Annotated in this window: 33 protein-coding genes, 1 tRNA gene, 3 pseudogenes and 1 riboswitch; of the genes and pseudogenes, 13 read left to right on the forward strand and 24 right to left on the reverse strand. The window is 31.3% G+C overall.

What is annotated here, in order from left to right; all coding sequences use genetic code 11:
• The first annotated feature begins 21 nt into the window (after positions 1-21).
• From KPL38_RS07995 to KPL38_RS08005, 3 genes are all read left to right on the forward strand, one after another.
• The gene (locus KPL38_RS07995) at positions 22-573 is read left to right on the forward strand and encodes a flavodoxin family protein (protein WP_216288625.1); all 552 of its coding nucleotides are present in this window, start codon (positions 22-24) and stop codon (positions 571-573) included.
• Positions 574-957: 384 nt separating this feature from the next.
• On the forward strand, positions 958-1,428 hold the full coding sequence (locus tag KPL38_RS08000; protein ID WP_216288626.1) for a GreA/GreB family elongation factor: 471 nt from the start codon (positions 958-960) through the stop codon (positions 1,426-1,428).
• 121 nt (positions 1,429-1,549) lie between these two features.
• Positions 1,550-2,005, forward strand: a complete 456-nt coding sequence (locus KPL38_RS08005) for a DUF441 domain-containing protein (protein ID WP_216288627.1) — start codon at positions 1,550-1,552, stop codon at positions 2,003-2,005.
• Between the two features lie 242 nt (positions 2,006-2,247).
• Here KPL38_RS08005 and KPL38_RS08010 read toward each other — a convergent pair whose 3' ends face one another.
• The 3 genes from KPL38_RS08010 to KPL38_RS08020 form a co-directional block, all read right to left on the reverse strand.
• Positions 2,248-3,048 carry a cyanophycinase gene (locus KPL38_RS08010; protein ID WP_216288628.1) on the reverse strand — a complete coding sequence of 267 codons (801 nt, stop codon included), beginning with the start codon at positions 3,046-3,048 and terminating at the stop codon, positions 2,248-2,250.
• Positions 3,049-3,087: 39 nt separating this feature from the next.
• Positions 3,088-5,709 (reverse strand): cyanophycin synthetase, encoded by a 2,622-nt coding sequence (cphA, locus tag KPL38_RS08015; RefSeq protein WP_216288629.1) that lies wholly within the window; start codon positions 5,707-5,709, stop codon positions 3,088-3,090.
• Positions 5,710-6,032: 323 nt separating this feature from the next.
• A complete protein-coding gene (locus KPL38_RS08020; protein ID WP_216288630.1) occupies positions 6,033-8,486 on the reverse strand; it encodes a Mur ligase family protein in 2,454 nt (817 codons plus the stop codon).
• A gap of 273 nt (positions 8,487-8,759) precedes the next feature.
• On the opposite strand from KPL38_RS08020, the gene KPL38_RS08025 reads away from it, so the two are divergent.
• From KPL38_RS08025 to KPL38_RS08035, 3 genes are read left to right on the forward strand one after another with little or no spacing between them, the layout of a single operon-like run.
• Positions 8,760-9,698, forward strand: coding sequence for an acyl-CoA dehydratase activase-related protein (locus tag KPL38_RS08025; RefSeq protein ID WP_216288631.1), 939 nt, complete (start codon positions 8,760-8,762; stop codon positions 9,696-9,698).
• Positions 9,652-10,749 (forward strand): acyl-CoA dehydratase activase-related protein, encoded by a 1,098-nt coding sequence (locus KPL38_RS08030; protein ID WP_216288632.1) that lies wholly within the window; start codon positions 9,652-9,654, stop codon positions 10,747-10,749. Before KPL38_RS08025 ends, KPL38_RS08030 begins: the two co-directional genes overlap by 47 nt.
• Positions 10,730-11,686, forward strand: coding sequence for an acyl-CoA dehydratase activase (locus tag KPL38_RS08035; protein ID WP_216288633.1), 957 nt, complete (start codon positions 10,730-10,732; stop codon positions 11,684-11,686). The genes KPL38_RS08030 and KPL38_RS08035 overlap by 20 nt, the downstream gene beginning before the upstream one ends.
• A gap of 80 nt (positions 11,687-11,766) precedes the next feature.
• Here KPL38_RS08035 and amrS read toward each other — a convergent pair whose 3' ends face one another.
• The 5 genes and pseudogenes from amrS to KPL38_RS08060 form a co-directional block, all read right to left on the reverse strand.
• Positions 11,767-12,681, reverse strand: coding sequence for an AmmeMemoRadiSam system radical SAM enzyme (gene amrS, locus KPL38_RS08040; protein ID WP_246577874.1), 915 nt, complete (start codon positions 12,679-12,681; stop codon positions 11,767-11,769).
• An 82-nt stretch (positions 12,682-12,763) separates the two neighbouring features.
• Positions 12,764-14,163 (reverse strand): annotated as a pseudogene (gene amrA, locus KPL38_RS08045) (AmmeMemoRadiSam system protein A).
• A gap of 298 nt (positions 14,164-14,461) precedes the next feature.
• Positions 14,462-15,532, reverse strand: coding sequence for a butyrate kinase (gene buk / locus KPL38_RS08050; protein ID WP_216288634.1), 1,071 nt, complete (start codon positions 15,530-15,532; stop codon positions 14,462-14,464).
• Positions 15,533-16,087: 555 nt separating this feature from the next.
• Positions 16,088-17,032, reverse strand: coding sequence for a PucR family transcriptional regulator (locus KPL38_RS08055; RefSeq protein ID WP_216288635.1), 945 nt, complete (start codon positions 17,030-17,032; stop codon positions 16,088-16,090).
• Positions 17,033-17,044: 12 nt separating this feature from the next.
• The gene (locus tag KPL38_RS08060) at positions 17,045-18,154 is read right to left on the reverse strand and encodes an ABC transporter ATP-binding protein (protein WP_216288636.1); all 1,110 of its coding nucleotides are present in this window, start codon (positions 18,152-18,154) and stop codon (positions 17,045-17,047) included.
• 195 nt (positions 18,155-18,349) lie between these two features.
• Here KPL38_RS08060 and KPL38_RS08065 point away from each other — a divergent pair, with 195 nt between their 5' ends.
• The 4 genes from KPL38_RS08065 to KPL38_RS08080 all read left to right on the forward strand — a co-directional run bounded on the left by KPL38_RS08065 (position 18,350) and on the right by KPL38_RS08080 (position 22,456).
• On the forward strand, positions 18,350-18,658 hold the full coding sequence (locus KPL38_RS08065; RefSeq protein WP_216288637.1) for a hypothetical protein: 309 nt from the start codon (positions 18,350-18,352) through the stop codon (positions 18,656-18,658).
• 153 nt (positions 18,659-18,811) lie between these two features.
• Positions 18,812-19,363 (forward strand): sugar O-acetyltransferase, encoded by a 552-nt coding sequence (locus KPL38_RS08070; RefSeq protein WP_216288638.1) that lies wholly within the window; start codon positions 18,812-18,814, stop codon positions 19,361-19,363.
• A gap of 581 nt (positions 19,364-19,944) precedes the next feature.
• A riboswitch (molybdenum cofactor riboswitch) is annotated at positions 19,945-20,055 on the forward strand.
• A gap of 271 nt (positions 20,056-20,326) precedes the next feature.
• Positions 20,327-22,144, forward strand: a complete 1,818-nt coding sequence (locus KPL38_RS08075) for an aldehyde ferredoxin oxidoreductase family protein (protein ID WP_216288639.1) — start codon at positions 20,327-20,329, stop codon at positions 22,142-22,144.
• A gap of 87 nt (positions 22,145-22,231) precedes the next feature.
• Positions 22,232-22,456 carry a MoaD/ThiS family protein gene (locus KPL38_RS08080; RefSeq protein ID WP_216288640.1) on the forward strand — a complete coding sequence of 75 codons (225 nt, stop codon included), beginning with the start codon at positions 22,232-22,234 and terminating at the stop codon, positions 22,454-22,456.
• A 129-nt stretch (positions 22,457-22,585) separates the two neighbouring features.
• Here KPL38_RS08080 and KPL38_RS08085 read toward each other — a convergent pair whose 3' ends face one another.
• The 10 genes from KPL38_RS08085 to KPL38_RS08130 form a co-directional block, all read right to left on the reverse strand.
• Entirely contained in the window at positions 22,586-23,656 is a 1,071-nt protein-coding gene (locus KPL38_RS08085) for an ABC transporter substrate-binding protein (protein WP_216288641.1), read from the reverse strand.
• A gap of 34 nt (positions 23,657-23,690) precedes the next feature.
• Positions 23,691-24,470, reverse strand: coding sequence for an ABC transporter ATP-binding protein (locus KPL38_RS08090; RefSeq protein WP_216288642.1), 780 nt, complete (start codon positions 24,468-24,470; stop codon positions 23,691-23,693).
• An 80-nt stretch (positions 24,471-24,550) separates the two neighbouring features.
• On the reverse strand, positions 24,551-25,624 hold the full coding sequence (locus KPL38_RS08095; protein ID WP_216288643.1) for a FecCD family ABC transporter permease: 1,074 nt from the start codon (positions 25,622-25,624) through the stop codon (positions 24,551-24,553).
• 1,020 nt (positions 25,625-26,644) lie between these two features.
• Positions 26,645-26,736: transfer RNA gene (locus KPL38_RS08100), tRNA-Ser, on the reverse strand.
• A 371-nt stretch (positions 26,737-27,107) separates the two neighbouring features.
• Positions 27,108-27,542: an MOSC domain-containing protein gene (locus tag KPL38_RS08105; RefSeq protein ID WP_216288644.1), complete on the reverse strand. Its 435-nt coding sequence runs from the start codon at positions 27,540-27,542 to the stop codon at positions 27,108-27,110.
• A complete protein-coding gene (moaC, locus tag KPL38_RS08110) occupies positions 27,542-28,021 on the reverse strand; it encodes a cyclic pyranopterin monophosphate synthase MoaC (RefSeq protein ID WP_216288645.1) in 480 nt (159 codons plus the stop codon). The genes KPL38_RS08105 and moaC overlap by 1 nt, the downstream gene beginning before the upstream one ends.
• 4 nt (positions 28,022-28,025) lie before the next feature.
• Complete coding sequence (gene moaA, locus KPL38_RS08115; RefSeq protein ID WP_216288646.1) at positions 28,026-28,985, reverse strand: GTP 3',8-cyclase MoaA; 960 nt, start codon at positions 28,983-28,985, stop codon at positions 28,026-28,028.
• Between the two features lie 11 nt (positions 28,986-28,996).
• The gene (locus tag KPL38_RS08120; protein ID WP_216288647.1) at positions 28,997-30,904 is read right to left on the reverse strand and encodes a molybdopterin biosynthesis protein; all 1,908 of its coding nucleotides are present in this window, start codon (positions 30,902-30,904) and stop codon (positions 28,997-28,999) included.
• A 93-nt stretch (positions 30,905-30,997) separates the two neighbouring features.
• Complete coding sequence (locus KPL38_RS08125; protein WP_216288648.1) at positions 30,998-32,221, reverse strand: molybdopterin molybdotransferase MoeA; 1,224 nt, start codon at positions 32,219-32,221, stop codon at positions 30,998-31,000.
• Positions 32,222-32,267: 46 nt separating this feature from the next.
• Complete coding sequence (locus tag KPL38_RS08130; protein WP_216288649.1) at positions 32,268-32,759, reverse strand: MogA/MoaB family molybdenum cofactor biosynthesis protein; 492 nt, start codon at positions 32,757-32,759, stop codon at positions 32,268-32,270.
• Between the two features lie 310 nt (positions 32,760-33,069).
• On the opposite strand from KPL38_RS08130, the gene KPL38_RS08135 reads away from it, so the two are divergent.
• The 3 genes from KPL38_RS08135 (at position 33,070) to KPL38_RS08145 (ending at position 36,292) form a co-directional block, all read left to right on the forward strand.
• Positions 33,070-34,152, forward strand: a complete 1,083-nt coding sequence (locus tag KPL38_RS08135) for an XdhC family protein (RefSeq protein ID WP_216288650.1) — start codon at positions 33,070-33,072, stop codon at positions 34,150-34,152.
• 245 nt (positions 34,153-34,397) lie between these two features.
• Positions 34,398-34,766, forward strand: a complete 369-nt coding sequence (locus KPL38_RS08140) for an iron-sulfur cluster assembly scaffold protein (RefSeq protein WP_216288651.1) — start codon at positions 34,398-34,400, stop codon at positions 34,764-34,766.
• Positions 34,767-34,804: 38 nt separating this feature from the next.
• Positions 34,805-36,292: a HesA/MoeB/ThiF family protein gene (locus tag KPL38_RS08145; RefSeq protein ID WP_216288652.1), complete on the forward strand. Its 1,488-nt coding sequence runs from the start codon at positions 34,805-34,807 to the stop codon at positions 36,290-36,292.
• A gap of 132 nt (positions 36,293-36,424) precedes the next feature.
• Here the strand turns inward: KPL38_RS08145 and KPL38_RS08150 are convergent, their stop codons facing one another.
• The 6 genes and pseudogenes from KPL38_RS08150 to KPL38_RS20005 form a co-directional block, all read right to left on the reverse strand.
• Positions 36,425-36,859: an MOSC domain-containing protein gene (locus KPL38_RS08150; protein ID WP_216288653.1), complete on the reverse strand. Its 435-nt coding sequence runs from the start codon at positions 36,857-36,859 to the stop codon at positions 36,425-36,427.
• A gap of 20 nt (positions 36,860-36,879) precedes the next feature.
• Positions 36,880-37,079: pseudogene (locus KPL38_RS08155) on the reverse strand (GTP 3',8-cyclase MoaA); the annotation flags it as partial.
• 11 nt (positions 37,080-37,090) lie between these two features.
• Positions 37,091-37,468 (reverse strand): substrate-binding domain-containing protein, encoded by a 378-nt coding sequence (locus tag KPL38_RS08160; RefSeq protein ID WP_216288657.1) that lies wholly within the window; start codon positions 37,466-37,468, stop codon positions 37,091-37,093.
• A 219-nt stretch (positions 37,469-37,687) separates the two neighbouring features.
• Positions 37,688-38,968, reverse strand: a complete 1,281-nt coding sequence (gene larA / locus KPL38_RS08165) for a nickel-dependent lactate racemase (RefSeq protein WP_216288654.1) — start codon at positions 38,966-38,968, stop codon at positions 37,688-37,690.
• Between the two features lie 12 nt (positions 38,969-38,980).
• Entirely contained in the window at positions 38,981-40,504 is a 1,524-nt protein-coding gene (locus KPL38_RS08170; RefSeq protein WP_216288655.1) for an L-lactate permease, read from the reverse strand.
• A gap of 109 nt (positions 40,505-40,613) precedes the next feature.
• Positions 40,614-40,718: pseudogene (locus KPL38_RS20005) on the reverse strand (hypothetical protein); the annotation flags it as partial.
• Between the last annotated feature and the right edge of the window lie 208 nt (positions 40,719-40,926).

The following is a 40,926-nucleotide window of genomic DNA, read 5'->3' on the forward strand; positions in this document are numbered from 1 at the left end:
GTTTAATATGGAGGCGTTTATATGAAAATAATGATAATTACTTCTAGTCCTAATACTAATGGTTTAACCGCTAAATGTAGCGATGCAGCAAAGAGTGGGGTGGAAATGGTTTCTGATAATGCATCAATAATAAACCTTAACACATTAAATATTCCTTCTTGCCACGCTTGTGGAAATGGATGGGGTACATGTAAGGATAAACATAGTTGTCAAGTTAAAGATGATTTTCAAAATTTACATGCTAAAGTTGCAGATGCAGATGGTTACATAATTATTACACCAGTTTACTGGGGTGATATGAGCGAATCACTTAGAGCATTCACTGATAGGTTACGCCGATGCGAAGCCTCCAATGGAGAAAAGAGCAATTTATTTAATAAACCTTTTATATGTGTTGCTGCTCCTGGTGGAACTGGTAATGGTAGTATTTCTTGCCTTGCTTCACTTGAAAGGTTCGTAGATCAAGTTAAGGGTATAAAATATGATTTAATAGGAATAACCAGAAGAAACAGAGAATATAAATTAAATACCATAAAAGAAGCTGCCAAAAGTATGGCAGAAAGCTTAAAGTAATATATGAATTTTTAGGGCTTACATTTATAATGTGTAAGCCTTCTTATTTATAATTACAAACTCCATCTTCTTTGCCAATAGCACAATATATTCTCCTAAAATCCTATGTGCATACTTCATCTACACCTCTGCTAAATAATTTTGCATTACTAAAACCATATTCATACCTATTGCTATAATAAACACCCTACTATTAAAAAAGATATATTTCATTATTTACATTTATAATACAATTATCACTACTATAAATATACGCATTATAATCCCTTGGTGTTATAATAGTTATCTTAGAGAATAGAATATTCGCAAGCTAATGACCTATTAACTTGAAAATGACAAGGACCCTAATTCCTTGTACACTAGATATTAAAAGAAGGTATCAAAATGAATAATAAACTTACTAAAAAAGATATTGAGGAACTACAAAAAGAATTCGATTATCGTAAAGGCCCTTTAACAATGGAAATAGCGCACGAAAAAATGGTAGCTGCAGCTCATGGTGATCGAAGTGAAAATGCCGAATACAAGGCTGCTAAATCAAATATGTACGATAACTTTAGAAGAATGGGTTACTTAATAAAAATGATAAGAACTGCTGAAGTTATAGATGATGCTATAGGTATTACTAATGGTGCAAATATAGGTAAAAAACTATCTATAAGATTTGTTGGAAATGATGAAGTAGAAGAAATAGAACTTGTAACAACATTACAGGTAGATATAATGAATGGGAAATTTAGTATTGAATCTCCAATAGGGAAAGTATTGTTTGGTAAAAAAATTGGTGATATAGTAGAAGTTACCTCTCCTGATGGAAATTATAAAATAGAATTAATAAATATATCTAAAAAATGATTACCACTATAGATACGTAATTATATAAATATAATAGAGTCAAGAGATCATCTTTAGAATAGTATATTAAGTAAGTAATTTTATCTTACTATCATACAAATATTTCGGGAGATGATTTCTTTTGAGTTCTACAATTATTTTATTGCTAATTCTTGCTGCTTCAATATTTGGCAAAGCTAATTCTGTTGCTATTGCTACTTGTGCGTTACTTATGTTAAAACTCTTAGGTATCGACAAATACGTGTTTCCATCTATAGAAAAAAGTGGAATGACATGTGGACTCATTCTTCTTATAGCTGCAATTATGATACCTATTGCAAATGGACACATTTCAGTACAAAATATAAAAAGTGTATTCACTTCTTGGATAGGTATAACAGCACTAGTCCTTTCATTTTTAACAACATATTTAAGCGGTCAAGGTTTGAACTATCTTACCGTTCAAGGACACGGTGATATTATGCCTGCTATGATATTAGGTGCCGTTGCTGCTGCTTCATTTTTAGGTGGAGTTCCTGTTGGTCCTCTTATTACATCAGGAATATTAGCCGTATTGGCAAAGATGATTCATCAATAAACCAAATAACTTAAAATACATTTTATTCAAAGTTATTTGGGCTTCCTTTTACATTGTCACCTTCAGTAGACGTTGTCTTATTTAAAGTAAGACTTTTAGTAATACTAGCCACTACGATGGTTGAAGCTGCGCTTTCCATCTCCAGTACAAGCTTTGGATTAGCATCAGTTATCTTACATATTTAATAGGCAAAATTTTAAAAGCAGTTGGCTAATATTTTAGCTAACTGCTTTTATATATGCTTAAATAAAAGGCGTTCTAGTTTTTAAATTATATTTGTCTCCAGTTTTTAATACATGCATTGTAACATTAAAAATAGACAAAATATTATCTTGATATTGCTCTGAAACATTTGTATCACTTATATTACTCCCATCTATAATATAAACTGCGCCAGAACCTAATACTCTTAAGATATTTTCTCTATTAACAATTATTGAAGTATCCTCATCAATACCAATCCCTAAGACCTCTGGATTTTCTGCTACACCAATCAATAATCTCCCTACTCTTCCTCTTTGAGCAAAATGCTGATCTATTATAACACCTTTAATTAGTCCAAGCCCTGGAGCCATTTTAAGAGTACATTTTTTTGGAGATTCATCATCAATCCCTTTTACTATCATAGTATCGCTCATAACTGATGCTCCAGCTGAAGTACCGACAAATACACACCCATCTGAATATTTATGTTTCATAGTACTATAAAGCGGAGTGCCTCCAAGAATACTAGTTATTCTAAGTTGATCTCCTCCAGTAAAAAATACTAATGACGCTTTTTCAATCAATTCTACATTTTCACTTTTTAAAGCATCTTGCCTATTTGCTACATCAAGAACTCTTAAATTTTTAATTCCCAATTTATAGAAAATATTGCTATACTCATTACCAACCTCTATTGGAAGTTGCGTTGCTACTGTTACAATAACCAATAACTGACTTTCCTTTTCAATATGTGCACACACTTCTTGAAGTATCTTCTTTTCTCCCTTTTTATCTTCAGCACCACCTATTATAATTAAACCTTCTAATGTATTACTCACTAATTAATTCACCACCCTTTGTAAATTTTACAGTTATTATTAGATTTTTGCCAATAACTTATGAGCAGATTTCGTTTCGCTAATTTTGTTATTCATTATCTCTACGAAAACCTCAGGATGTTCAATGAAAGCAACAATAATATCTCCTTGCTCCGCAAATTCTATAGCCCTCTTAAAAGCTTGCGTCTCCACTAAAACTTTTTCTAGATTTATGATATTAAATTTAGAGGTCAAAATTCCTTTTTCTAAAATGTCTGCCACTTCACCTTTATTCCTACCTCTTCGATCATCATGTTCCTTTATAAAAATATAATCAAAATTCTCTCCAGCACATTTACCAACTTCCAAAATATCTCTCTCTAGCCTATCTCCTGGTCCCCCAATAACACCTATAAGTTTATTATGTTTTACATTCTTAACTCCATCAAGTACGCACTTATAGCTTTGTATATTGTGTCCATAATCTAATACAATCCTTATATCATTTACATTGTACATGTTAAATCGGCCGGGATTTTGATCTTGATTACAGTAAAATGACATTAAAGCTTTTTTAATAGTCTCATATTTTACACCTAGTCCTATTGAAGCTCCGCATGCCGCCATAGCATTTTCCACATTAAACTTAAGAATACCTTTCATTGTTATTCCTATATCATTTACCTCTATTAACTTTTCACAATGAGTTTCCTTTTGTACTATTATACTGTTATTATCAACGTATACTCCATATCCGCCTTTTTCTATGTTACTCCTCATAACTTGATTATCCTTGTCTTTGGAAAAAATTATAATATTACTCTTTAGCCTATGCAATATACTTATGCTCATTTTATCGTCCCCGTTAATAACAACATAACCATTTTCTTTAACTGATTCACCAACAAGTGCTTTAACTTTTGCTAGGTCCTGCATAGTTTCTATTTCATCCATTCCAAGATGATCTTCGGTTATGTTTGTTATAACACCGACATCCGCAAGATCATACGCTAGTCCTCCTCTTATCATTCCTCCCCTAGCAGTTTCAAGAACTGCTGCATCTACATCCTTATTTGTAAGAACAGCTAAAGCACTTCGAGGACCTGTAGTATCACCTTTAAAAATGCATTTTTCACCTATATATATTCCGCCAGTTGTGGTCATTCCAACAGTATATCCTGCCTTTGTTAGTATATGCCCAATAAGCCTTGTGGTAGTTGTTTTTCCATTTGTACCCGTTATTGCAACTAGTGGAATGCTTTTAGGTACATTTTCAAATAATTTGTCAACTATATGTCCTGCAACATTTTGTTTTGCTCCGATATACGGATTGTGATGCATACGAATGCCAGGTGCAGCATTTATTTCTATTATTGCCCCAGCATTTAGAGGTTTACTTATATCTTCACATATTAAATCTATTCCACAAATATCGAGGCCTATAGCACTTGCCGCCCTTTTGCATATTTCTATATTTTCATCACTTATTAATTCAGTAGAATCTATTGCAAATCCGCCTGTAGATAAATTTGCATTTTCTTTTAAATTCAACTTTTCTTTTTTATTGAGTATTGAATTTAATGAATATTTTTTATGTTTTAAGTATCCTAAAAGTGTGTCATCTATTTTAATTTTAGTTAATACTTTTTCGTGGCCCTCACCTCGTCTTGCATCCTCATTAATATTCTTTATAAGTCTCTCAATAGAACTTATACCATCCCCCAATATATATGGAGGCATTCTCTCTGAGACTGCAACAATATCACCATAAACACTACACACTCTATAGTCCCGTCCACTTATACACTTTTCAACTATTATATCTTCAAACTCCTTAATTAATGTTTCATATGCATTTGATAGCTCTTTCTCGTCTTTTATATTGGCAATAACCCCTTTGCCTTGATTTCCAAACTGAGGTTTTAGTACCACTGGGTACCCGATATCCTTTGCGCCCATTATTGCATCATCACTACTAATTACTTTTCTTCCATTTGCCACAGGCAAAAAATGCATGCTTAATAGTTCTTTGGTCATCAATTTATCTTGCGCAATATTTACAGCTATTGCACTTGTATCACTACCAATAGTCGCTTGTATAGTTCTGGAATACTTTCCATAACCTAATTGTAGCATACTGTTTTTGCCCATTTTCAGTATTGGGATTCCTCTCTTTTGGGCTTCATTATAAATATTAAGTGTACTTACTCCAAGTTGTTCACTCTTTAATATCTCTTTTAATTTTTTCAATTTTAAATTCAAATCAAATGATTTATTAGTTATTAACGAATTAACAAGTTCAACTGCTACCTTTCCAGTCTCTATACCTGTATTGCTGTATTCATACTGATAAATCACATAATAATTATCACCTGATATCTCCCTAGCTTTTCCATAACTTACTTCCACACCAATCATATTTTGGAGTACTAGTATTATATGTTCAGTTATATGAGCCAAATAGGTTCCCTCTTTAAGTCTTTTAATAAATCCTCCATCCTCATCTATACCACATCTGTGTCTAGCAAGCTCTGGTAACATATCGACCAAATTTTCATTGAATTTATAAATTTCTTTACTGGGGGTTTCACTATATCCATCGAGATTTAAGTCAAGTCTTATACACTTCTTATGAGAATATATATTTCTCCCCTCAAAGGCCTTAAAATTAACAATTTTCATTTAATTCCCCTTTCTAATAATATTTTCAGCAATATCAATTGCTATTTTTATAACACTTTTATTTGTTCATTCTTATTTTCACTTTTAAAATTCGGTAAAATAGCACTACCGGATTTATATTTTTACCTTTTATTTATTATTTATTCATAAATATACTTTACACGCCTATTGTAACCATATAAGTTAAATTTGCATAAAATTAGCCTACATTTTATAATCACATATATAAAATGTAGGTTTTAACCTTAGCATTACGTATTAACAACATTTCACAAGGAAAGTCTCCCACTTCTATAAGTTGAAATCTAAATCTCATTCCTAAGTCATTGCAGCGACCCAGGATATGATTTAACCAATAATTTATTTTCAAACTTTACTTCATAATTTCTAATTTTCATTATTTCTATAAGTGGTTCAGCTTTTTCGAAAAAGATAATAATGAGATCCCCAGGTTCTGCAAGATTTAGTGCATTTTTAAATGCTTCAGCCTCGTCTAAAACTTTTTTGATTTTCATACCGTGAAAATTAGATTTTAAAATTCCTTTTTCTAAAATATCTGCTACTTTACCTTTATCCCTACCTCTCCTATCTTTATCTTCTTTTATAAAAATACAATCAAGATTCTCACCTGCGCATTTACCAACTTCCAATATATCACTATCTAATCTATCTCCTGGCACTCCAATAACTCCTATAAGTTTGTTATGCTTTATATGTTTAATACCATCAAGTACACACTTATAGCCTTCTATATTATGTCCATAATCTAACACTACGGTTACATTATTCACCAAATACATATTAAACCTTCCAGGATTTTGTTCTTGATTACAATGAAATGACATCAACCCTTGCTTAAGAGTATCATAATCTATACCTAGTCCTATTGCCGCGCCACAAGCTGCCATGGCATTTTCTATATTATATTTTAAAATACCATTAATTGTTATACCTATATTCTTTATGTCTATTAACTTCTTAATAGTAGTCCCTTGCTGTATTATTATATAGTCATTATCTACATACACTCCATACCCACCATTTTTAATATTTTTTTGCATGATTTCATTATTCTTTTCACTTGAAAAAACAATAAGATTACTTTTTAACCTATGGATAATGCTTACACTCATATCATCATCTCCATTGATAACAACATAACCGTCAGTTTTAACTGCTTCACCAACTAAAGACTTAACTTTTGCCAATTCTTGTATGGTATCCACCCCATCTATTCCAAGATGATCTTCAGTTATATTTGTAATAACCCCAATGTCTGCAAGATTATAAGCCAATCCTTTTCTTATAATTCCACCCCTAGCAGTCTCAAGAACCGCTGCATCTACATCTTTATTTGCAAGTACCGCTAAAGCACTACTCGGACCGGTTGTATCTCCCGTAAATATACATTTTCCACCAATATAAATTCCACTAGTTGTAGTCATTCCAACAGTATATCCTGCAATTGAAAGAATATGTGATATTAGTCTTGTAGTAGTAGTTTTTCCATTTGTACCCGTTATCGCTACTATTGGAATATCATTTGGTTTATTTTCAAATAATTTATCAACTATATAGCCTGCTACATTACGTTTTACTCCACTACTTGGATTGTAGTGCATCTCAATATCAGGCGAGGCACTTATCCCTGTTATTACACCACCGTTTAGAGATTTACTTATATTTTCACATATTAAATCCATGCTACAAATATCAAGACCTATTGAACTTGCTGTCCTTTTACATATTTCTATGTTTTCTTCACATATTAAATTAGTACAGTCTATATCGAATTCTCTTGTTGCCAACTTTGCATCATCATTTAGTAATGACATTTTCTCTGAAACAGCAACAATATCTCCATATACACTGAATACTCTATATCTTCTACCACTTATATACTTTTCTAGTATTATATCTTCATAATCTTTAATTAAAAATTCATAAGCTTTTTTTAGTTCTTTGTCATCTCTTATAATTGAACTAACTCCGTTGACTCCATGTCCAAACTGAGGTTTAAGTACCACCGGATAACCAATATCATTTGCATCCATTATTAAATCTATACTACCTGTTACCTTCATGCCACTTGCCGTAGGTAGAAAATTCATGTTTAATAATTCTTTAGTTAATAATTTATCCTGAGCAGTATTTACTGCTATTTCACTTGTGTCACTACCTAAAGTTTCTTGTATCATTTTTGAATATCTTCCATAACCTAATTGAAATATACAATTTCCAACTATTGGTAGTATAGGTATTCCCCTCTTTTGGGCTTCATTGCATATATCAAGTGTGCTTACTCCCAGTTGTTCTTTCATTAATATATTCTTTAACTTTATTAATCTTAAAGAAAAATCAAATATATTCTTATTAATTAATGAATTAATGAAGTCAACGGCCATATTTGCAGCCTCTATTCCTGTATTTCTATATTCATACTGATAAATCACATAATAATTGTCCCCTAATGTCATCCTAGCTCTTTCATGATTTATTTTTATGCCAATCTTGTTGTGAAAAGCTAAAATTATGTATTCAGTTAAGTTTGCTATATATATTCCTTTTGCATTTCTTTTAATAAAGCCTCTATTTTCATCTATATAGTCTCTAGTCTTATTTATGTCCGGAAACATATGGATCAAATTTTCATTGAAATCATAAAGTTCTTCACTTGAAATTTCATCATACCCCTCAAGATCTAAGTTAAGTTTTATACATTTGTTTTTTAAATATACATTTCTTCCCTTAAATACCTTTATATTAACAATTTTCATGTAATTATCCTCCCTGTTGGCATTTGACTCATACCAATTATGTTTCCTATGACATGTATGCTTTTCACTTTTCTATTATTAAGTTTAAACAACCCTATCAAATTTATATTTTTGCCTTTAATTAGTTATTTATTCATAAATATCTTTTACTTACATTCTAATAATTAAATTACTGAGCCATACCAATTCCACATTTTTTACATTTAGGAATATTTTATATCATAATAGTTCAGAATAAAAAAGTGATAGTTTATTAAATGCAAGGAGGAAGATATGAAAGTTGGTATTCCTAAAGGCCTATTATATTATAAATACTACCCATTTATAGAAAAATTTTTGATTGAACTAGGTGCAGAAATAATTACATCTACAGATACGAATAAGAATATTTTAAACGAAGGAATTAAATACTGTGTAGACGAGGCATGTCTCCCCATAAAGATATTTCATGGACATATATTAGATATAAAGGACAAATGTGATTTATTAATAATACCGAGATTTATGAGGGTGCACGAGCAAGAATTTATATGTCCTAAGTTTTGTGGGCTTCCAGAAATGATATTATGTAGCATACCCAATCTGCCAAAGGTAATGACAGAACCTATATATGCAACTAATGAAAAGGATCTATATACATGGTGTAAAAAACTAGCTGGGATGATTACAAAAGACAAAAATAGTATAAAAGTTGCATTTAGAAAAGCTCTAGCTGAACAAAGAAACACTAAATTCGGTATTAAAAACACAGGCTATAAGATAAATGTTGCTTTAGTCGGACATCCATACAATCTCTACGACACTTTTATTAATATGGATATAGTAAAAAAATTAAATAGGTTGGGAGTTGGAGTAATAACAGAAGAATATGTAAAGAGGGAACAAATTAATTTAGAAGTAAAAAAACTTTTTAAACGCCCCTTTTGGACTTTCGCTACAAATTCTTATGGATTTACAACAAGTATAGCAAAAAACGAAGAAATAGATGGTGCTATATATATATCATCCTTTGCTTGCGGAATAGATTCTGTTGTTATTGAGCTTATCAAAGAAAAAATAGAAGATTTCCCATTTTTAGTTCTAAAAGTTGATGAACATACCGGTGAAGGCGGTGTAGATACAAGAATTGAGGCCTTTATTGATATGATTGAAAGGAAAAATAATAATGAAAATAACATTTCCACACTTCGGCAACACACATCTTGCAGCTAAAGCACTATTTGATGGACTAGGAATAGAATGTATAATTCCGCCATTCAATAACAATGAGGCAATGGAGTTAGGCTCTAAATTTTCCCCTGAAGAAATGTGCTTACCATATAAAATTATGATGGGCAATTATTTGCAAAGTATAAAACTTGGAGCAGATACCATAATTCTTCCTGGAAGCTGTGGTCCTTGTAGATTTGGTGAATACTGTGAACTACAAATGAATTCACTAAAGAAACTAGGATATAATTTAACTTTCATTGTAATTGATAACCCTTTTGCCATAGGTAAAAAAGAATTTTTAAGTCGCCTCGCCAAAATCACAGGCAATAGTACCTTAGATAAAGTTCAAAAAATCAAAGCGTTAAAAACAGCTTATACTGTAAATGAACTAATAGATAAAATTGAGAGCAAGGTACATTATTTAACAGGATTTGAAATAAACAAAGGAGAATTTAAGAAAATTTATAAAGAATGCCTTATTAAGGCTATGAAAGCAGTTTCTCCTTCAGAAATGGTAACCATTCTAAAGGAATATAAGAATAAAATAAATACTATTCCTATTAATAAACATAAATCTCCAGTGAAAATTGCTATTATAGGTGAAATATATACTGTAATTGAACCATTTTCTAACCTTTATATAGAGGATAAACTTATGGACTACAATGTATCTACTAAAAGAATGCTTACCCCTAGTTGGTGGATTAAAGATGCAATACTTAGTCCATTAAAACTTAATTCTATTAATATAAGAAAGGCATCTAGAGAATATCTTCCATATTATATTGGTGGGCATGCCAGAGAATGTGTGGGAGAAGTACTACTTGCAGAAAAAGAACATCTTGATGGGGCAATTCAAATTTTCCCTATGGGCTGTATGCCAGAAATTGTCTCAAAAGCAATTTTAACTAAAATTGCTTTTGATAAAGGATTTCCGATAATGACTTTAATTGTAGACGAAATGACTGGGGAAGCAGGATATATTACTAGGATAGAAGCATTTGTAGATATGTTAGAGAGGAGGAAAAACAATGTACTATATGGGAGTTGATGTAGGATCTGTAAGTACTAACATTGTACTATTAGATAATACATCAAATGTTATAGAAAAACTATATTTAAGAACCAAAGGTAAACCTATAAAAGCAATTCAAGATGGTTTAAAAATATTAAACGAAAAATATGATACTAAGCAAATAAAATCAGTAGGAACAACAGGTAGTGGACGACAAATGGCATCCTTTTTGATAGGCGCTGATATAGTTAAAAATGAAATTACCGCTCATGCCGTTGCATCCCTAGAAATTGACAATGAAGTAAATACCATATTAGAAATAGGCGGTCAAGATTCAAAGATAATTTTATTGAAAAATGGTATCGTAACTGATTTTGCAATGAATACTGTATGCGCAGCAGGTACCGGTTCATTTCTTGATAGACAGGCAGAACGACTAGAGATACCTATTGAAAGTTTTGGAGAATATGCATTAAAATCAAAAGCACCTGTAAGAATAGCTGGAAGATGTGCTGTCTTTGCTGAATCTGACATGATTCATAAACAACAACTCGGATATAATGAAGAAGACATAATAGGTGGTCTTTGTGAAGCAATGGTAAGAAATTATCTAAGTAATGTAGGAAAAGGAAAACGAATCCAATCTAAAATATTTTTTCAAGGTGGAGTTGCAGCAAATATTGGCATTAAAATGGCTTTTGAGAAAGCCCTAGATACAGAAATCTACGTTCCTGAACACTATAATGTAATGGGGGCTATAGGTGTTGCAATACTTGCAAAGGAAAAAGTCATGAAAATAGGAAAAACAAATTTCAAAGGCTTTGAAATAGCATTTAATGATTTTGTACCTAAAAACATTGAGTGTAATGGTTGTGGTAATAATTGTGAAGTAATTGCAATAAAAGATGGAGATAAAACTGTAGGTTGCTTTGGAGACAGATGTGGCAAATGGAGCAATAAGATGGTTGTATAATTTGAATAAAATAAACTTAGCCTATTTATTACTAGACTAAGCTTATTTTTATATTCTATAAGAATTTTGCTCAATAACACTTAAAGTATAAGATTTGTTTTATACCCACACTTTGCACATGTGCCAAAATTAGTATTAAGGTGAATATTGTAATCTTTTCTTTTAATAAGATTATTACCGCACTTCGGACAATATGTTGAATTATCCACGCCAGAAACGTTACCAATATATACATAGTTAAGATATTTTTTTGCTATCTCTCTATCTTTAATCATTACCTCAACTTCTGTAGCTGGACTATGCATCTTGTAGTTTGGAAAATATCTTGATAAATGAAGCGGAATATTTTTATCTAATGAAGCTATGAATCCTGCAATCTTTTCAATTTCTCCAGTAGAATCATTTTCTCCATTTACAAGCAATGTAGTTAACTCAACATGACACTGTTTTGATGACATCTTAATAGTATCGAGCACCGGTGCAATACTCCCACCACACACCTCTTTATAAAATTCATTATTGAAAGCTTTTAAGTCAATATTCATTGCATCCACATAAGGAAGAATCATCTTTAATGGTTCTTCCTTTATATACCCATTAGTTACTAACACTATTTTTATATCTTTCAGTGTTTCTTTTAATAACTTTGATGAATTATATACATATTCATACCAAATAGATGGTTCATTATATGTAAATGCCACACCAATATTATCTTTAAGACTTCTGCATATTTCAACTAATTTTTCTGGAGATATATATTCACTCCTTGCCCTTCCTTGAGATATTGAATGATTTTGGCAAAATTCACATTTAAAATTGCATCCAAAACTTCCTATTGAGAGTATATTACTGCCTGGTTTAAAATGATATAAAGGTTTTTTTTCTATGGGATCTTGAGAAATAGATGTTATTTCTCCATAATTTATCGCATAAAGCCTTCCTTCTTTATTTACCCGTACATTACATTTACCCTTTGCATCAACTGGAATCATACAGTTATGAGGACAAAGTTTGCAATTTACTTTACCCCTTTTGTTTCATAAAACAAAGCTTCTTTTTCCATATTTCCAACTCCTAAATATGCCTAATAACTTGAAATTTTTCTATAGAATAATCTTCATTTGGAGGTATTTCTGCTTTCTTAAGCACAATACTTATTTGTTGATTTATTGTATCAACACCCTCGATATCTGGTAATAACAACCCACTCTTTATTCCACTTTTTACAACCACTCCAAATTTTTTAGGATTTAGTTCTTCTTTTAAAGCTACCTCTGGCTCAGTTAAAACATCTACCGAAAACACAATATCCTCTAGTTCTTCCACTGATACATTACTAAACCTTGGGTCGCCCTCTCCTGCTGCAACAGCATTGCTCACTATTTCTTTTGCAACACTCTCTGTTGTAGGGTAAATCGTCCCAATGCACCCTCTTAATACGCCAAATTTTTTAAGAGACACAAAAACTCCTCTTTTTATATTTAGCATTTCTTCCTTTACATACTTCGGTACCTCCATATAAGTACCCTTTATTAGATAATGAGTAAGACTTTCCCTAGCAAGGCGTACATAAACATCTTCATTATTTAATGACGTATTATATTTATCTCTTTTTGTTTTTATAATTTCTGATAGTACATCTCTATCTCCTTCTTTAAGCTCAAATTTCATTACAGCATACCCAACTCCAAAGGTACCCTCATAAGAAAGCAGTTCACCCTTTATTTCATTACCATCCATTGCACCAAGCATTATATAATAAGACCTTAAAGCACATTCCCCAGCATTTTCAACCATTTTAGAATTTATATTAAATACGCCGACTACATCCCCACTTTTTAGTAAACTTATTATTGATCTATCAAATTTTTCACCATATGGATTATAATTGTAGGGACCTTCATCTTTAAGGTGATGTGAAAGATCACCACTACCTATAAACACAACATTTTTATAACTTTCATCTACTGCTTCTTTAATGAGCATACCAAATTTATATAATTGTATAGGTGTAAGCCCTCCATATGTTATATGTACAAGTTTAAAAGAGTTATATTTATTTTCAACAAAATTCAATGGAACAATGCTGCCATGATCCAATTCATATTCTCTACCATATTGTTTAAGAATACTACCTGTAACCCCAACCGTTTGTATGTTATTTTTGCTAGCTCTCACCATTATTTCTTGTGTAAGATCCATATCTATATCAAAACTCATAGAAACTTCTGGAGCACCAAATTGCTCCAAACTACCTAAAATTGAAGGTTCAAAAGAAAGTGCTATAGCATCTGAAAACATAGTTCCATGTGGCGTAGCTATTATTATTACCTCAGGTTTTATTTCCGCTATTTCTCGTCCAATGCGCTCACATGCATCATATGTATTTTTAATTTTTTTTTCTCTCCATGTCCCACCTCTGGAATTACTATAGGTGGATGTGGCATTGTATAAAAGCCTATTATTTTACCCATTACAATCACCCCTTATATTTATTACTTAATATAGTTTACCCATATTTTATAAAATATAATACCTTCCATATTTGAAAACTCATTTCAATAAGTGTTAATAATATCACTAAAATCAAAGCTGACATCTTAGAAAAGGATGTCAGCTTTGATTAAATTAAAATATGCAATTTGTAACCATTCATAAAATAATCTTAGATATGATAAAAGTTGTTCAATTTTATCGTATTCATTTTTCCTATTTCCCCGGAAATATCACAATTATAGCCATTTTAAATCAGCAAATAAATACATTTTATTTTCAAATGTACACTTTATTTACTTCTTCTCCTTTAAGAACACTAAGCCCACCTTGAACTAGTGCTAAAAGTTCATCCTCACCTGGATATACTATTATTTCTGCAATAAATGCCACTTTCTCTTTTATATATTCAACTGCAGAACTTGAATAAGCTATTCCACCTGTTAATATTATTGCGTCTACCTTGCCATTAAGTACTGCTGCACATTTCCCAATTTCTAGTGATACTTGGTAAAGCATAGCATCTCTCACAGCTTTAGCTTTTTTATCACCATCAATAGCAGCTTGCTCTACAACTCTATCATCATTTGTTCCAAAATGAGCCATATATCCCCCTTTACTATTTATCTTATTCATAACTTCTTCCAACGTATATTTACCACTATAACAAAGTCTAATTAAATCACCAATAGGAACATTTCCTGATCTTTCAGGTGAAAGTGGCCCATCTCCATCTAAAGCGTTGTTGACTTGTACAATTTTCCCTTTAAGATGCGCCCCAACAGAAATTCCTCCACCCATGTGAGCTACAATTACATTAAGTTCTTCATATTTTTTACCACTTTCATTAGCATATTTTTTCCCAACGGCTTTCTGATTTAATGCATGAAAAATACTTTTTCTTTCTATTTCCGGTATTCCAGATATTCTCGCTACATCATGAAGCTCATCTACAACTACAGGATCAACAATATACGCTGTCAAATTAAGCTCCTTTGCAATTTCATGTGCAATTATTCCGCCAAGATTTGAAGCATGTTGGCCCTGAACACCACTCTTTAAATCTTCAAGCATTCTTTCATTAACTATATAAGTTCCACCAGAAATTGGTTTTAAAAGTCCACCTCTTCCAATAACTCCATGCAATGTACTTATGTCGACTTTGCATTTTTTTAAAGAATCTAAAATAACATTTTTTCTAAATTGGAATTGATCATATATATTTTTATATTTACATATTTCTTCTGATGTATGTCTTAAAGTTTCAACTAAAATTGGAGTTTCATCATCATATACCCCTAGTTTTGTTGAAGTTGATCCAGGATTTATTACCAATAGTTTAAATGACATTTTATTACCACCTTCGTATAAATTAATTTAGCGTTACTACGAAAACATTTATTTGTTTTCTAATCTAATCGTTTTCATTAATATGTATACAACTCCCACCCATAATTCTTGTATCTACCTTATTATAAAAACTCTTACTCACCTCAAAACTTTTAAATTCAATTTTCTAAGATTTTCATCATGTAGTTTTAAAGTCATTAGTAGAATTAAAACAATTCCAGCAATTAGGTTAAGAACCAAAAATATGATGCAAAAATGCATCATATTTTTTTGATAGTGTTTGAAATTATCATGCTAAACGTTTCTATCTTAGCATATTTTCAGTCACGTTTCAATTTTGGAACATGATTGCAATTTATTAAGGTAATTTGCTCATGTAAAGTTTTTACCACCCAATATGTCTTACCTTTTTTCTGAAAACATTTATATATAACTAATAACTATTAAATCAAAATGTTATCGATTACTTCTATTATTATACCATATTTTTTTAAAATATTAGTATATTTATTTTGGTAACTTTTTACTAATACTAATAGCTAAAAATTTGTGAGATCATTTTATTTCTCGCCAAATATAAAAGATAATTTTAAAAGTCATTGCTTCATTAAAATCTTTTATGTTAAACCCTGTTTCTCTTTTTATCTTGTCCAATCTATATATTAATGTATTTCTATGAACATACAAACTTTTTGCAGAATCACTTATATTAAGATCATTTTTAAAAAAGATCTCAATAGTATTTACCATTTCATTATCAAGGGCATCTAATTTTTTTTTGAATTCAAACAACATATTATGTTTAAATTTAGGATTCAAACTATAAGTTAACCTTTCAAGAAACAACTTTCTGTAATCAAATATGTTAGTTTGTACTTTGAATTTTTTACCTAGTAACATACTAATTTCGCATTCGTTAAAAATATCTATAAATTCACTTTTATTATATACTATGCGACTAAAGCTTATATAACACTTGCAAAACAAATTAGAAATTATTGTTTCTCTTATACCTATTGCATGTTCTTCTATGTTTTCAAAATCACCCATAACTAAAATATTTCCTTTATAAAATATGGCAAGCACATTTTCATTGCAATATGCTTGCTTAATTATACTAATAGCCTCATGCATACTTCCATCAAGACTTATATAAATAAGACCATATCCTTTTGATAAAAATTTCATATCTTCAAAATTTGCATCATTTGAAATATCTTTACCATCCAATATAGAAACTATAAGTTGTTCTTTTGTGGAACATAAATCAACATATTTATTTTCAATAGTAAATTTTAATAATTTTGATATAGATTTTAATTTTTTTTCTATCTTAAGTAGAAAACTGATTTCACCTAAAAATAAAGGTATATGAATAATATCAGAATTTTCCACAAAATATTTACTAGCAAATATTTTTTTACCGTTTTCATCATCAACGCAAAAATCTATATCAGAACTAATGCTTAACTTTTGTAGAAAATTGTTGATATCATCCATGATTTTTTCCTCCTAAATTATAGGTTTTTGAGAATCTTTATCAAAAATATGAAGTTTATTAATATTTAAAGCAACCTTAATAGAATCTCCAGATTTTGTTCTTGATGTTCCATCTACTCTAACGGTTAAAAGACTTTTGCCTTTACTCAAATGAAGATAAGATTCAGCTCCTAAAAGTTCTGTTACCTCAACCTTAGCATCAACAATAGCTTCTTTATGCTTCTCTAAAAACTCTGGATTATCATCTATATTTTCTGGTCTAATACCAATAATAACCTCTTTCCCAACGTAACCCTGCTTTCTCATTATAGCACTATTCTCAGAATTTAAAGGAATGACACTGTCTTCAAGATTCATAACTAATTTACCATCTTTTTCAACTATTTTACTATCTATAAAATTCATCTGTGGACTTCCGATAAATCCAGCGACGAATATGTTCTTAGGATGCTCATATAAGTTTTGAGGTGTATCTACCTGTTGAATAACACCCTCTTTTAGAACTACTATTTTTGTACCAAGAGTCATAGCTTCTGTTTGATCATGTGTAACATAAACAAATGTTGTTTGTAATCTATTATAAAGTTTAGATATTTCAGCTCTCATTTGAACTCTAAGTTTAGCATCAAGATTTGATAAAGGTTCATCCATTAAGAATACTTTTGGATCTCTAACAATAGCTCTTCCCATAGCAACTCTTTGTCTTTGTCCACCAGATAAAGCTTTAGGCTTTCTGTCTAATAAATGCTCAATATCAAGAATTTGTGCAGCCTCTTTAACTTTTATGGCTATATCTTTTTTGGGGATTTTTCTTAGCTTTAGTCCAAATGCCATATTGTCATATACTGTCATATGAGGATATAATGCATAGTTTTGAAAAACCATTGCAATATCTCTGTCTTTAGGAGATACATCATTTTTAAGTTCATCATCTATGTATAATTCTCCTTTAGTTATTTCTTCAAGTCCTGCTATCATTCTTAATACAGTAGATTTACCACAACCAGAAGGTCCAACAAAAACTACAAATTCTTTGTCCTCTATTTCAAGATTAAAATCATTTACTGCAGTAACATCTCCATCATAAGTTTTGTATATGTGTCTTAATGATAAATTTGACATTTTAAATTCCCCCTAAATACTTTTATGACTTAAGTTTAATATACTATAGCAATTTTAGCTATTTGGAAAACTCACAAAAATAACTTACTAAATTTGTATTAAAATACAAATCTAATAAATTACCATGATTTTTAACGTATATTAAGTCTCATTAATATATAATACACCTATAACTAATAATAAGGGGGTTCTATTATGAAGGTCAAATGTATCGATAATGATTTATGTTCTGATTTAACTTTTGGTGGTGTATATAGTGTTGTAGAAGAAGGAGATAAGTATTACGTTCTTTTAGTCAAGGAACAAAAGGAAATTATTACAAGAAAAACTCGATTTGTAATTGTCCAAGATGGAGAAATAACTAAAAAAGCTAAAGCCACAATTAATGAACTTGATTATCAACTTCAAAATGAATTTAAAGATATTAAAGATTTTAAAATGAGGAAAAATAGTAAGGGTGAAATAAAAGAAATTATAATTAAATTTAAATTTGAAGAAATTTAAGTGAATTAAAATTAGTCTAGCATCTTTTATAGTTACTACTTATGTATTCCAAATAACGAATGCCTAAGTAGTAATAAAATATCTAAACAGAAAGGAAGTGAATCTTTAGTGAATTTATATACTTAGTGTATACTATTTCACTAAACATAAATAATGAAAAGTGAAAAGGAAAAAATGTTAGCGGGAGAATTCTATAATGCAAGTGATAAAGAATTAGTAAAAGAAAGAAACTATGCAAAAAATCTAACCTTCGAGTTTAACCATACAAAACCAAGTGAACTAGGGAAAGCAAAAGAACTCTTAGGAAATTTAATTGTTGCAAATGGTTCCTTTCATATTGAGGCGTCTTTTAATTGTGATTATGGATACAATATTGAAGTTGGTAAAAATTTTTATGCTAATTACGGATGTACTATACTTGACATTAATAAGGTTAAAATTGGAGACAATGTATTATTAGCACCAAATGTACAAATATATACAGCTTGTCACCCCACAAATCCTAAGGAAAGACTATCTTGCAAAGAGTTTGGAAAACCAATTGTTATAGGAGATAATGTTTGGATTGGCGGTGGTGCAATAATATGTCCTGGAGTAAAAATAGGAAATAATGTTACTATTGGTGCCGGAAGTGTTGTAATTAAAGATATACCTGATAATGTAATTGCTGTAGGCAATCCTTGTAAAGTCATTAAAAGTATATAAAGTTGCTCAATTTTGGGATTAGAGCTTATATCTACACTTCCAGTTATTATAACATTCCCAAATAACTTCATTGCGCAATCTGTAACTGGAATAGCTACAAGATGGTATTTTAAAACATTTTCTATCAAATCATTAATATTACCTGTATCAAACATTGATTTTAATCTTTTATTCATAACATCACATTTTCTTTACGCGTTGCTCCCTCGCCGGTTCAAATTTCCATTACTTTTTTGAATCAGCGTAAACTTGATTTTCAGAACAAGCATTTTTAGTGAAATTAGCAATATTAAATTGAAAATTTTTTTATCTATTTGTTAAATTGCATTGATAGAATGTCAAAGTAGAATTTTGACTTTAATGAATTTATAAGTATATAGGTATTAAATCAATACTATTTAAGTAAAATATAAATAATTTCAATATGAAAATCAAACCAAATTTAGTGTATTTTATTAAGAAAAAAAGTTATTTGAAAAATATTTAAGTAAAAACAGTGATTAATTAAAGAAATTTTGTATAGAAATAATAGTAAAATAGATATTGCATGATATGATTATATAGTATATAATTATATCATAATTGAATATTAGCTCCGAGCTTTTAGTGCCTTATAGGTATTAATGGCCGTTAGGGAATAATGAGTAATTGTTATGCCTGCTATATTGCAAAGGAGTTCATCTTTAAGACCTAAGTAAATAATTTAGGTCTTAAAGATGAACTTTTTGCTTTTTAAATAATTATTTATGCTTTTTTACTTTAAGAAATAAGCATATAATATAAAAGTAAAAATGATATTTAAAATTAAGATGTAAACGGTTTGTCATTTCTGAAAAGGGAGGTAATTATGAATACCCTGTTATAAGGTGATTTGAGTTATTGTGGTATTTATTATTAATTCAATATTATATATATTATTATTAAATAGTATAAAAATTTAAAATATAGAAAGGGGAAATGATTATGTTCGGTTATAATGGAAAAGTTTTAAGAGTTAATTTAACAGATGAAACTTACAAAGTAGAAGCACTTGACGAGGCAAAAGCAAAAAAATATATAGGAAGTCGAGGCCTTGGAGTTAAAACATATTTTGATGAAGTAGATCCTAAAATAGACCCTTTATCAAAAGAAAATAAACTATTAATAGTTGGAGGTCCATTAACTGGGGCACCAATGCCAACAAGTGGAAGATTTATGGTAGTAACTAAAGCGCCATTAACTGGAACTATAGCAATATCTAATTCTGGTGGAAAATGGGGAGCTGAATTTAAATATACTGGGTTTGATATGATAATTCTAGAAGGAAAGGCTAAATCTCCTGTATATATGAGTATTGTTAATGATAAGATAGAGTTTAAATCCGCAGACCATATATGGGGAAAATTAGTACAAGAAACTACAGATATACTTCTTAAAGAATCAGATCCAAGATCAAAAGTTTTGTGTATTGGACCTGCCGGTGAAAATCTTTCATTTATGGCGGCTATTATGAATGATGTTGATAGAGCTGCCGGAAGAGGCGGAGTTGGAGCTGTTATGGGTTCAAAAAATTTAAAAGCTATTGTTGTTAGAGGTACTGGTAAAGTTAAATTGTTTGATGAAGCAAAAGTAAAAGAAGTATCTAAAGCTAAGATTAAGATATTACGTGATGATCCAGTTGCTGGTGGGGGACTACCTACTTATGGAACTGCTATACTTGTTAATATCATGAATGAAAGTGGTATACATCCAACAAAAAATTTCCAGGGATCTTATACTGATAGAGCAGATATGATAAGTGGTGAAACTTTAACAAAGGATTGCGTAGTAAGAAAAAATCCATGTTCTAGATGTACTATTGGTTGTGGTAGATGGATAAAACTTGATAATGGCACCGAATGTGGAGGACCTGAGTATGAAACATTATGGTCATTTGGTTCAGATTGTGACGTTTATGATATGAATTCTATTAATACTTCAAATATGCTTAGTAATGAATATGGACTTGATACGATCTCCGCAGGATCAACTATTGCAGCTGCTATGGAATTATATCAAAGAGGATATATTAAAGATGAAGAGTTAGCGGCAGATGGACTTTCTTTAAAATGGGGAGATTCTAAAGCAGTCGAAGGTTGGATAAGAAAAATGGGATTAAGAGAAGGTTTTGGCGATAAGATGGCAGATGGTTCATATAGATTATGTGACTCATATGGACATGTAGAATATTCAATGACTGTTAAGAAACAAGAACTTGCTGCATATGACCCAAGAGGAGTTAAAGGACAAGGAATTACTACTGCTGTTAACAATCGAGGTGGTTGTCATATTAAAGGATATATGATTAGTCCTGAAATCCTTGGATACCCTGAAAAGCTTGATAGATTAAAACTTGAGGGAAAAGCAGCTTATGCTAAGGTATTCCATGATTTAACAGCTGTTATTGACTCACTTGGAGTATGTGTATTTACAACATTTGGACTTGGAGCACAAGACTATGCTGACATGTACAATGCTGTTGTTGGTGGAGAAGAATATGATGTTAATTCATTAATGCTTGCAGGAGATAGAATTTGGACACTAGAAAAATTATATAACCTTGAAGCAGGAATAGATAGTTCACAAGATACACTTCCAAAGAGATTTCTTGAAGAGCCAGTTGTTTCTGGCCCATCAAAGGGAGAAGTTTGGGAGAAAGATATATTAATTCCACAGTATTATGAAGCAAGAGGCTGGGATAAAAACGGCATTCCAACTCCAGAAACACTTACGAAATTAGGCCTTGAAGAATATATAAAATAACATTATAATATAGTAAAAATGAAACCGCATGTTATTTAAATTATTTCATGCGGTTTATAATTTAAATTTTAATACGGAGGTGATAACTTGAAAGTTCTTGTCAAAGTATTTGCAACTTTTAGAGAAGGTAGGCAAAAAATACAAACTTTAGAATTAGAAGAAGGCTCTACACCGAAAGATATTTTTAAAATTTTAGGAATAGAAGAGTCTGAAATTGCTATTATGCTCAGAAACGGTAGAGATAGAGAAAATGACATTAAATTAGCAGATGGAGATACTATATCATTATTTCCGCCAGTTGGAGGTGGATAAAATAATTTAATCTAATTGGTATTCACACTAATTAAGAAACGTATTAGATTTGGACCTCTCTTTCTATCTATAAGATAGAAAGAGAGGTCCAATAAAATAATAAAAAACATTGCTTTTAAATCAGTATTTTTACTGTGCTTTAACTGGAGGCTTACCACTAATGATAAGCTTTGCTTCTGCTTCAGTAAGATCATAATTTAAAAATGTCTTGTAAAAACTTCTTGTTTCTGAAACCATATCTAGATTTTTAAATTTATCAGGAGTTATTAATTGTGCAGCCCATTGTATTTGTAATGCTTCTTCAGCACTATAACGATCCCACATGTATCCACCATCAGGGTTTAGAACTACTTTCCCGTTTTTAACTGCTGCAACCTTTTTCCATGCATCTGTATTTATTACAGTTTTATATTTTTTAGCATCAGGCCCAAATATTATTATATCAGGATTCCATTTCATGATTTGTTCCATTGATACTTCTTTCGCATTACCAATAATTCCTGATGCTACATTAATTCCACCTGCAGCTTTGATCCAGGCATCAATAATTGTACTGCCACCATCGATTGTTAATGGTGAAATCGTATTGACATGCATAACTTTTGGTTTCTTGTTAGTTGGTATTGTAGATGTTTTATCTGTAATCATTTTTAACTTACTATCAAGATAAGTATTAAATGCAGTAGCCTTCTTTGTAGCATCAGGGCCGAGAATATCTCCAGTTACTTGAAAACATTTTTTTAATCCATTGAAGTCTTTAAAAGTAAGTTGTACTGCAGGTATGCCAATGCTTGTTGCTTTATCTGCATATTTAGAACCAATAGGCAGAAAAATAATATCAGGTTTTGTCTTTAATAATCCTTCAATATTAACATCATTTTTTGTAAAAACAGTTGCTGCATTATTCATCTGTGGATTTATTAGATAAAGCCACGGTCTCCCTTTTGCAGTAAGAATTGTAGAAACAATTTTATTTCCCTGTCCTAACATATCTAAAACTTCATTATGCGCTGGCCAAGCATCCCCAATTCTATTAATTTTAGCGCGAATTACAATTTTTTTACCAGCCATATCAGTAATAGTTTTTGGGGCTACCTTGGTTTTGGTCATAGTTGAAGAACCAGTCTTTTGAGCACATCCTGCCATTAAAAAAGTAAATATAAGTACAGATAATAATGGTAAGAATTTTTTCTTTAACATAAAAACACATCCCTTAATGTTTTATTTTAAAAAATCAGTTGAGTAACGGTACTACTGATTTAATAATTTCTCCATTTACATTTATACTAATTATTTTTACATTTACACCATAAGCAGATTTAAGATTGTCTTCGGTAATAACGTCATCTACATTTCCAACAATAAATTTATCATTTTTTTGCATTAATGCAGCTTTAGTAGAACAAAGGAATGCATGGTCAGGAAAATGTGATGTCATAATTATCCCAAAACCTTTACTCGCAAGATTATTTATCTGTTGTAAAACTCTAATCTGATTTCCAAAATCCAAATTTGAAGTTGGTTCATCCATAACCATTATTTGGGCTTGCTGGGCAAGAGATCTGGCAATTAAGACCATTTGCCTTTCACCACCACTTATTTCCGTATATATACGATTCTTTAAATATGAAATATTTAATGTATCAATTGCTTGTTCTGCAATTTCTTTATCCTTTTTTGATGGAGAGGCAAACATATCTAAATGCGCAGTTCTCCCCATTAATACTACATCAAATACAATAAATGGGAAGGGTGGTGTATGTTCCTGTGGAACATAACTAATTGCTTTTGCCAAACGTTTTTTTGACCAAGTTCTAATGTTCTCTTTGTCTAATAAAATTTCTCCACTTTGAAGCTTCAAAAATCCTAATATTGTTCTAAATAACGTAGTTTTTCCCACCCCATTTGGACCTAGGATACACAGTATTTCCCCCGATTTTACACTAACAGATATATCCTTAATAATATTTTTAGTACCATAACCACAGGAAGCATTTTGAATAATAAGTTCCATATGAAGAACTTCACATCCTCTTTTTTTATTTAAAGTTAAGTAGAATATACAACAAAAGATTTACTATTTCACTTTTGGTTTTACATCCAGCCTCTCTTGCCCTTTAGTAGCAAATATATAAAGACTGGGGCACCAATCATGGCAGTTAATATTCCTAGTGGAATTTCCATTGCAAACATACATCTTGCTACATCATCAACTCCTAGCATGAAAATGCCTCCAACGAGTAATGAAGCAGGTAAAAGAACTTTGTAATTAGGACCTACAATCATTCGTGCTAGATGAGGGATTACTAGTCCTACCCATCCTATCATTCCACAAATAGATACTGTACTGGCAGTAAGTAATGTAGCACAAATTATTGTAATCGTTCGCACTTTATTTGTATCAATGCCCATTGACTGTGCTTCTTCATCACCAAATGAAAGCACATTAAGTTTCCATCTTACAAGCATTAGTGGTATAAGTCCCAGTAACATTGGAATAAGAATAATTTTGATATCATTCATCGTAATTGAGGATAATCCACCCATAAGCCAAAATGTAATAGCCGGTAATTTACTGTCAGGATCTGCTACATATTTAGTTAGTGATATAAAAGAAGTAAATAATGCTTGTACAACCATACCAGTAAGGATGAGCACCAATATAGGACTACTGCCTCGCCCAACAGCCTTGCTAATAAAATAAGTTAGTGCAACTGCGGCTAATCCAAAAGAAAATGATAAAAGTTGAATCCATATTGATCCTAATGAAAGTAAAATTGCAATTGCAGCGCCAAAACCTGCTCCTGCGGATGCACCTAATATATCAGATGATACCATTGGGTTTTTAAATAACCCTTGAAATGCTGCTCCTGATACAGAAAGTACTGAACCAACCAAAATTGCAGCAATAATTCTAGGAAGTCTTACATCAAATAATACTGCTTGAACTGTATTATTTGAAGCTCCATTTTGTGTAATTTTTAAGTAAAATGCATTTATAAGTTGATTAAATGAGATGGGATACCTCCCTAGTGTGAATGATATAATAAATGCGACAATCAATAAAACAATTAAAATAAAAATTATGGCATTTTGTGTGATTTTTTTTGATGGTTCATTTCCTATATACTCTTTTTTGATTGTTTCCGTGTTTTTATCATTACTCAAGTACAATACCCTCCTAATAACTATTAAATCATCTCCTGGGTCGTTGCAATATTAACAACTTTGGAAGCAAATTTAGACTGCCACTAAAGTAATTTTCCTAGTCTAGACAACTGCCACTTATAGAAGATGTTAGACTTGAAGCTTCCAAAATGTTGTTAAATCAAACGCAAATAGAACACCTTAAAAGAAGACGCTAAAATGCATTAATCTATCTCTTTTGCAAAAAAACAATATAACTTTTTAGATTATTTTTAATTGACATGCTACTTTAGTGAAAATTTGTTAATTGATTGTATTAACAAATATTATTATACACTAGTTTGTTAACTTATATAAATATACATTTATGAATAACCCCCTCTACTTTACAACGATTTTTTTATATTGTTGGAATTAATATCCACCATGTAACTACATACCATTTAGTAATCGAGCCTATATTTCTACAAACTCTTAATTTAGTTTATTTAAGCCTCTTTTTCCCATTTCTCTTATTAAAATACTTCTAGATATAGTTGTTACGTCTAAAACTTCTGTGCAACTGCTAGTTCTAAACATTTTTATGAAAATAACCATGTAGGATACATTTTACTGCGTTAAAAAGTTCATTTTTAGTCTAATCTTTTTTATAAGGAAGCTAAAAACCACTGTTCTTTCGGTACAGTTTACTTCACCATACTAATTTAACTAAATTAAAACATAAAAAAAAACCCGACTAAATTTAGTTGATGGTTTTACTGGTGGAGGCGAGGGGTGTCGAACCCCTATCCCCATAATACTAGGCTTCTTAGGCTTCTCTCAATATTTCATAATACAAAAGTCTACAACTAATACGGTTCCACGTAAAATGTTCTAATTTTATTCATATTAAATAGCCATTTTTAATTTAATTAAAATATAATTATCATCCATTTTCATTTAGTCTTTCCTATTTTGTCGTCAAACGGACGCTACAAACCCCATTTTCAGAAAAAAAGCCTACAAAAAGACTCTAGCATAAATTGCTAGAGTCCTTGATCTTGGCGGAGAAAGAGGGATTTGAACCCTCGGAACGGATTAACCCGTTCGCCTGTTTTCGAGGCAGGTACCATAGGCCACTCGGACATCTCTCCAAACATTAAGTTGCATTTTATATTATAACATATTTTTATTTTATTTAAAGTATATTTCTGTTTTTATTCAAATATTTTCTAAAACTTAATCTTGTAATAGTTATAAAATTGTTATTAAATTTATGTAACACACTACATAATAGAATAATCTACTATGATTGCTTTAATTCTGACTTTTATACGGCAATTATGAATAAATCTCAAAGTTGTGATTTATGTGGTACTAAACCAATAATTGCTACACTTGCTCAATATAATAATAATAATAATAATAAGAGAATCAGTTAAATTACTACTTATTCTCTTATTATGCGTTGCATCTATTCCAGTACACAAGTTAAATTGTCTTTCATAGCTCCATTTTTTAATATCTATTTAATTATTTCGATATCGTCTCCTGCTTTAATATACCCTTCTTCTAGTACTCTAGCAAATATACCCTCTCTTGGCATTATGCAATCACCAACAAGTTTCATAATTTCACAACCGGCATGACATTCCTTTCCTATCTGCGTTACCTCTAAAACCACCTCTCCAATTTTAAGCTTAGTTCCTATTGGAAGCTCAAACAAAACTATTCCTTCTGTAGTAATATTTTCAGCAAATTTCCCTGCACTTAATCCCTGTGCACCCTTTGCTTTCATTTTATCAATACTCTCAACTCCAAGAAAGCTAACCTGCCTATGCCACTTGCCCGCATGAGCATCTCCTTCTAGACCATAATTTGATTTAAAGAAACCTTTTTCGATAGGATGTTTTACTACACCTTTTTTCTCACTTATATTAACTGCGATAACCTTTGCCATCATAGCGCCTTCCTTTCAAATATCCCTGATTTTCCTCCACTTTTTCTTACAAGCATAATATTATTTATAACCATTTCTCTGTCTATTGCCTTACACATATCATATATAGTTAGTGCTGCTACAGATACCGCAGTAAGCGCTTCCATTTCAATGCCTGTCTTTCCAACAGTCCTTGTAGTTGCAGTAATATCAATTTTATTATTCTCTGAGTCAATTTTAAAACTTATATCACAAGCAGATATCATTATAGGATGACACATTGGTATTACCTGTGAAGTACTTTTTGCACCCATAATTCCTCCTACCTGAGCTACAGATAATACATCTCCTTTTGAAATAGATCCATTTTTTATTTTTTCTATAGTTTCCCTCTTCATTGAAATTGATCCAATAGCTATTGCTTCCCTTACTGTGTCATTCTTTTCAGATACATCAACCATTTTAGCTCTTCCTTGTTCATTTATATGTGTAAGTTGCATTATTTTATCCTCCTATTTGGTACATTGTCTTTTCGCTTCTACTAATTTTTTCTTCCTCAAGATGATGTTCAAGTGGTTTATTAAAAATTACTTGTTTTAATGCATTTGTAAGCATCTCTTCATTATTTAGGTATTGCCTAAGGTTTATTTCTTCTTTTGAATGAAGGCAGGGTTTAATTGTTCCTGTTGATGTAAGTCGTATTTTATTGCAATCTGAACAAAACTTATGACTTACTGGGCTAATAAATCCGATCTTTCCTTTCGCTCCAGGTAGCTTGTACAACTGAGCAGTGCTACTCTTTTCATCTTCTATTTTAATTAGCTCAGGATGATTCTTTAGCATTTCCATAAAACTCAATTTGCTTTTATCATAAATTTTTATACCCTCACCTATAGGCATTAGTTCAATAAATCTTATCTCCACTGGCATTTCCCTAGTTAAATCTAAAAAATCATCAAACTCTGTATCATTAAACCCTCGCATTAATACAGTATTAATTTTTACAGGCTTTAACCCAATTATAATACATCTATCTATACTTTCAATTACCTTATCTAAATTTCCTAATCTTGTTATATTTTTAAACTTCACAGGATCTAACGTATCAAGGCTAACGTTAACTCTTTTAAGTCCGGCTTTTTTTAAATCACTTGCCATGTCCGCAAGTAAAATGCCATTTGTAGTTATAGCAATATCATTTATACCTTGTAGTTTTGAAGTTTCATATATGAGTTTATCTATATCTGTCATTACAAGTGGCTCACCACCAGTGTATCTTATTTTGTTAATACCCAATGTTTCTGATATTCTTACTATTTTTAAGATTTCTTCAAATCGTAGGATATCAGTATGTTTTAAACTTTCTACGCCTAGTTCTGGCATGCAATATATGCATCTTAAATTACATCTATCAGTTACCGATATTCTTAAATAATTGATATTTCTCCCATGACTATCCCTCATAAGCCTACCTCCTAAAGTTCAATTATTTTACCTATATCTGTATAATCATAGCCACCAAGAGTGTCAAGTTCCTTTTTAAATTCATCACTTTTAATTACTTCTATAAATTCTTTTATCATATTCATGTCTATATATTCCTTAGGCACTGCAAAATCATAATTCTCATTTCCAAGTTTTATAAAATCTAGCCCCAATAATTTAGCTGCAGAATAAATTCCAAGACCACAATCTGCATCCCCCGCTGCAACTACTGCTGCAACAGCAATATGAGTAAATTCTTCTCTTTCATAGCCATGTATTTCTTTTGATTTGATATTGAATTTTTTTAGATTATAATCTAAAAATAGCCTTGTACCCGATCCTCTTTGTCTATTTACAAATCTTCTACCGCTTTTAACTATATCTAGTAAACATTTAATGTTTAAAGGATTCCCTTTAGTCACTATAATTCCCTGAATTCTTTTAACACCTTTAATTAATACCATGGAAGTCTCAGGTAAATACTTTTTAAGATAAGAAATATTATAACTGCCATCATCCATATCCAACAAATGAATAGGTGATATATGGGTCTCTTTTCCAATCAGTGCCATTATTCCTCCCATACTTCCAACGTGAGCAGAAGAGAGAAAATACCTGCTATTTTTTTTATGATAAAGATCCGATGCTATGTCAACTATTGGATCATGACTCCCAATACATACTAAAGTATTTTTAATTTCATCAAGGTTTCTTAAAAGTTTAACACTCACAACAGTTTTAGCTTCATATCCTTCAATATTTTGTGGAATTTCGAGTACCCCATCTGCTAGAACCAAAGACATTGTTGTTCCAGCTCCACGGCCTATTGGTGTTGCAATGTACCTTCCTGATACAAATCCAATCTTAACCCTTACAAATTCTAAATATTTTAAGGTGGACATTATACGCCTAGTAAGTGTAACCTCAATGCTCACAAACTCTTCTTTATTTATTCCTGCATAAGCATGGACTATTTTCTTACATATATTTTCCATAACAAAATAAGCAGATACTGGAAATCCTGGTATACCCATTACAGGTTTTCCATCAATACTTCCAAGAATAACTGGCTTACCTGGCTTAATAGATACTCCATGTACACAAACTTCACCTAATTCCTCTATTACATCACAAGTGAAATCTTCCCTACCTGCTGAAGAACCTGCATTAACAAGTACAATATCACATTGCTGGGTTGCTTTTTTTATGGCATCTTTAATAAGTGAATAATCATCGGCTACAATATCAAATCTTATGGGCACTCCACCCCATTCCTTGACCTGAGCTGAAAATACTCTTGAATTGAACTCAATAATGTCACCAATTTTAAGTTTCCCACCTGGCTCTACCATCTCAGTTCCAGTTGGAATTATTCCGACCACCGGCCTTTTATAAACATCAATCTTGTTTACTCCGCCTGCAATTATCGCTCCTATGTCAGCAGGCCTTATTACATGATTCGTTGGAATAATAAGTTGTGTTTCAACAATATCCTCTCCAATAGGTCTAATATTTTGCCAAGGGGTAGCACTTTTATAAATAGATATTTTTCCCTTTTCTAAATTTATTAAATCCTCTATCATAATTACACAATCATATTCTTTAGGTATTGGATCTCCAGTATCCACTACTACGTAATCAATCTTTTCCTGCAGTTCTATGTGACTCCGATCTGTTGCTCCATATGTTTTCGTACTCATTGTTGCAATACCATCCATAGCTGAACTATTGTAAAATGGGGAGGATATTTTTGCAAAAATTGGTGAGTATGATACTCTACCTGCCGAATCCCAAGTAATCACATTTTCCTTTTCACCTTTAATATTTGATAACTTATTAAAGTATATTTTAACCGCTTCATTTAAATCCATATTAGATAAAAAGACTTCTTGAGCCAATATTCTCATCCCCTTTGTATTTATATTAAGGCATCATTAAAAATATAACTAATTAGTATAGTAGTCTATTTTGCCCTTATGTCCTATTTTTTCTTATAATTTGTAGACTTCAACTGTTTGATTTTCCTTTAAACCTTCAACATTTTTTTCTATTATAATATATCCAAACGCCTTTGAAAAGGCTGTAATAATTCCTGATTTACCAAACACAGGTTTTGCAACAACTAAACCATCTATTGTTTCAAGTTCTACAGGTAAATATTCTTCTCGTCCCTTAGCCTTGTGATAATTAATGCTCATTACAGCATTTATTCCATAATTTTTTTCATTTTGAGACATTAAACTATATATATAATTTCGTACAAGAATTTTATATATAACGGAGCATGCAAGTGGATGTCCTGGAAGACCAAATATTATTTTTCCATTATGCTTTCCTATTATAGTTGGTTTCCCAGGTTTTACTGCTATACCATGTATTAAAACCTCTCCATCATCGAACGAAGCTATAACCTTTAAGGTATGGTCTTTAGTCCCAACAGAACTTCCTCCTGAAATCAGTACCAAATCACATTCATTAAATGCTTTATTAGTTACACTCTTTAAAAGTTCATAATCATCCTTAATAATTCCATAACTTACTGGCTCGAATCCATCCTCAACAACCAGAGACCAAATTAGGTAAGTGTTTATATCCCGTACCTCCCCTAAACTTGGTTTTTCATTACAAGTTACTACTTCATCACCAGTTGAAATAATGCCAACCTTAGGTCTTTTATAAACCATTAAATCTGAAACACCAATGCTTGCTAGAACACCAATTTCATAGGGTCTAAGCTTGTCTCCCCCTTTTATAACAGTATCCTGAGCCTTGATATCTTCTCCTACTTGTATTACATTATCACCTTTGGCCACAGGTGAATATATAAGCACTGTATTTTTGTCCAAATTATTACTGTATTCAACCATTACAACGCTATCTGCACTTTTAGGAAGCATCCCGCCTGTAGGCACGTATAAACATTCTCCACATTCAATATCTGCTGGAGGAACCTTTCCCATCAACACCTCACCTTTTAACTCTATTATAGAAGGCATTGCCTCGCTAGCTCCAGACACATCTCTTGATATAACTGCGAACCCATCTACTGTGGATCTTTTGAATTCTGGTATATTACAATCAGCTTTTATATCTTTAAAACTTATTCTAGAAACACTTTTCAAAATGTTAATTTTTTCATATCTTAACTTATAGTTAAAAGATTTATCTATTATTTGTTTGGCTTCTTCTACTGATACTACATTAAAAAGTTCCATTCTCATCCATCCTTTTGTCACTTTTTCTTTAACTATCACATGATTGCTATGTTCTAGCACATTCGCTATCTTTACCTGTAAGTATGGCAATCCCATGTGGAATTGAAGATAATATAAATTGAAGATTTTCTGTAGCTCCCTTTGGACTTCCAGGCAGATTAACAATCAAGGTTTTTTTGCGAATTCCTGCAATACCTCTTGAAAGCATAGCCATTGGGGTAATCGCAAGCGATTTCATTCTCATAGTTTCACCAATACCTGGTACATATCTCTCAATTACATTTTGTGTTGCCTCAGGAGTCACATCTCTTTGTGAAAAACCAGTTCCCCCATTAGTTAAAACCAAATCAACCTTAAGCTCATCACATAAATAAATTAATTCTGTTTCTATTTCTTTTTTTTCATCTGATATCATTTTATAGAAAGTTATAATAAAACCTTTGCCTTCTAGTTCTTTTCTTATGGCAGGGCCTGTCCCATCAGTTCTTTCCCCTTTAGATCCCTTGTCACTCATGGTTAATATCGCAGTTTTTATCATTTTCATCGCTCCCTTTTAAAGAATCTTCTGAATTTTAATTTTATATTTAGAACTTCATTTTCATTATACTCTTTATACCGCCCATCGCCTTTATATGCTATATAAATAATTTCTATATGAATTTCTAACAACGTTATTTTACCATATTTTCAATTCATATGGTATTAGATACCAATATATATCTATTATTTGCATCAATTTATTTTGTCTTTTTTACTTAATATGTATTTTTTGTTTGAAATTTTAAAATTTATTGATACAATTAGAATAACAAAAATAATTGAGGATAATGAGCTAGGAGGGATAAATCATGAATGTAATTACATATAAAAATTTACTACTCGAACTTGATAAGGGTAACAATTGTGTAATAATAACAAATTTAAATAATAATAATAATAATAATGTAACATCTCAGAACAAACTTCTTTATACCGATGGAAATCTAAGTGAGTTTAATTGCCAATCGGATTTAGATAAACTACTTTACCAAAAGTCAAAATATGCTTTAGAAACCGGTAATCTTCAATTTGTTAAAAAATCTGAGGATGAAACTTATTTAATTGAAGCATATTTTCCTGAACCACGATTAATAATTTTAGGTGGTGGGCACATTGCTAAACCCTTAGCTGAATTTGCCTCAAAAACAGGATTTTCGGTTACAGTTATCGATGATAGACCATCATTCGCAAATAGTGAACGATTCCCTACTGCACGAAAAGTAATTTGCGAGAGTTTCGATAACTGTTTTGATTTTATAAATTTAAATAAATCTGCCTATGTTGTTATTGTAACTCGAGGTCATCGCCATGATATGGACTGTCTTAGACAGGTTTTAAAACATAACACTGCCTATGTCGGAATGATTGGTTCAAAACGCCGTGTTAAAATTGTTATGCAGCAAATGCTAGACGATGGGTATGCTAAGGAAAAGTTAAACGCAGTTAATGCACCTATAGGTCTTAAAATAGGTGCCGTTACACCTGATGAAATAGCGCTTTCTATTATATCACAGGTAATTAGCTACAGAAGACTTGGCAATGTAACCACCTCTGTTACTAATCCTATTAAAACCAATTGGCCAGAATTTGATCATGATGTATTAAATGAATTATGTAAAGAAGAAATTTCTCCAAGAGCACTTATTACGATTATTTCTACTAAAGGCTCAGTTCCAAGAAATGCTGGAGCTAAAATGATTATATGGCCATTTGGAAAGATCTTAGGTAGTATCGGCGGAGGGTGTAGTGAAGGTGAAATAATTAATACCGCCCGTAATTTAATTAAGGATGGTGGATACAAACTTCAAAGCATAGACATGACCGGTACCATTGCGGAAGATGAAGGCATGGTATGTGGAGGCATTATGAACGTTATAATAGAGACTTTTTGAGAATAGAACGCATCATTGCTACCAGCGGCATGCAGATTGCTCAATACGTTTAATCCCAATAATCTCCACATCAGAACTATTTCCCATAAAAATAGTTCTTGGTAATTTACCGAACATTAAACTTTTAAGAACATTGACTAGGATTTTACACAAACTGTTTTTTCTTGATAATTACACATAAAACCATTATAATATCTGTAAACGCTTTATATGAATATGTCTATGTTTTTTCTGGAGGTGTAACCATGTATAATGATATTGTTATGGATCATTTTTCTGATCCAAGAAATGTTGGAGAAATGCCTGATGCAGATGCTATCGGAGAAGTTGGAAACCTAGTAGACGGTGACAAAATAAAAATTTTCATTAAGGTAAAAAACAACCTATTGATAGATATTAAGTTTAAAACCTTTGGATGTGGCGCAGCAATTGCGGCAAGTAGCATGGTTACATTACTGGCAATTAATAAAACACTTACTGATGCCTTAAATATTAAAAATAAAGATGTTTCAAATGCTCTAGGCGGATTGCCTAAGGAAAAGTTGCTTTGTTCAAATATAGCGGCAGATGCATTACACAATGCAATAAAAAATTATTTATCATCTCAAAAATAAATTATATTTATTTTTTAAAGAGAGGAAGTCTTATTTTAATGATTTTATCTAAAAATCAAATTAATAGATATTTAAGACATATAATAATTCCTGAAATAAGTGGACCAGGTCAAAAAAAAATATTAGAGTCAAAAATTTATTTATATTCATCTACAGTACTAGAGGCCTCATCCCTTATATATTATCTTGCTGCCTCTGGAATAGGATACATTTTCTGCTCTTTTAAAGATGACCAGGGCTTTGATGAGTTATATAATAATATAAAAGATTTAAATGAAGATGTAGTTGTTACACTAACTGATAAAAAAATACCAATAGTTCGCGGTAACTCACTTTCTATTGAAGGTTTTGAAATTAGAATATTAATTAGTAACTATGAGGACCTCCAAAGTATGTTGATGCGTTTTGCTAGTAGTCAGACTCCTTCTAAATTCATTCCTACAATACTAGCAATTAATGGTGGATGGAAGGGAATTCTTCAAACATTTTGTAATGAGGTGGATTTTAATTCTTTAATTTCAAATTCCTTAACCTTGGACTCAAATCCCCTCCGAAATAAAGCTTATGCTAAAGAAGGTAATATTCTTTCTCATAACCTTCTTGGAGCACTCACTACAGTTGAATGTGTAAAACTTTGTTTAAATATTGGGACGATATTAGATAAACCTTTATGTTTTGATCTTCTACCAATGAAATTCTACAAATTGGATACTAAGGTCATAAATTCAACAATAATTGATTTTTTTAAAGATAATTACTCTGAGAATCATTTATCTTCATATTTAAAAGAAACTAATAATACTAAAAATCTATCAGATAGTAAAGTATTAATTGTAGGTACCGGAGGACTTGGGTCTCCTGTAGCATTTGCTTTAGCCTGTTTAGGAATTGGAACAATCGGTCTTGTTGATTATGATAAAGTAGAAATTAGTAACCTTAATCGTCAAATACTTCATTCTGCTTCTAGAATTAATATGCCAAAGGTGGACTCAGCAAAAGTTTTCATAAAAAATATTAATCCAGATGTGAATGTTGTAACTTACAATACTGACCTCAATATTAACAATTCTAAAGACATAATTAAAGATTATGATGTTATTATAGATGGCGTTGATAATTTTCCAGCTCGGTATCTTCTAAATGACACATGTTTCTTTTTAAATAAACCGCTTGTTGATGCTGCCGCTGTAAAGCTTCATGGATTAATTATGACAATATTACCAAATGAAGGCCCATGTTATCGTTGTGTTTTCCCCGTTAAACCAGAACAAAATAATGTTATGCGTTGCTCTGAAGCAGGTGTCTTAGGACCGGTACCTGGAGTAATGGGCTTTATTCAAGCAGCTGAAGTTGTAAAACTACTTATGAAAGTTGGCGAAACTTTATATAATCGAATAATCTACTATGATGCCTTAGATTCCGACTTTGATTATATTAACACTAATAAATCACCTAAATGTAATTTATGCGGCACTCACCCAACAATTAATACTCCAGTCGAATATACTAACTCATGTAAATTATAAAAGATAAGGGAATCAGCTAAATTTTTCACTGATTCCCTTATCTAATATAATGTTTAAGCAGGAATTTCAATTTTCTAAACTTCCATTTTGTTACACTTGTCATGCGACGTTTTTTCGTATGTTTCCATAAACTTATGCCTCCACTATTACTTCATCTCCGGCTTTAATATAGCCCTCTTCAAGCACTATAGCAAATATGCCTTCTCTTGGCATTATACATTCACCAACGAGTTTCATAATTTCACAGCCTTTATGACATTCTTTTCCTATCTGCGTTACCTCGAAAAGTACCTCTCCTACTCTAAGTTTAGTTCCAATTGGAAGTTCAAACAAAACTATTCCCTCAGTAGTAATATTTTCAACAAACTTTCCAGAGCACAAACCTTCTACTCCAGTAGCTCTCATTTTTTCAATACTTTCTTCCCCAAAAAAACTCACTTGCCTATTCCCATTTCCTGCATGTGCATCTCCCTCAAGTCCATGATTAATCTTAAAAAAGCCTTTTTCTATAGGGTGTTTTATCACACCTTTTTTCTCACTTATATTTACAGCATTAACCTTTGCCATTACAATTCCTTCCTTTCAAATATTCCTGATAGTTCTGATGTTTTATAAATAAGTTTGTCTATATCTTTCATTACTTTAATATTTCTTCAAAACGTAAAATATCATCGTATTCCTTACTAATAATCCCTTGCTCTGGCATACAATATTGGAATCTTAAATTACATCTGTCAGTTACTGATACCCTTAAGTAATTGATTTTTCTTCCATAACTATCTCCCATATAACCCTCCTCTAAAGTAGAATTATTTTCCCTATTTCAGTATAATCATAGCCACAAAGTATATCAAGCTCGTTTTTAAATTCCTCCGACTTAATTACATTAATGAATTCTGTTATCATTTCCATATTTATAAATTCCTTAGATACAGCAAAATCATATTCCTCATTCCCAAGTTCTACGAAATCAAGGTTCATTAACTTAGCTGCTGAATAAACTCCTAGCCCACAATCTGCATCTCCTGCTGCAACTACTGCCGCAACTGCAATATGTGTAAATTCTTCTCTTTCATACCCAGATATACTTTGTGAATTAATATTAAGTTTTTTTAAGTTATAATCTAAAAATAACCTGGTGCCCGAACCTCTTTGTCTATTAACAAATTTTCCAATTTCTTGTTTTTACAGTATTTACTATTGTTAATGTTATTCTGGTAATTTATTCTCACTTAAAAATTTTCTTGTAACTACTTCCCGGTTTGTACAAACTTAAACAATTTAATAAAAACAAAATGCGTTAGTCAGATAAAATTAATTTTATCTGACTAACGCATTAATACTATATTGATATATTACATACCTTTAAATCACATTTCAAAATAAAAATAAGCTTTAAAGTTGTCTTACTATTACAGAAACTCCATCAGGTATTACTGTTATTGTTGCCTCTTTACCCTTTATCTCAAAAGCTTTTTTAAGTGCCTCTTCAAATGTAAATGCATGTTGCATATGCATTTTCTTTATCATTTCAGGATCACACAAATCTGAAACAAGAATTACAGTAAACTTATCAAGTATTCGTGCAAGTATCTGGAATTCCCATTGGTCTGGTGCCGTTTCATTTCTTCCTACTTTAATTACCTTATCAAGAACCTCTCTTGGGCTACTTGCATTTGCTATATTGTCATAGAATGACTGACCACCATGTCCATCATTACAAGCAGACACCATGATTATAACTCCTCCATCCTTGCAAGTTGCTTCAGCTGCCGTCATACCTTTTACAGACTGATATAGGTTTTGGTCTAGAGGGTAGCCTCCATTAGTCGATATAGCAATATCTGCTTTAACAGCTTTTACAGATGCAAGTTCCATTACAAATTTACACCCCTCAACATGTGCAAGCTCACTATCTCCTGCAAATGCACTTATTATCTTTTTCTCGCTGTCAATAACAACATTTAGTATAAATGCAAGTTTTGCCTCTTTTGCAGCATATAACATATCTATATGAATTGGGTTATTTTTAATAACTCCAGAGCGAGCGAACTCGCTTGCTATAAATTCAGAACAATGATTGGCCATAACTGTCTTTGCTGACGCCACTCCAGGAAGAATGCTTTTGCGACCTCCAGAAAATCCTGCAAAGAAATGTGGTTCTATAAATCCTTCTGCTATTAATAGCTCTGCTTCCATCGCAATCTTATTAAGCAATAATTCTCCACCAGATGGAAGAGTTCCAACATGTACAACAGAATTATAGTCAGTTGATACATGAATTACTATCTTTTCATTATCTACAATTTCTTGTCCAAATTTATTAATCATCTCTTCAGTTGTAGTTGGTCTATGAAATCCAGTTGCAATTAATATTGTTATATCAATTTTAGGATTAATCGCTCTAATTCTCTTAAGAAGTATTGGCATTGTAATTTTACTTGGTACAGGTCTTGTATGATCACTAGTTATTATTACTATGTTTTTCTTGTTTTTAACTAGCTCTTCTAGTTTTACACTTCCAATAGGATTATCAAGTGCTTTGTTTACAATATCCTGCTGAGTGCTTTTTACTTTGAAATCATGAGCCTTTGATTCTAATATCGCCAACAAATTTTTTTCAGGTAGTTCAATTTCCAAAAACCTTTTTGAATATGGTATTTTGACTTTTGTCATTTATATCCCTCCCTACATTGTAAAAAAGCTTGCTCCAAAATAAGTAATTAACCCTAAGATTACTACATATGCTAGGCAAAATTTTAAAGTTGCCTTTAATATCTTACCTTCTGCTCCTACAAGTCCTGTAGCTGCTGTAGCAACCGCAATACTTTGAGGAGAAATCATTTTACCAGCAGTAGCACCACCAGTATTAGCAGCTGCTAACCAGTAAGGACTCATATGCAAATTTCTTGCTACTTCAACCTGCAACGGTCCGAACAATACATTTGCAGAGGTATCACTACCAGTTACAAAGGTACCTAGAGCACCTATAATTGGTGCAAATAATGGATAAAAGCTTCCTGTTACTGCAACAAGTACAACTGCAATGGATGTTATCATTCCACTATGGCTCATTACCTTTGCAAGAGATACAATAGCAACTATAGTAATTGCGGTTTTACTCATTTGTTTACAAGTGTCTAGAAATACTTTCATAATATCTTTAGCTTTAGCTCCCTGAACAAGTCCACCTATAAATGTTGCTATAAATATAAGTGTACCTGGATTTACAATCCATGCAAAGGTACTAAGTGCTGCATGTGGACCATTATATATCATAAATGATGATTTTAAAGTTGATAATGGTTTATTGATTGCTGGAACTAAAGAACTTGTTATTAAAATTAAAGTTAAGATTAAAATAAATGGAACCCATGCTATAAATGCTTTGTGTAAAGATATTTTAACCTTATCTGTAGCTGCAGTTTTTTTGTAGAATACTTTAGCTATTGTAACTGTTACAATGATACATATTATTGAACCTATTAATGCTGGAAGTTCAGCACCCATAGTTTTTGCTACTAAAAGTTCTGGTATTGCAAAAGATAGTCCTGAAGCAAGACAAATTAGAACTACTCCCTTTATGGCCTTTAAACTTTTACCTGTCAGCATTACCAGTATTAATGGTAAAATTACGATTAATACAAATAATTGAAGTCCAACTGCATAACTTAAAGTAACTGGATTAATTCCTGCAACTTTTGCAAGAGTAGTTACAGGTAAACCTATTGCTCCAAAAGCTGTTGGCGTTGTATTTGCTATAAGACATATTATTGCTGCAAATATAGGATCAAAACCAAGTGCGGCTAAAATACTTGCAGGTATTGCAACTGCTGTACCGAAACCTGCAATTGCTTCAAGAAATCCACCGAATCCCCAAGCAACAATTAAAACAAGTATTCTTCTATCAGTTGTTATTCCTGTCATCATATCCTTTATTACATCCATGCTTTTTGTATAAATAGATAAATTGTAGGTAAACACTGCTGCTATTATTACAGCAATTATTGGCCATATTGCCATTGTTGCACCCTCAAGAGTTGCTGTAAGTGCTTGATCTATTGGCATTTTCCAAACTAAAACTGCAAGTATTATTGTAATTACAAGTGTAATTGAACATGTTTTATGTCCTGGCATTTTTAATACACCTAGGGACACCATTAACCATACTATAGGGATAAGTGCTATGAAAAATAATAAATAAGTATTCATGTTGTATTCTCTCCTTTACTTAGTAATATTATTAGCAATTTTAAATCGTTTACATAAAGGCATTATAATATCGCCAACATCTCTAAAAGACATTGGGGTTATATCCGTTTTATTCACAAACCTTTCCTGGATCTAATATATTTTCAGAATCAAATGCTAATTTTATGTTTTTCACAAGAAATACACATACTGGACCTAATTGTTTTAGAATATAAGCTTTATTAGCATACCTTAAACATTTTACAACCTACATTAACTTCGATTTTTTATAATTGTATTCGATCGCACCAAAAGGGAAAATTTTATTAATTGTTTAACGTTTGTTTTATTTACTCGCCCTTAATGATAACTTAATTTACTCATGAATATTCCTCCTTCTTCATATAAACTAATATTTTCATATGTATTCCCCTCCTATATTT

The organism is Clostridium psychrophilum (assembly GCF_018861705.1).
Taxonomy (GTDB): domain Bacteria; phylum Bacillota; class Clostridia; order Clostridiales; family Clostridiaceae; genus Clostridium_AD; species Clostridium_AD psychrophilum.

Bases quoted from the DNA above. Each gene is read 5' to 3' on its own strand.
- KPL38_RS07995 (WP_216288625.1), top strand. From the start codon at position 22: ATGAAAATAATGATAATTACTTCTAGTCCTAATACTAATGGTTTAACC.
- KPL38_RS08000 (WP_216288626.1), top strand. From the start codon at position 958: ATGAATAATAAACTTACTAAAAAAGATATTGAGGAACTACAAAAAGAA.
- cphA (WP_216288629.1), bottom strand. From the start codon at position 5,709: ATGAAAATTGTTAATTTTAAGGCCTTTGAGGGGAGAAATATATATTCT.
- KPL38_RS08020 (WP_216288630.1), bottom strand. From the start codon at position 8,486: ATGAAAATTGTTAATATAAAGGTATTTAAGGGAAGAAATGTATATTTA.
- KPL38_RS08025 (WP_216288631.1), top strand. From the start codon at position 8,760: ATGAAAGTTGGTATTCCTAAAGGCCTATTATATTATAAATACTACCCA.
- KPL38_RS08030 (WP_216288632.1), top strand. From the start codon at position 9,652: ATGAAAATAACATTTCCACACTTCGGCAACACACATCTTGCAGCTAAA.
- KPL38_RS08035 (WP_216288633.1), top strand. From the start codon at position 10,730: ATGTACTATATGGGAGTTGATGTAGGATCTGTAAGTACTAACATTGTA.
- amrS (WP_246577874.1), bottom strand. From the start codon at position 12,681: ATGATTCCAGTTGATGCAAAGGGTAAATGTAATGTACGGGTAAATAAA.
- buk (WP_216288634.1), bottom strand. From the start codon at position 15,532: ATGTCATTTAAACTATTGGTAATAAATCCTGGATCAACTTCAACAAAA.
- KPL38_RS08055 (WP_216288635.1), bottom strand. From the start codon at position 17,032: ATGGATGATATCAACAATTTTCTACAAAAGTTAAGCATTAGTTCTGAT.
- KPL38_RS08060 (WP_216288636.1), bottom strand. From the start codon at position 18,154: ATGTCAAATTTATCATTAAGACACATATACAAAACTTATGATGGAGAT.
- KPL38_RS08065 (WP_216288637.1), top strand. From the start codon at position 18,350: ATGAAGGTCAAATGTATCGATAATGATTTATGTTCTGATTTAACTTTT.
- KPL38_RS08070 (WP_216288638.1), top strand. From the start codon at position 18,812: ATGAAAAGTGAAAAGGAAAAAATGTTAGCGGGAGAATTCTATAATGCA.
- KPL38_RS08075 (WP_216288639.1), top strand. From the start codon at position 20,327: ATGTTCGGTTATAATGGAAAAGTTTTAAGAGTTAATTTAACAGATGAA.
- KPL38_RS08085 (WP_216288641.1), bottom strand. From the start codon at position 23,656: ATGTTAAAGAAAAAATTCTTACCATTATTATCTGTACTTATATTTACT.
- KPL38_RS08090 (WP_216288642.1), bottom strand. From the start codon at position 24,470: ATGGAACTTATTATTCAAAATGCTTCCTGTGGTTATGGTACTAAAAAT.
- KPL38_RS08105 (WP_216288644.1), bottom strand. From the start codon at position 27,542: ATGGCAAAGGTTATCGCAGTTAATATAAGTGAGAAAAAAGGTGTAGTA.
- moaC (WP_216288645.1), bottom strand. From the start codon at position 28,021: ATGCAACTTACACATATAAATGAACAAGGAAGAGCTAAAATGGTTGAT.
- moaA (WP_216288646.1), bottom strand. From the start codon at position 28,985: ATGAGGGATAGTCATGGGAGAAATATCAATTATTTAAGAATATCGGTA.
- KPL38_RS08125 (WP_216288648.1), bottom strand. From the start codon at position 32,221: ATGGAACTTTTTAATGTAGTATCAGTAGAAGAAGCCAAACAAATAATA.
- KPL38_RS08130 (WP_216288649.1), bottom strand. From the start codon at position 32,759: ATGATAAAAACTGCGATATTAACCATGAGTGACAAGGGATCTAAAGGG.
- KPL38_RS08135 (WP_216288650.1), top strand. From the start codon at position 33,070: ATGAATGTAATTACATATAAAAATTTACTACTCGAACTTGATAAGGGT.
- KPL38_RS08140 (WP_216288651.1), top strand. From the start codon at position 34,398: ATGTATAATGATATTGTTATGGATCATTTTTCTGATCCAAGAAATGTT.
- KPL38_RS08145 (WP_216288652.1), top strand. From the start codon at position 34,805: ATGATTTTATCTAAAAATCAAATTAATAGATATTTAAGACATATAATA.
- KPL38_RS08150 (WP_216288653.1), bottom strand. From the start codon at position 36,859: ATGGCAAAGGTTAATGCTGTAAATATAAGTGAGAAAAAAGGTGTGATA.
- larA (WP_216288654.1), bottom strand. From the start codon at position 38,968: ATGACAAAAGTCAAAATACCATATTCAAAAAGGTTTTTGGAAATTGAA.
- KPL38_RS08170 (WP_216288655.1), bottom strand. From the start codon at position 40,504: ATGAATACTTATTTATTATTTTTCATAGCACTTATCCCTATAGTATGG.